Annotated in this window: 53 protein-coding genes (1 of these 53 running past the window's edge); 21 read left to right on the forward strand and 32 right to left on the reverse strand. The window is 59.7% G+C overall.

From position 1 onward, the window contains the following. Positions 1-174: 174 nt before the first annotated feature. Both maiA and ACR0MI_RS13345 read left to right on the forward strand, forming a co-directional pair. Positions 175-813, forward strand: coding sequence for a maleylacetoacetate isomerase (gene maiA, locus ACR0MI_RS13340; protein WP_170817226.1), 639 nt, complete (start codon positions 175-177; stop codon positions 811-813). Positions 814-905: 92 nt separating this feature from the next. Continuing rightward, complete coding sequence (locus tag ACR0MI_RS13345; protein ID WP_170806855.1) at positions 906-1247, forward strand: DOPA 4,5-dioxygenase family protein; 342 nt, start codon at positions 906-908, stop codon at positions 1245-1247. Here ACR0MI_RS13345 and ACR0MI_RS13350 read toward each other — a convergent pair. After that, positions 1244-2872: an acyl-CoA synthetase gene (locus tag ACR0MI_RS13350; protein ID WP_170817227.1), complete on the reverse strand. Its 1629-nt coding sequence runs from the start codon at positions 2870-2872 to the stop codon at positions 1244-1246. The two genes, ACR0MI_RS13345 and ACR0MI_RS13350, sit on opposite strands and share 4 nt — an antisense overlap. 215 nt (positions 2873-3087) lie before the next feature. On the opposite strand from ACR0MI_RS13350, the gene ACR0MI_RS13355 reads away from it, so the two are divergent. Next, on the forward strand, positions 3088-4479 hold the full coding sequence (locus tag ACR0MI_RS13355; RefSeq protein ID WP_170616061.1) for an aminotransferase family protein: 1392 nt from the start codon (positions 3088-3090) through the stop codon (positions 4477-4479). A 100-nt stretch (positions 4480-4579) separates the two neighbouring features. On the opposite strand, the gene ACR0MI_RS13360 is transcribed toward ACR0MI_RS13355, so the two are convergent. From ACR0MI_RS13360 to pyk, 4 genes are all read right to left on the reverse strand, one after another. Then, positions 4580-5095 carry a GNAT family N-acetyltransferase gene (locus tag ACR0MI_RS13360; RefSeq protein ID WP_170816066.1) on the reverse strand — a complete coding sequence of 172 codons (516 nt, stop codon included), beginning with the start codon at positions 5093-5095 and terminating at the stop codon, positions 4580-4582. A 153-nt stretch (positions 5096-5248) separates the two neighbouring features. Then, entirely contained in the window at positions 5249-5614 is a 366-nt protein-coding gene (gene rplT / locus ACR0MI_RS13365; protein ID WP_152457001.1) for a 50S ribosomal protein L20, read from the reverse strand. A gap of 14 nt (positions 5615-5628) precedes the next feature. Next, positions 5629-5829, reverse strand: coding sequence for a 50S ribosomal protein L35 (gene rpmI, locus ACR0MI_RS13370; RefSeq protein WP_088632295.1), 201 nt, complete (start codon positions 5827-5829; stop codon positions 5629-5631). Between the two features lie 182 nt (positions 5830-6011). Beyond that, entirely contained in the window at positions 6012-7457 is a 1446-nt protein-coding gene (pyk, locus tag ACR0MI_RS13375) for a pyruvate kinase (RefSeq protein WP_170616057.1), read from the reverse strand. Between the two features lie 118 nt (positions 7458-7575). Between pyk and ACR0MI_RS13380 the strand changes: the two genes are divergently transcribed. The 3 genes from ACR0MI_RS13380 (at position 7576) to ACR0MI_RS13390 (ending at position 9068) form a co-directional block, all read left to right on the forward strand. Further along, complete coding sequence (locus tag ACR0MI_RS13380) at positions 7576-8313, forward strand: N-formylglutamate amidohydrolase (protein ID WP_170616055.1); 738 nt, start codon at positions 7576-7578, stop codon at positions 8311-8313. An 87-nt stretch (positions 8314-8400) separates the two neighbouring features. Continuing rightward, positions 8401-8640, forward strand: coding sequence for a DUF6868 family protein (locus tag ACR0MI_RS13385; protein WP_170616053.1), 240 nt, complete (start codon positions 8401-8403; stop codon positions 8638-8640). Positions 8641-8753: 113 nt separating this feature from the next. Then, positions 8754-9068: a DUF1244 domain-containing protein gene (locus tag ACR0MI_RS13390; RefSeq protein WP_170616051.1), complete on the forward strand. Its 315-nt coding sequence runs from the start codon at positions 8754-8756 to the stop codon at positions 9066-9068. A gap of 40 nt (positions 9069-9108) precedes the next feature. Here the strand turns inward: ACR0MI_RS13390 and ACR0MI_RS13395 are convergent, their stop codons facing one another. From ACR0MI_RS13395 to dgcN, 3 genes are all read right to left on the reverse strand, one after another. Next, complete coding sequence (locus ACR0MI_RS13395) at positions 9109-9969, reverse strand: D-amino-acid transaminase (RefSeq protein ID WP_170616049.1); 861 nt, start codon at positions 9967-9969, stop codon at positions 9109-9111. Positions 9970-9979: 10 nt separating this feature from the next. Next, positions 9980-10945, reverse strand: a complete 966-nt coding sequence (dgcA, locus tag ACR0MI_RS13400; protein WP_170616047.1) for an N-acetyl-D-Glu racemase DgcA — start codon at positions 10943-10945, stop codon at positions 9980-9982. Positions 10946-11021: 76 nt separating this feature from the next. After that, on the reverse strand, positions 11022-12023 hold the full coding sequence (gene dgcN, locus ACR0MI_RS13405; protein WP_170616045.1) for an N-acetyltransferase DgcN: 1002 nt from the start codon (positions 12021-12023) through the stop codon (positions 11022-11024). Positions 12024-12318: 295 nt separating this feature from the next. Here dgcN and ACR0MI_RS13410 point away from each other — a divergent pair, with 295 nt between their 5' ends. Next, the gene (locus ACR0MI_RS13410; RefSeq protein WP_170616043.1) at positions 12319-13281 is read left to right on the forward strand and encodes an L-malyl-CoA/beta-methylmalyl-CoA lyase; all 963 of its coding nucleotides are present in this window, start codon (positions 12319-12321) and stop codon (positions 13279-13281) included. 99 nt (positions 13282-13380) lie between these two features. On the opposite strand, the gene ACR0MI_RS13415 is transcribed toward ACR0MI_RS13410, so the two are convergent. Beyond that, positions 13381-14181: an IclR family transcriptional regulator gene (locus ACR0MI_RS13415; protein WP_170616041.1), complete on the reverse strand. Its 801-nt coding sequence runs from the start codon at positions 14179-14181 to the stop codon at positions 13381-13383. Between the two features lie 307 nt (positions 14182-14488). On the opposite strand from ACR0MI_RS13415, the gene ACR0MI_RS13420 reads away from it, so the two are divergent. The 4 genes from ACR0MI_RS13420 (at position 14489) to ACR0MI_RS13435 (ending at position 17932) form a co-directional block, all read left to right on the forward strand. Beyond that, positions 14489-15439 carry an MBL fold metallo-hydrolase gene (locus ACR0MI_RS13420; protein ID WP_170616039.1) on the forward strand — a complete coding sequence of 317 codons (951 nt, stop codon included), beginning with the start codon at positions 14489-14491 and terminating at the stop codon, positions 15437-15439. A gap of 134 nt (positions 15440-15573) precedes the next feature. Beyond that, on the forward strand, positions 15574-17184 hold the full coding sequence (locus ACR0MI_RS13425; protein ID WP_170616037.1) for an FAD-dependent oxidoreductase: 1611 nt from the start codon (positions 15574-15576) through the stop codon (positions 17182-17184). A 5-nt stretch (positions 17185-17189) separates the two neighbouring features. Next, positions 17190-17396, forward strand: coding sequence for a DUF2783 domain-containing protein (locus tag ACR0MI_RS13430; protein WP_170616035.1), 207 nt, complete (start codon positions 17190-17192; stop codon positions 17394-17396). Continuing rightward, positions 17393-17932 (forward strand): VOC family protein, encoded by a 540-nt coding sequence (locus ACR0MI_RS13435; protein ID WP_170616033.1) that lies wholly within the window; start codon positions 17393-17395, stop codon positions 17930-17932. The genes ACR0MI_RS13430 and ACR0MI_RS13435 overlap by 4 nt, the downstream gene beginning before the upstream one ends. 53 nt (positions 17933-17985) lie before the next feature. On the opposite strand, the gene ACR0MI_RS13440 is transcribed toward ACR0MI_RS13435, so the two are convergent. The 14 genes from ACR0MI_RS13440 to ACR0MI_RS13505 form a co-directional block, all read right to left on the reverse strand. Next, positions 17986-18747 carry a Phenylacetic acid catabolic protein gene (locus tag ACR0MI_RS13440; protein WP_170616031.1) on the reverse strand — a complete coding sequence of 254 codons (762 nt, stop codon included), beginning with the start codon at positions 18745-18747 and terminating at the stop codon, positions 17986-17988. 15 nt (positions 18748-18762) lie between these two features. Further along, complete coding sequence (locus tag ACR0MI_RS13445; RefSeq protein ID WP_170616029.1) at positions 18763-19839, reverse strand: 2Fe-2S iron-sulfur cluster-binding protein; 1077 nt, start codon at positions 19837-19839, stop codon at positions 18763-18765. Between the two features lie 11 nt (positions 19840-19850). Then, positions 19851-20312, reverse strand: a complete 462-nt coding sequence (paaD, locus tag ACR0MI_RS13450; RefSeq protein WP_170616027.1) for a 1,2-phenylacetyl-CoA epoxidase subunit PaaD — start codon at positions 20310-20312, stop codon at positions 19851-19853. 5 nt (positions 20313-20317) lie between these two features. Beyond that, on the reverse strand, positions 20318-21085 hold the full coding sequence (paaC, locus tag ACR0MI_RS13455; protein ID WP_170616025.1) for a 1,2-phenylacetyl-CoA epoxidase subunit PaaC: 768 nt from the start codon (positions 21083-21085) through the stop codon (positions 20318-20320). Beyond that, positions 21085-21369, reverse strand: coding sequence for a 1,2-phenylacetyl-CoA epoxidase subunit PaaB (paaB, locus tag ACR0MI_RS13460; RefSeq protein ID WP_170616022.1), 285 nt, complete (start codon positions 21367-21369; stop codon positions 21085-21087). The genes paaC and paaB overlap by 1 nt, the downstream gene beginning before the upstream one ends. Before the next feature lie 15 nt (positions 21370-21384). Next, the gene (gene paaA, locus ACR0MI_RS13465; RefSeq protein WP_170616020.1) at positions 21385-22377 is read right to left on the reverse strand and encodes a 1,2-phenylacetyl-CoA epoxidase subunit PaaA; all 993 of its coding nucleotides are present in this window, start codon (positions 22375-22377) and stop codon (positions 21385-21387) included. Between the two features lie 15 nt (positions 22378-22392). Further along, positions 22393-23595 (reverse strand): 3-oxoadipyl-CoA thiolase, encoded by a 1203-nt coding sequence (gene pcaF / locus ACR0MI_RS13470; RefSeq protein ID WP_170616018.1) that lies wholly within the window; start codon positions 23593-23595, stop codon positions 22393-22395. 166 nt (positions 23596-23761) lie between these two features. After that, positions 23762-24577 (reverse strand): PaaX family transcriptional regulator C-terminal domain-containing protein, encoded by an 816-nt coding sequence (locus ACR0MI_RS13475; protein WP_170616016.1) that lies wholly within the window; start codon positions 24575-24577, stop codon positions 23762-23764. Positions 24578-24622: 45 nt separating this feature from the next. Further along, positions 24623-26653 carry a phenylacetic acid degradation bifunctional protein PaaZ gene (gene paaZ, locus ACR0MI_RS13480; RefSeq protein ID WP_170817224.1) on the reverse strand — a complete coding sequence of 677 codons (2031 nt, stop codon included), beginning with the start codon at positions 26651-26653 and terminating at the stop codon, positions 24623-24625. A 120-nt stretch (positions 26654-26773) separates the two neighbouring features. Then, positions 26774-27964 (reverse strand): cytochrome P450, encoded by a 1191-nt coding sequence (locus ACR0MI_RS13485; RefSeq protein WP_170616011.1) that lies wholly within the window; start codon positions 27962-27964, stop codon positions 26774-26776. Beyond that, a complete protein-coding gene (locus ACR0MI_RS13490) occupies positions 27964-29316 on the reverse strand; it encodes a TRAP transporter large permease (protein ID WP_170616009.1) in 1353 nt (450 codons plus the stop codon). The genes ACR0MI_RS13485 and ACR0MI_RS13490 overlap by 1 nt, the downstream gene beginning before the upstream one ends. Beyond that, a complete protein-coding gene (locus ACR0MI_RS13495; protein ID WP_170616007.1) occupies positions 29313-29819 on the reverse strand; it encodes a TRAP transporter small permease in 507 nt (168 codons plus the stop codon). Before ACR0MI_RS13495 ends, ACR0MI_RS13490 begins: the two co-directional genes overlap by 4 nt. A gap of 59 nt (positions 29820-29878) precedes the next feature. Next, a complete protein-coding gene (locus ACR0MI_RS13500; protein WP_170616005.1) occupies positions 29879-30898 on the reverse strand; it encodes a TRAP transporter substrate-binding protein in 1020 nt (339 codons plus the stop codon). Positions 30899-30938: 40 nt separating this feature from the next. After that, on the reverse strand, positions 30939-33002 hold the full coding sequence (locus tag ACR0MI_RS13505; protein WP_170817223.1) for an FAD-dependent oxidoreductase: 2064 nt from the start codon (positions 33000-33002) through the stop codon (positions 30939-30941). Positions 33003-33104: 102 nt separating this feature from the next. On the opposite strand from ACR0MI_RS13505, the gene paaG reads away from it, so the two are divergent. The 4 genes from paaG to ACR0MI_RS13525 are packed head-to-tail and all read left to right on the forward strand — an operon-like array spanning position 33105 to position 36252. After that, positions 33105-33890, forward strand: coding sequence for a 2-(1,2-epoxy-1,2-dihydrophenyl)acetyl-CoA isomerase PaaG (paaG, locus tag ACR0MI_RS13510; protein ID WP_170616001.1), 786 nt, complete (start codon positions 33105-33107; stop codon positions 33888-33890). Between the two features lie 2 nt (positions 33891-33892). Further along, positions 33893-34318: a hydroxyphenylacetyl-CoA thioesterase PaaI gene (gene paaI / locus ACR0MI_RS13515; protein ID WP_170615999.1), complete on the forward strand. Its 426-nt coding sequence runs from the start codon at positions 33893-33895 to the stop codon at positions 34316-34318. Positions 34319-34341: 23 nt separating this feature from the next. Next, the gene (gene paaK / locus ACR0MI_RS13520; RefSeq protein WP_170615997.1) at positions 34342-35652 is read left to right on the forward strand and encodes a phenylacetate--CoA ligase PaaK; all 1311 of its coding nucleotides are present in this window, start codon (positions 34342-34344) and stop codon (positions 35650-35652) included. A 3-nt stretch (positions 35653-35655) separates the two neighbouring features. After that, positions 35656-36252, forward strand: a complete 597-nt coding sequence (locus ACR0MI_RS13525) for a TetR/AcrR family transcriptional regulator (RefSeq protein WP_170615995.1) — start codon at positions 35656-35658, stop codon at positions 36250-36252. 13 nt (positions 36253-36265) lie between these two features. On the opposite strand, the gene ACR0MI_RS13530 is transcribed toward ACR0MI_RS13525, so the two are convergent. The 4 genes from ACR0MI_RS13530 to betB all read right to left on the reverse strand — a co-directional run bounded on the left by ACR0MI_RS13530 (position 36266) and on the right by betB (position 43272). Further along, positions 36266-38299: a cytochrome c3 family protein gene (locus ACR0MI_RS13530; RefSeq protein ID WP_480854611.1), complete on the reverse strand. Its 2034-nt coding sequence runs from the start codon at positions 38297-38299 to the stop codon at positions 36266-36268. 26 nt (positions 38300-38325) lie between these two features. After that, positions 38326-39570, reverse strand: coding sequence for a DUF3179 domain-containing (seleno)protein (locus ACR0MI_RS13535; RefSeq protein WP_170615993.1), 1245 nt, complete (start codon positions 39568-39570; stop codon positions 38326-38328). A 32-nt stretch (positions 39571-39602) separates the two neighbouring features. Continuing rightward, positions 39603-41270, reverse strand: a complete 1668-nt coding sequence (locus ACR0MI_RS13540) for a sulfatase-like hydrolase/transferase (protein ID WP_170615991.1) — start codon at positions 41268-41270, stop codon at positions 39603-39605. Between the two features lie 550 nt (positions 41271-41820). After that, on the reverse strand, positions 41821-43272 hold the full coding sequence (betB, locus tag ACR0MI_RS13545) for a betaine-aldehyde dehydrogenase (protein WP_170615989.1): 1452 nt from the start codon (positions 43270-43272) through the stop codon (positions 41821-41823). A 1170-nt stretch (positions 43273-44442) separates the two neighbouring features. On the opposite strand from betB, the gene ACR0MI_RS13550 reads away from it, so the two are divergent. The 5 genes from ACR0MI_RS13550 to ACR0MI_RS13570 all read left to right on the forward strand — a co-directional run bounded on the left by ACR0MI_RS13550 (position 44443) and on the right by ACR0MI_RS13570 (position 50183). Beyond that, positions 44443-44721, forward strand: coding sequence for a hypothetical protein (locus tag ACR0MI_RS13550; RefSeq protein WP_170615987.1), 279 nt, complete (start codon positions 44443-44445; stop codon positions 44719-44721). A 144-nt stretch (positions 44722-44865) separates the two neighbouring features. Further along, positions 44866-46785, forward strand: coding sequence for a S8 family peptidase (locus ACR0MI_RS13555; RefSeq protein WP_480441741.1), 1920 nt, complete (start codon positions 44866-44868; stop codon positions 46783-46785). Between the two features lie 73 nt (positions 46786-46858). Then, on the forward strand, positions 46859-47938 hold the full coding sequence (locus ACR0MI_RS13560; protein WP_170619739.1) for a phosphotransferase: 1080 nt from the start codon (positions 46859-46861) through the stop codon (positions 47936-47938). Positions 47939-47940: 2 nt separating this feature from the next. Further along, entirely contained in the window at positions 47941-48867 is a 927-nt protein-coding gene (locus ACR0MI_RS13565) for a T3SS effector HopA1 family protein (protein WP_170615983.1), read from the forward strand. Beyond that, positions 48864-50183: a lanthionine synthetase LanC family protein gene (locus ACR0MI_RS13570; protein ID WP_170817222.1), complete on the forward strand. Its 1320-nt coding sequence runs from the start codon at positions 48864-48866 to the stop codon at positions 50181-50183. The genes ACR0MI_RS13565 and ACR0MI_RS13570 overlap by 4 nt, the downstream gene beginning before the upstream one ends. Here the strand turns inward: ACR0MI_RS13570 and ACR0MI_RS13575 are convergent, their stop codons facing one another. From ACR0MI_RS13575 to leuB, 5 genes are all read right to left on the reverse strand, one after another. Then, positions 50184-51731, reverse strand: coding sequence for a trimethylamine methyltransferase family protein (locus ACR0MI_RS13575; protein WP_170615979.1), 1548 nt, complete (start codon positions 51729-51731; stop codon positions 50184-50186). It abuts the gene before it with no gap. Further along, positions 51728-53065, reverse strand: a complete 1338-nt coding sequence (locus ACR0MI_RS13580) for an MmgE/PrpD family protein (protein WP_170619737.1) — start codon at positions 53063-53065, stop codon at positions 51728-51730. Before ACR0MI_RS13580 ends, ACR0MI_RS13575 begins: the two co-directional genes overlap by 4 nt. 68 nt (positions 53066-53133) lie before the next feature. Next, a complete protein-coding gene (locus tag ACR0MI_RS13585; RefSeq protein ID WP_170817221.1) occupies positions 53134-54618 on the reverse strand; it encodes an aldehyde dehydrogenase in 1485 nt (494 codons plus the stop codon). Continuing rightward, positions 54615-56279: a GMC family oxidoreductase N-terminal domain-containing protein gene (locus ACR0MI_RS13590; RefSeq protein ID WP_170817220.1), complete on the reverse strand. Its 1665-nt coding sequence runs from the start codon at positions 56277-56279 to the stop codon at positions 54615-54617. The genes ACR0MI_RS13585 and ACR0MI_RS13590 overlap by 4 nt, the downstream gene beginning before the upstream one ends. After that, positions 56276-57361 (reverse strand): 3-isopropylmalate dehydrogenase, encoded by a 1086-nt coding sequence (gene leuB, locus ACR0MI_RS13595; RefSeq protein ID WP_170615970.1) that lies wholly within the window; start codon positions 57359-57361, stop codon positions 56276-56278. Before leuB ends, ACR0MI_RS13590 begins: the two co-directional genes overlap by 4 nt. Before the next feature lie 106 nt (positions 57362-57467). Here leuB and ACR0MI_RS13600 point away from each other — a divergent pair, with 106 nt between their 5' ends. Then, positions 57468-57671, forward strand: partial view of a LysR family transcriptional regulator gene (locus ACR0MI_RS13600; protein ID WP_170615969.1) — the start only. 672 nt of this gene lie beyond the right edge of the window; the window shows 204 of its 876 coding nt (coding positions 1-204); its start codon is at positions 57468-57470; its stop codon lies off the right edge, out of view.

The raw sequence follows: 57671 nt of genomic DNA on the forward strand, positions 1-57671 counted from the left end.
GCGTCCAAGTCACCGGCGATTTCCGCGCCGGCGACATTCGCTATGCTCTGGCCGATATCTCGAAGGCACGCCGCCTGCTGAACTGGTCCCCACAGGTCTCCGTCAGGGACGGCCTCAACCAATTCAGCACATGGGCAAAAAAGGAGCAGGGGTGATTTGGCAGCGGAGACGAGGATGAGTAACGTCGTTCTTTATGACTACTGGCGGTCATCGGCCAGCTACCGGGTTCGGATCGCCCTTAATCTGGCTGGCATCCCCTATCGGTCGGAAGTCGTCGATCTGGTTGCGGGCGAACATAAATCCAAAGCCCACCTGGCCCGGAATCCACAGGGTTTCGTTCCTGTTCTGGAGATTGACGGCCTGCGGCTGACCCAGTCTCTGGCAATCCTTGAATATCTGGATCAAACGCGAAATCTGGGGCTGCTGCCAGCTGACGCAGGCAAACGTGCCAAAGTTCAGGCTCTGGCGCATTCCATTGCCGTTGACCTGCATCCCGTCTGCAATCTTTCCGTCGCGCGCCATGCCACCACGCTGAGCGGCGGGGCCGGTGACATGCCCGGGGACTGGATGCGTCACTTCATTCGCCCCGGTCTGCTGGCGTTTGAAGACCTGCTGGGCGGGTTCGATCAATCCCCGTATTGCACCGGAGACGCGCCCGGTCTGGCCGATCTGTGCCTGATGCCGCAGATGTACAATGCGCGCCGCTGGCAGGTCGACCTGAGCGGAATGCCCCGAATCCTGCAAGTTGAGGCCGCGTGCACCAAACACCCGGCGTTTGCAGCAGCACATCCTGACGCGCACGCCCCAACCTGATTCAGCGCACAGTCTCTGTGTGTTTGGCAAGGATGGCTAGGAAGCCGTGCAGCCGGTACACTTTGGCCAATGAATGATGATCGAGGCCCTATATGACTGAAATTACCGGCTATCACGCCCATGTCTATTTTGACGCAGATACACAGGAAACCGCCCGGCTTGTCTGTGAAGAAGCCGCGCGCCTGTTTCCCGTTCAGGTGGGCCGAATGCATGCGCGCAATGTCGGCCCCCACCCCCGGTGGAGTTGCCAATTGGGCTTTGCGCCGGAGGCATTCGACCGGGTCATTCCCTGGCTTATGATAAACCGCAGGGGTTTGACCGTATTTACCCACCCCGAGACCGGCGACCATCTGAGCGATCACCGTGACCGCGCGATCTGGATGGGAGAGATGCTGCCTCTCGATCTGTCAATATTCGATGACGCCAGGACCTAAGAAAGCCCTCGCGCCTGATCACGCAGCTTGAATTTCTGTATCTTGCCGGTCGAAGTCTTGGGCAATGCGCCGAAAACTACCGTTTTGGGCGTTTTGAAATGGGCCATGTTGTCCCGGCAGAAAGTGATAATTTCAGCCTCAGTTGCTTCCCTGCCCGGCTTCAGTTCGACAAATGCACAGGGTGTTTCGCCCCACTTGTCATCCGGGCGCGCGACCACTGCCGCCTCCATCACGGCGGGATGCTTGTAAAGGATCCCCTCAACCTCGACGGATGAGATGTTTTCGCCCCCCGAAATGATGATGTCCTTGGATCGGTCCTTCAGCGCGACATAGCCGTCGGGATGCATCACCCCAAGATCGCCCGAAGCGAACCAACCACCCCGGAACGCCTTGTCCGTGGCATCCGGGTTTTTCAGGTACCCTTTCATCACGACGTTGCCCTGCATGAAAATCTCACCCATGGTTTCGCCATCGGCCGGAACAGGTTCCAGTGTTTCCGGATCCGCGACCATCAGGCCGGACAGCGCCGTGTATTTCACACCCTGCCGCACCTTCAGCGCAGCGCGTTCATCCGCGCCCCTCTCATTCCATTTCTCTTTCCACGCACAGACAACCGAAGGGCCATATGTCTCGGTCAGCCCGTAAACATGGGTCACTTCAACGCCCATGGCCTCCATCTTTTCGATGACGGCGGCGGGCGGCGGCGCACCGGCGGTCATCACCTTGATGGGATGATCAAAAACCTTGAGGTGGTCCGGGGCATTGGCCAGCATGTTCAGAACAATGGGGGCACCGCAGAAATGGGTTACTTTCTCCTCTCGGAACGCGGCATAGATCGGCTCATCCCGCACTGCACGCAGGCAGACCGAAACCCCGGCATTGGCCGCCATGGCCCAAGGAAAACACCACCCGTTGCAGTGAAACATCGGCAGGGTCCACAGATACACCGAGTGTTTCGGCATGTCCCAGTCCAGAATATCCGATTGCGCGTTCAGGGCGGCACCCCTGTGGTGGTAGACGACGCCCTTCGGGTTTCCGGTCGTACCGGAGGTATAGTTCAGCGTGATGGCGTCCCATTCATCTGCCGGCAACGACCAATTGTAATGCGGGTCACCTGTGGCCAGAAAATCATCATAGGTCACTGATCCGATCTTTTCGCCACCGGCAAAACTTGGGTCTTCAATGTCGATGACCAGAACCTCGTGATCGACCTGTTTCAACGCCTCGTTGACCACGCCCGAAAACTCGGGATCCACCAGCAGAACCTTGGCTTCGGCATGGTTCAGGATGAACGCAACGATCGGAGCATCCAGCCGGGTGTTGATCGCGTTCAGCACTGCCCCTGCCATTGGCACGCCAAAATGCGCCTCGTACATTTCAGGCAGATTGGCCGCAATGATCGACACCGTATCCCCCTGCCCGATTCCGTGCGCCGCAAGCGCCCCGGCAAGCTGGCGGCAACGCGAGTAGGTTTCCTCCCACGTATACCTGCGATCACCGTAAACCACGGACGGATAATCCGGATAAACCTGAGCCGTCCTTTCGATAAAGCTGAGCGGAGACAACGGTGTGTAGTTCGCGCCGCTTTTATCCAGATGGCGGGTATAGATGTTGGTGCCTGACATCCGCTGGTCCTCCCAATTCGTGCCGGTAGACTTCACCACAAAGACAGGGCTGTGCAAATCCGTAAAAATACTCTGGCGTATGCTCTGGAGATACGGGATGATGCGATCTGGCCCTATCTACAAAGCACCTTTCAAGGTGATCTGGGCCATCGGAAACACTTCCCGGGACAGGGCTGATTTCGCCGCCGGGCACTGCATTTTGGAAAGGACATGTCATGGACGGCACGTTCAACGAAAACGATCTTTCGCGCGTAGTCGAAGCCGACCGCGCCCATATCTGGCACCATCTGCTGCAGCATAAACCTTTTGAAACCAGTGACCCGCGCATCATTGTCGAAGGCAAGGGCATGCGCGTCTGGGACCAGAAAGGCAAAGAGCATCTGGATGCCGTATCCGGCGGGGTCTGGACGGTCAACGTAGGCTATGGCCGCGAATCGATCTGCAAGGCGGTGTACGACCAGCTGATGAAGCTGTGCTATTTCGCCAATACCGCAGGTTCGATTCCCGGTTCGATCTTTGCTGAAAACCTGATCGAAAAGATGCCGGGGATGAGCCGCGTCTACTACACCAACTCGGGCTCGGAAGCGAACGAGAAAGCGTTCAAGATGGTCCGGCAGATCGCGCATAAGCGCTATGGCGGCAAGAAGACCAAGATCCTGTATCGCGACCGCGACTATCACGGCTCGACGCTGGCGACCATGTCGGCAGGCGGTCAGGACGAGCGCACCGCGCAGTATGGTCCGTTTGCGCCTGATTTCGTACGCGTTCCGCACTGCATGGAATACCGCAAGCACGAGCTGGACGGCGCGCCCGAGGAAAACTTCGGTGAATGGGCCGCAAACCAGATCGAAGAAGTGATCCTGCGCGAAGGTCCCGACACCGTTGGCGCGCTGTGCCTTGAGCCCGTGACCGCCGGTGGTGGCGTGATCGAAGCCCCCGAGGGATACTGGCAGAGGGTGCAGGAGATCTGCAAGAAGTACGACGTGCTGCTGCATATCGACGAGGTCGTCTGCGGCGTCGGCCGGACCGGCACATGGTTCGGCTATCAGCAATACGGAATCAAGCCGGACTTCGTGACCATGGCCAAAGGCGTTGCCTCGGGCTATGCGGCGATTGCCGTGATGGTCACCACCGAGGAAGTCTTTGACCTGTTCAAGGACGACGCATCCGATCCGCTGAACTACTTCCGCGACATCTCGACCTTTGGCGGCTGCACCGCAGGTCCGGCGGCCGCGATCGAGAACATGCGCATCATCGAAGACGAGAACCTGCTGGGCAACTGCACCGATATGGGCAACCGCATGATGGGCAACCTGCAGGCGCTGATGGAAAAGCACAAGGTTATCGGCGACGTGCGCGGCAAGGGCCTGTTCCTGGGTGCCGAACTGGTAACCGACCGCGCCACCAAGGACCCGATGGACGAGAAAAGAGTTCAGGCGGTCGTGGCCGACTGTATGGCACAGGGCGTCATCATCGGGGCCACCAACCGCTCGATCCCCAGCCGCAACAACACGTTGTGCTTCTCACCCGCGCTGATCGCAACGGCAGATGACATTGACCAGATCACCGACGCCGTTGACGGCGCGCTGGGGCGTGTGTTCGGGTAAACAGACCTGAGGTGATACGCAAATTGAGCCGGCGCTTTTAGCGCCGGTTTTTTTTGACCACTATCTGGTTTCTTGTCAGCAAAAACCGCAGGGCCAGCCATTATTCGGAAAGCGCATCCAGATTGATTTTCATGAGAACAGCGTTTGCCGAGTTTCCAGCATCCCTTGCGCGATCATCTAACTGGAACCCGCTCGCCCGATAAAGGGCCAGAGCTTCGTGGTGGCGCGGCAGGGCGCTCAGCGTCATGGTTCTGAAGCCCATTTCCCGTGCCCGCCGTTTGAGTTCCTGGACCAGAGCCCGGCCTACCCCCAGCCCCCGCGCGGTTTCGCGAACGAACATCCTGTTCATTTCGCAAGTCCCCTCTCCGAGATCCTTCAACATCAGAATTCCGATCGCTTGCCCATTATTGACGGCAAGCAGGCATTCCCCTTTTGGCGGGCTGAAATGGATCAGCACATCTCGGATCTGCTCATCAAACTTCTGGTGTTTGAGGTAAACATCAATATCTGCCGCCATTTCCGGATAGCGTTCGCGCAGCCAGTCCGTGAACTCGTATGCCAACGAATAAACGGCATCTGCTTGTGTTTGGGTTCTGACAGCCTGAATTTCCAGCATCGCTCCCTCCAGAGCCCCAGCTTCAGCCCAGCATAAGACAAGAATTTCCCTGTCAGAAGGAGTTACTTTCTGGAGATGCCGAAAATGCACTGCAACGAGAAAAAAAGCCGCCCCAATGGGACGGCCCTTTATTCACTGTCTCTTTTCAGAGGATCAGGCAGTCAGAGCAGCCTGAGCTTTGGCTACGATCGCGCCGAACGCTTCCGGTTCGTGCACGGCCAGGTCGGCCAGAACTTTGCGGTCCACTTCGATACCGGCCAGGTTCAGGCCGTTGATGAAGCGGGAATATGTCAGTGCTTCGTCATGCGAACGGACAGCAGCGTTGATACGCTGGATCCACAGCGCGCGGAAGTTGCGCTTGCGGTTCTTACGGTCGCGGGTTGCGTACTGGTTGGCCTTGTCGACGGCCTGACGGGCAACCTTGAAGGTGCTCTTGCGGCGGCCATAGTAACCTTTGGCGGCCTTGATAACCTTCTTGTGACGGGCGTGAGTTACGGTTCCACCTTTAACGCGGGACATCTCTTAATCTCCTCTTAGCGGTCGTAGGGCATGTAGCCCTTGACGATCTTGGCGTCGGGGGCGGACAGGGTGGTGTTGCCACGGGCGTCGCGGATGAATTTCTTGGTCCGCTTGATCATGCCGTGCCGTTTGCCGGCCTGGCCAGCAAGGACCTTACCGGTCGCAGTCACCTTGAAGCGCTTCTTGGCGCTCGCTTTTGTCTTCATCTTAGGCATTTCCGTCTCCTTTTCCGGGTTCGGTTTCAAACGCGACTCGGCATGCCATCTCGGCCGGTCACGCGATCAGAAGCGCCGTTTACGCAAGTTCCGCCATACTGGCAAGGGGGTTTCGACCAGAATCTTCGCTTTTCCGGCCCGGCTCAGGCACCCCGGCGACATGCCGGGGCATCGTTATGTCTTCAACCGGGGTCAGTGTTGTAGATCAGCCGTTCGTCACAAGGGGCAATGCGCAGGATATTGGTGGTGCCCGGCACGTTGAACGGCACCCCTGCGGTAACCACGATCTGATCGGACTCGGACGCAAACCCACCGGCGCGGGCAGCACGGGCCGCGTTGACCACCGCACCTTTGAACCGCTCAAGCTCGGGCGTCATGACACAATGGCAGCCCCAGCTCAGGCACAGGCGCCGTGCCGTGCCTCGGGCCGGCGTCATGGCGATGATCGGAACACCGGGGCGCTCACGGGCGGTCAGCAAGGCTGTTGTGCCGCTTTGGGTAAAGCAGCAGATGGCCTTGATATCCGTCTTTTCAGCAATCTCGCGGGCGGCGGCAACGATACCATCGGCGATCGTCGTCCCCTTGGCCGAACGCGAGGCCGCGATGATCTGCGTGTAAGTCGGGTCGGCCTCGACCTCGATGGCAACCTTGTTCATGGTCTGAACCGCCTCGACGGGGTAATCCCCGGCAGCGGATTCCGCGCTGAGCATGATGGCATCGGTACCCTCATAGATCGCCGTGGCCACGTCCGAAACTTCGGCGCGCGTCGGCATCGGGCTTTCGATCATGCTTTCCAGCATCTGCGTGGCCACAATCACCGGCTTGGCCGCGGCCCGGCATCTGCGTACCAGTCGTTTCTGGATCGGGGGCACAGCCGACACCGGCAATTCAACGCCCAGATCGCCGCGTGCGACCATGATCCCATCAGACGCATCAAGAATGTCCTCGAATGCCTCGACAGCGGCGGGCTTTTCGATCTTGGACAGGATCGCGGCACGGCCATCGGCCAGCGTGCGCGCCTCATAAACGTCCCGTGCCCGCTGCACGAAGCTGAGCGCCAGCCAGTCCACGCCCAGTTGGCAGACAAATTCCAGATCGTCACGGTCCTTGGCCGAAAGGGCCGCCAGTGGAAGCACCACGTCCGGCACGTTCACCCCCTTGCGGTTCGAGATCGTACCGCCGACCTCGACCGTGCAATTGGCGAAATCCTGACCGCAATCGGCAACGATCAGGCGAATTTTGCCATCGTTGACCAACAGGCGCGCACCGGGTTCCAGTGCGGCGAAAATCTCGGGATGCGGCAGGCAGACACGCTCAGCGTCACCAGGCGCCGGATCCAGGTCCAACCGGAACGCGGCCCCTTCCTGCAATTCCTCTTCGCCATTGCCGAAAACACCGACCCGCAGCTTCGGGCCCTGAAGATCGGCCAGAATCGCGATCGGGCTTTCCAGATCCTTTTCCACCTGCCGGATGATCCGGTGCCGTTCGCGGATTTCGTCATGGCTGCCGTGGCTCATGTTCAGGCGGAAGACATCCGCTCCGGCTTCGTGCAGGGCGCGAATGGTGTCATAGTCGTTGGACGCCGGCCCCAGCGTCGCCACGATTTTCACATTTCTCAGGCGTCGCATCGGTCTTGCTCTCCTCGATGACTCAATGTTACCGCAAACAGTGCTTGGATGTGCTTATTGCGCAATTCCCTTTCCGAAGCAACTGCCCTACACCTGCGACAAACTTGATGACAGGCTCATGACGTACACTCCGTTTTTCATTCACGGCGAGGATCGCCCGTCCCGCTGGCTGATCACCTGCGACCATGCAGCCAACACTGTACCGCCCGAAATCAACGGCGGAGACCTCGGCCTGCCGCGCGAGGATATGGAGCGTCACATCGCCTATGACGTAGGTGCCTACGAGGTGTCGAAACATCTGGGCGAAATTCTCAACGCTCCGGTGATCGCCGCCAATTTCTCGCGTCTGGTGATCGACCCGAACCGTGGCGAGGACGACCCGACGCTACTGATGAAGCTCTATGACGGTTCGATCATCCCCGGCAACCGCCACGCGGACGCGGTCGAAAAGGAACGCCGCCTGAACATGTGCTACCGCCCCTATCACGAGGCGCTGGCGCAGTTGGCGGCCCTGCCGCACGCGGTGATCGTGTCGATGCATTCGTTTACGCGTCAGTTGCGGGGCCGCGAACCGCGCCCCTGGCATATCGGAATCCTGCACACGCCGGATGAACGTTTCTCACGTCCGCTGATCAACCGGCTTGAGGCAGGGGGCGATTTGTGTGTTGGCGTTAACGAACCCTATACCGGGGTTCTTCCCGGCGATGCGATCGATAAGCACTGCACCAACTTCGGTCGCCCGAACGCGCTGATCGAACTGCGCAATGACCTGATCGCAGACCATGCCGGACAGCGTGAATGGGCCGAACGTCTGGCCCCGATCTTGCAAAGCGCCTTGGAAGACAGCGACCTGTGACGTCGGGTCACCTCGGGCCGTTTCCCGACCTCACGTTATTGTGAGCATACCCCGCGAACCCCATATATTTCGGGAAAGGAGACGACCATGACTCAGGAAACCCTGACGACCGTCTTCGGCTGGATGACGGTCCTGAACATCGCCCTTTTGGGCTTTACCACATTGATGATCATAGTCCTTCAGGACTGGATCGCGGGGATTCACGGCCGGATGTTCCAGATGGAACGCGCCGACGTGAAAAGGGCATATTTCAGGTATCTCGCCAACTACAAGATCCTGACAATCGTATTCTGCCTGATGCCCTGGCTGGCACTGAAACTGGCATGAATTCGATTTCAAAGGCTGGGAGGGGTCCGTTGGGCCCTTCCTGTTTGTTGTAACAAAGCCGTCGGATTGTTAGGTCAGGCTCGGAACACAAGGCAATCACTCGGAGCCATCTCATGGACAAGCAAACCGAAATCGAACTTCAGGCCGCGGCCTTCCGCCGGTTGCAGAAGCACCTGATGGAAGACCGCACCGATGTGCAGAACATCGACATGATGAACCTTGCCGGATTCTGCCGCAACTGCCTGTCGCGTTGGTATCAAGAAGCGGCCAATGAAAAGGGCATCGAGATGGGCAAGAAAGAAGCCCGCGAAGTTTTTTACGGCATGACCATGGATGAGTGGAAAGCCAACTTCCAGACCGAAGCCAGCCCCGAGAAGCAAGCCGCCTTCAAGGTCGCCTTCGAAGAGAATGTCACCAAGAAAGGCTGACGCCTGAAAAAAAGGCCCGCCAATGCAGCGGGCTTTTTCTTTAGATCGCGGTCTTGCGGCTTTCGTCCAGATAGATCTCGCGCAAACGCTTGGCAATCGGACCCGGCGTTCCGTCGCCAAGCGCCACACCGTCAATCTCGACGACGGGCATGACAAATGCACTGGCCGAAGTCGTGAAGGCTTCATCCGCCTCTTTGGCTTCGTCGATGGTGAACAGCCGCTCTTCGATTTCCATCTGCGCTTCTGCCGCCATGCGCAGCACGGCCTTGCGGGTAATGCCGTGCAGAATGTCGTTGGACAGCGGACGGGTGACGATCTTGCCGTTCCTGACGAAATAGGCGTTGTTGCTGGTGCCTTCGGTCACATAGCCGTCCTCGACCAGCCACGCATCGTCACAGCCCGCTTTCTTGGCCATCATCTTGCCCATCGACGGATACAGCAACTGCACGGTCTTGATGTCGCGACGGCCCCAGCGGATATCCTCGATCGAAATGATCTTGGCACCCTTTTTGGCGGCCGGGCTGTCGGCCAGACCCGGCTTGTTCTGAGTGAACAGAACAATGCTGGGTTTGGTATCCGCAGAGGGGAACACAAAGTCCCGGTCGCCGTCCGATCCGCGGCTCACCTGAAGGTAAATCAGACCCTCATCAATGCCATTCAGCTCCACCAGCTTTCGGTGGATATCAAGCAGTTCTTCCTTGGTGCAGGGCTCGGCCATCTCCAACTCGTCCAACGAACGTTTGAGGCGCACGGCATGACCTTCGAAATCAATCAGCTTGCCGTCCAGAACGCTGGTGACTTCGTAAACGGCGTCTGCAAACAGAAAGCCTCGGTCAAAAATGGATACCTTGGCCTCGGTCTCCGGCAGGTACTCGCCATTCACGTAAACGGTACGGGTCATGTATGTCTCCTCAGCCCCAAAGTGCCGCCACGGGCGGGTGCACTCCCGCGTCATCAAAAATCAGCGGGTTGTCGCGGTCTTCAGCCAACAGAAGCGGACCGTCAAGGTCTGTTACCATCGCACCCTGCGCCAGCAATGTCGCAGGCGCCATCGCCAGCGAACTGCCGACCATGCAGCCAACCATAACGCGATAACCTTCGGCCAGTGCGTGTTCGCGCAACGCCAGCGCCTCTGTCAGACCTCCGGTTTTGTCGAGCTTGATGTTGACCACGTCATATTTGCCCTTCAGCGCAGACAGACTGGCCCGGTCATGACAGGATTCATCCGCGCACACAGGCACCGGGCGGTCCATCCCGATCAGCGCCTCATCATCACTTGCAGGCAACGGCTGTTCGACCAGCGCCACACCCAGACGCACCAGATGCGGGGCAAGATCAGCATATACCTCTGCAGACCACCCTTCGTTGGCGTCCACGATGATTTTTGCGTCAGGCGCGCCAGCGCGAACGGCTTCAAGCCGCGGCATGTCGTCCGGAGTTCCCAGCTTGATCTTCAACAGCGGCCGGTTCGCGTTTTCGGCCGCCTGCTTTCGCATCGCCTCAGGCGTGTCCAGCGACAGCGTGTATGCCGTGATTTCAGGTCCCGGAATCGGCAAACCGGCCATTTCCCACACACGCTTGCCCGCGCGTTTTGCCTCCAGATCCCAAAGCGCGCAATCAACCGCATTCCGCGCGGCACCAGCGGGCAGCAAACCAGTCAGCGCCTCCCGGGAAATATTCGCAGGCAAACCCGCGATCTCGGCCTCAACCGAATCCAGCGTTTCGCCATACCGGGCATATGGCACGCATTCGCCCCACCCCTGATGCGTCCCGTCTGAAATCCGAACCGTCAGCACCCTCGCCTCGGTTCGCGACCCGCGCGAGATGGTGAAGACCTGCGCCAGCCGAAACACATCGCGAGAAACTTCAATCTGCACGAACACGCTCCTTCATCTTTTTCCAAATACTCCCGCCGGAGGCAGAACAGCGGCTGCCGCCGGCGAAACGTTCAGATCACAACGCAGCCAGCGCGTCCACCAGCTTGCCCGACCCAAATCGGAACGGGTCCGTTGCCGGCAGGCCCATGTCGGCTTCGATTCTGGCCAGATAAGCGGTCGCATCTTCCTCGGACATGTGCTGAGTGTTGACCGATACGCCTACAACCTGACAGTCTGGGTTCGCCACTTTCGCAAGTGCCAGCGCCGTGTCGCGCAGGTCTTCCAGACTCGGCAGCTGGTAAGTCGGCAAGCCGCGCATATGCTCGCGCGTCGGTTCATGGCTCAGGATCAGCGCGTCAGGCTGGCCGCCGTGGATCAAGGCCATGGTCACACCCGAATAGGACACGTGGAACAAGGATCCCTGCCCTTCGATCAGGTCCCAGTGATCCTCGTCATTGTCAGGTGTCAGCCATTCGACAGAGCCCGCCATGAAATCCGCAATGACGGCGTCCAGCGGCACACCGTCACCAGTGATGAGGATCCCTGTCTGACCGGTTGCGCGGAAGGTGGATTTCATGCCGCGCTTGCGCATTTCAGCATCCATCGCCATCGCCGTGTACATTTTGCCCACCGAACAATCCGTCCCCACGGCCAAGCAGCGCTTGCCCTTGCGCTTGATGCCGTTGGCAATCGGGTAGTCCACCTCGGGCACCCGGACATCATGCAGCGTGCGCCCGGTGGCTTCTGCCACGGCAACCAGATCGGGCTCATCCCGCAACAGGTTGTGCAGACCCGAAGCCAGGTCAAACCCTTCCTCCAACGCCATGACCAGAACTTTTTTCCATTCCTGGCTGATCACACCGCCACGGTTTGCGACCCCGATCACAAGTGTCTTGGCACCAGCCTCACGCGCTTCGACCAGCGACATGTCGGTCAGACCCAGATCGGCCTTGCAGCCTTCCATCCGATACTGGCCCACGGCATTCTCCGGTCGCCAGTCCTTGATGCCAACAGCCACTTTGGCCGCCAATTGGTCGGGCGCATCGCCCAAAAACAGCAGATACGGTGTTTCGATCATCGCCATGCACTCCTTTGATTCCGGCGCAGGCTAAAGAACGCAGCAAACGAGCGTTTCGCATTTTCGCCCGGACGCACCCCACGCAATAGGATTATCTTGCATTAACCCGCAGAATTTCGGGACAATCTTGCAAGTTTTCAAACTGATTAAACTTTAGTCACCGTCAACGCACCGATTTTCGGCGAATGCTGCAACAGCATTGCCGCAGCTGCACAAAGGTGCTTGCGCCTGACCGCGCAATTTAATACCTCATTGAGCAAGAATACCGCAATTTCCTTTCTCGCACGAGGTCCCGATGAGCTTTCGCATCCAACCCGCCGCCCCTGCACGCCCGAACCGCTGCCAATTGTTCGGGCCGGGATCGAACACCAAGCTGTTCCCGAAAATGGCCGCTTCGTCTGCGGATGTCATCAATCTGGATCTTGAGGACTCGGTTGCCCCGTCCGACAAGGATGCAGCCCGTGCCAACGTGATCGAGGCGCTGAACATCGTCGAATGGGGTTCCAAATACATGTCCGTGCGGATCAACGGGCTGGATACACCCTATTGGTATCGTGATGTCGTGGACGTGCTGGAACAGGCCGGGGACCGCCTGGATCAGATCATGATCCCCAAAGTGGGCTGCGCCGAGGACGTCTATGCCGTGGATGCCCTTGTCACCGCCATCGAACGGGCCAAAGGGCGCACCAAGCCGATCAGTTTCGAAGTCATCATCGAATCCGCTGCCGGTATCGCGCATGTCGAGGCCATTGCCGCGTCCTCTCCTCGTTTGCAGGCGATGAGTCTTGGTGCTGCTGATTTTGCAGCCTCAATGGGCATGCAGACAACCGGCATCGGCGGAACGCAGGAAAACTACTACATGCTGCGCGAGGGCGAAAAGCACTGGTCCGACCCGTGGCACTGGGCACAAGCCGCCATCGTCGCCGCCTGCCGGACCCATGGGATTCTGCCGGTGGACGGGCCGTTCGGCGATTTCTCGGATGACGAAGGCTATATCGCGCAGGCGAAACGTTCGGCCACATTGGGCATGGTCGGCAAATGGGCAATCCACCCCAAGCAGATCGCTCTGGCCAACCAGGTGTTCACCCCGTCAGACGAAGCTGTGTCCGAAGCGCGTGAGATTCTGGCGGCGATGGAACAGGCCAAAGCCAATGGTGAAGGTGCAACGGTCTACAATGGCCGCCTGGTCGACATCGCCTCAATCAAACAGGCCGAAGTTATCGTCGCACAGTCCGAACTGATCGCCGCGAACGGCTGAACGCCATCTCTTTTTCGATGTAGTCTTTTGATAATGCACCTCCCATCAAAGGAGGTGCATTTTTTGCTCCCTCGCCAAGCCTTCGGACCACGCGCCCGCCTACCCGTTGTCGGATACCGCTCCGTTGTCTATCGCCTCGGGATACCGGCCGCCGCGCAACAATGTCAGGCGCTTGGCGGCCTTCCTGACATTTTCCTCGATGATGCTCTGATGCGCCTCGGTCGCCCGAACGGCGGGCAGAGCCACGGCCACGGCCCCGCACACCTTGTTGCTGGGGCCAAAATACGGGGCCGCTATCCCGATCACACCTTCCTCAAACGTGCCGCTTGAAATCGAAAGGCCTGTCTGACGGATCTGATCCAGTTGCTGCCGGATTACAGCCGCATCGGTTTGGGTTTGCGTCGTATGCGACTGCAAGGCGCCCCCTTCAATAAACGGCTCGACAAAGGCAGGGGCCGCGAAAGCCAGATAGGCCAGCCCCGAGGCCGTCGCGTGCAACGGCAGCGACTCGCCTGATCCTATGATAACCCGGTTCATGCTTTTGCTTTCGATCGTGGCAATATTGGCCAGCGTTTGGCCCGCGATGCGCGACGCATGCGCCGTTTCGCCCGTGATCGCATTCAGATCCCGCAACACGATCTTTACCGCATCGACAAGCGGAAAACTGGCCTCGCGCAATTGGGAAAACCGCAGAAACGCGGGGCCCAGATTGAACAAACGTGTTTCCTCGTCCTGTTCGACAAAGCCCTTGGATTCCAGCGCGGCTAAAAACCGCATCGTCGTCGCTTTGTTGTAACCGGACAATTTCGAAAGCTCGCTCAGGCCGATACGGTGGCGTCTTTCATCAAAAAACTCCAGCAGGGACAGCGCCTTATGTACTGTTGATGGGCCTTCCGCCATGTCACCTCGCAAACCAGACCTGATGATCCTTACCCCATGCATGAATAGCTTGACAGAGCAGAAGGTCAAAGCAATATTTGATCCATCGGCTCAATATTTGAATTGACGCGCAGCGCAAGAAGAAGCAAATAGACGTCAGCGGACGTGTCGGTCTGTGTCAGATCAAGGCGGCAGAACCCGTCGTTGGCGTATTCGCATGTCAGGGCGAAGGCAGCACAGGCTGACCGCCCGGATCGAAACTTATGGGACCTACCCGCCGCGCTGCGGTTATTGCTGTGCGGATGACAGAACGTCAAAGGAACAGGAAATGGCCAAGGCATTCGCCTCGCAGGGCGATCTGAGCGAAAAGAAAATCACCTTCGATGAAATCGGCGACGGACTGTACGCTTTTACCGCCGAAGGGGACCCGAATTCCGGCGTCATCGTCGGCGATGACAGCGTGATGATCGTCGAGGCACAGGCCACACCGCGTCTGGCAAACAAGGTGATCGAATGTGTCCGATCCATTACTGACAAGCCGATCAGCCACGTGGTGCTGACGCATTATCACGCCGTGCGCGTTCTGGGTGCCAGCGCCTTTGACGCCGGGCAGGTGATCATGTCGAACGCAGCCTACAACATGGTTCTGGAACGCGGGCAGGAAGATTGGGACAGTGAATTTCAACGCTTTCCGCGCCTGTTCGAAGGACATGAGAGCATTCCGGGCCTGACCTTCCCGACAACGACCTTCTCGGACAGCATGACCGTGTTTCTGGGCAAACGCCGCGTCGACATCAAACAGATCGGCCGCGCCCATACGGCAGGCGACGCCATCATTCACGTGCCGGATCAGAACGTGATGTTCACCGGCGATATCGTCGAATATCACTCGGCCTGCTATTGCGGCGACGGGCATTTCGCCGACTGGGGTCAGACCCTGGACAACATCAAGGCCTATGACGTGGACGCCATCGCACCGGGGCGCGGCGATGCGCTGGTTGGAAAGGAGATGGTGGAAAAGGCCATCGAAAACACCCGCGACTTTGTAGACAGCACCTACCGGCCTGTTCGCAGGATTGCTGCCCGCGGCGGATCGCTGAAAGAGGCATGGGATGCCGTGCGCGCCGAATGCGACCCGAAATTTTCCGATTACGCGATCTATGAACACTGCCTGCCCTTCAACGTCGCCCGCGCCTATGACGAAGCCCGCGGTATCGCCCATCCCCGCATCTGGACCGCCCAGCGCGATCTTGAAATGTGGGAAGCCCTGCAAGGCTGACGAATTGGGGCCGGTTTGATTCAGATCGTGGCGACCCGAATCAGACGGTGAAACTATTGACCTGACGCTCTGGCGCCTGCGCGCCAGGGTTCGAATTTCTGCGCCCTGTTGCGCAACACCTGGGGAGAGAGCCTGTGAACAAGATTTTCGAAGACCCTCTTTATGCATACGAGCCCAGCCCGGATCAGACCGCGCCGACACCGGTGCGTCACAAGGTCATTGTTGTCGGCGCGGGCCCGGTCGGGTTGGCCGCTGCCATCGATCTTGCACAGCAAGGGGTCGAGGTTGTCGTGCTGGATGACAATGACAAGGTCAGCTTTGGCAGCCGGGCCATCTGTTTCGCCAAGCGTCCGCTGGAAATCCTCGACCGGCTGGGATGCGGCCAGGCGATGGTCGACAAGGGCGTCGTCTGGAACAAGGGCAAGGTGTTCTTCGATGACCGGCAGGTCTACAACTTCGATCTGCTGCCCGAGGACGGGCATCAGCGCCCGGCTTTCATCAATCTTCAGCAATATTACTTCGAGCAGTTTCTGGTCGAGCGGGTTCGCGAGTTGCAGGCGCAGGGCGCACCGATCCAGATCCGGGGCCGGAACAAGGTCGAAGCGGTTGGCACGCATCCGGATCACGTAAGGCTTGAAGTCGAAACGCCAGAAGGGTCCTACACCATCGAAGCAGATTGGGTGATTGCCTGTGACGGGGCCGGATCGCCGATGCGGGCTATGTTGGGCAAGGACTTTGTTGGTCGTGTGTTCGAGGACAACTTCCTGATTGCCGACGTGATCATGGAGGCCGACTTCCCGTCCGAGCGCTGGTTCTGGTTCGATCCGCCCTTCAACAAGGGGCAATCCGCGTTGCTGCACAAACAACCGGACGGCGTCTGGCGCATCGACCTGCAACTGGGCTGGGACATCGACAAAGAGCGCGAGAAGCGCCCCGAAAACGTTATCCCGCGTCTCAAGGCTATGCTGGGCGAGGATGTCGAGTTCGAGTTGGAGTGGGTCAGCATCTACACCTTCCAGTGCCGCAGGATGGAACAGTTCCGCCATGACCGGGTGATCTTTGCCGGCGACAGCGCGCATCAGGTCAGCCCGTTTGGCGCGCGCGGTGCCAACTCGGGCCTGCAGGACACGGACAACCTGTGCTGGAAACTGAAGCTGGTGATCGACGGTCTGGCCCCGGAAACGCTTCTGGACAGCTATGATATCGAACGTATCCACGGGGCGGATGAGAATATCCTGAACTCGACCAGGTCCACGGATTTCATCACACCGAAATCCCAGATGTCCCGCATCATGCGCGACGCGGTGCTGGATCTGAGCGAACATTATGAATTCGCCCGTCCGATGGTGAACTCCGGTCGGTTGAGCGTTCCCTGCACCTATGATGGCTCGCCCCTGAATTCGGCGGATGCGCTGAACGGGCCGGCTTCGACCCGTCCGGGCTCGCCCTGCCCAGATGCGCCATTGGGGGACGGCTTCCTGCTGCCGAAACTGGCCGGGAAGTTCACCCTGATGACCATTGATGCCGATGCCCCGGATGAGATCGAGGTGGACGGCATCACGGTTTCGCGCCTGGCCCTGTCGATCAAGGACGACCGGACAATGGCCCTGAAACGCCGCTATCTGGGTGATGCGCCGCAGGGGGTCTATCTGATCCGACCGGATCAGCATGTGGCGGCGCGACGCGACACCTACGAAGAAAACGCATTCCGGCATGCGGTCCGCCGCGCCACAAGTAAGGAGTAATCGCCATGGCCGATCTGATCCTCACACCAAATTTCGACAATACCGATGGGTTCTACGCCGATCTGCTGGATGCACATGAAGGGCTGGACAAGGCACAGGGGGACGCGCTGAACGCGCGCCTGGTGCTGGTTCTGGCCAACCATATCGGGGACAACGACGTGCTGCGACAAGCCCTGCGCGCCGCGTCGCTTCAACAGGAGGACAACACGTGAAAATCGAGAAAATCCACCACGTCGCCTATCGCTGCAAGGACGCCAAGGAAACCGTCGAATGGTACGGCAAGATGCTGAACATGGATTTCATCCTGGCCATTGCCGAGGATCACGTACCATCGACCCACGAGCCTGATCCCTACATGCATCTGTTTCTGGATGCGGGTGACGGCAACGTTCTGGCCTTTTTTGAGCTGCCGACCAAGCCCGAGATGGGGCGCGATCCCAACACGCCGATCTGGGTACAACACATCGCCTTCAAGGTGAAAGACCGCGAGACGCTGCTGCAGTTCAAAGACCATCTGGAAGCCAACGGTGTCGAGGTTCTGGGCGTCACCGACCACTCCATCTTTCACTCGATCTACTTCTTCGACCCCAACGGGCACCGGGTCGAACTGGCCTGCCCCGATCCCGAGGAAGAGGCGATGCTCAAACGCATGGATGAGGTCAAATGGCTGATGCTGGATGAATGGTCAAAAACCAAGAAGGCCCCGAAACACGCCGACTGGCTGCATGCCAAAGAACTGAACAAATAACGTGGCAAAAAGGCCGTCTGTTTTTTTGAATAACAGACGGCCTTTGTTCTTAGCTATCTCGGAACTTCCAGCCCGTATTTGTCAAGAATGGCCGAGGCCGCGGCAATCCAGCGATCGCGCAGTTCGGCATTCCCGGTGCGGCGCAGCCCCAGCGCCTGAAGATCTTTCAGCCGCGCCGCGTCATCCCCCCCGAAGCAAACGGCGACACGTGGCCACCAGTAGTCGACCGACGCCTGAATCGCGGCCGTATCACCATCCTCTGCCAGTCTGGCCACACCTTCCTCGGCCAGCTCGGCGTGGCGCGCCTCAACCGGTGCGATTGCACGAAAGGCTTCGGCCAGAGGTTGATACGAGACACTGCTGAATTCGGCCAGTTGCACGCCGACAGCGCACCCCATGATCAGGTTCATGACCACTGCGTCCGTCCACCCTTCAAGCGGATAATTGAAGACGGCAAGTCGCATATCATGTTCGTTGCGGGTCGCGCCAATATCGGCTGAACGGTCCAGCCGCGCAGCCCAGGGGTGGTGCGTCGCGTAGCGTTTCGTATTGACACCGAACTCACCCATGATGGTCAGGACACGATCGGCGTTATCGGTTTTCTCCAACACGATCTTGGCGGCGGCAATACGTTCCTTGATGCCCGGGCCGGTGTTAATGACGTCGGCAAACCCGGCGGCACCGGCCAGCTCGCTGTCCACAAAGGTCGCCATCAGCTTCATCAGTTCGGCGCGATACCGCGAAGGCACGTTCGAAGGGTTTGTCAGCACCCCACCCTGCGCAAGGTAGCTTTCAATGCTCATATCATCCGGCATGACAGGTCCCCTTCTTTATTGATCATAATCGACGACGACAGTGTCGGTCAGTGGAAAGGACTGACAGGACAGAACATAGCCCTTCTCAACCTCATAGTCCTCCAGCGCATGGTTGGTCACCATCTCCACCTCGCCCTCAATCACTTTGCAGCGGCAGGTCGAACAGACCCCGGCCTTGCAGGCATAAGGTGCATCCATTGCGTTCTGCAAAGCCGCGTCCAGCAGCGTCGTGTCCTTGGGCATATCGATGGTCTGGGTTGCGCCGTCCAGCGTGATGGAAGCCTTTGCCGTATTGGCGCTGCTTGCGGCATCCTTGGCCTTGGCCTTGCGCTTCAACCGACCGGGTTGGGCGCTGGCGAAAAGTTCGAATTTGATCTGACCGTCATCCAGCCCATGGTCGCGCAATGCACGGGCTATGCCCAGCATCATCGGCTCGGGGCCGCAAATGAATGCGACATCGACATTTTCGATGTCGATCCAACCGGTTTTGAACAGTTGCGCGCATTTTTCTTCCGTCACCATTCCGGTGAACAGATCGATTTCCTGCGCATCCGTCTCGAGCACGTGGATGACGTTGAAACGTCCCATAAAGCTGTTCTTCAGGTCCTCAAGCTCCTCGCGGAACATGATCGAGTTCACGCTCTTGTTGGCGTAAACAAGCGTGAAGCTGGAATTGGGTTCGCGTGACAGGGTGGTTTTCAGGATCGACAGCACCGGGGTAATGCCGGACCCGCCCGCGAAACCCAGATACTGCTTCTCGTTTCCGGCATTCAGCTCGGTGAAGAACCCACCCATCGGCGGCATCACCTGAATGGTGTCCCCCACCTTCAGATCTTCGTTGGCCCAGGTCGAAAACGCACCGCCATCGATCCGCTTGATGCCGACCTGCAGGACACCGTCATCCTTGCCCGCGCAGATCGAATAGGATCGGCGCAGTTCCTCACCGTCAAAGTCGCGGCGAAATGTCAGGTACTGGCCTTGCGTAAAGTCGAACTCGGCAGCCGCACCATTCTCGGGCTTCAGCGTCACGACCACTGCATCGCGGATCGTTTTGCGGATGTCTGTGACTTCAAGATCATGAAAGCGCGCCATGGGTTCCTCCCTCAGATGCACTTGAAATAGTCGAACGGTTCCAGGCAGTCGCAACACCGCCACTGCGCCTTGCAGGGGGTCGAGCCGAACTGGCTGAGTTTTTCCAGATGGTTGCCACCACAACGCGGACAGCGTTCGGGTCCGCCTGCCGGTTGCGGCGGTGCGATGCCGAACTCTTCCAGACGCACGCGCCCCTTGTCCGACAGCCAGTCGGTGGTCCATGCAGGTGAAAGCTGACGGCGCAGTTCAAGCCTGTCGATCCCCTTTTCGCGCAGCGCCGTCTGGATATCCAGATTGATGACGCTGGTCGCCGGGCAACCCGAATAGGTTGGTGTGACCGTGACAACCAAAAGATCATCTTCCCACGCGACGTCGCGGATGATCCCCAGATCCACCAGAGAGATCACGGGGATTTCCGGATCGGGCACATGGTCCAGCCACTGCCAGATTTCACCGACGGAGGGCCGCGCCATCACTGTCACCACCGGCAACCGGGATAGGCACGCGGCAGCCACTGCATCGTGCACAGCAGATGGCCCAGATGTTCGGTATGCATCTGGCCGGTGCGGCCACCCTTATGGGCAAAGCGGCTTTCGGGAATGGTCAGCGTCGCCTCGGACAGGACCCGGCCCACCAGCGTGTCGTATTCTTCACGCAACCGGCCGGGGTCGCTCGAGATACCGGCCTTAACCATGGCCTCATCGACCGCGTCGCCTTCAAACATTTCTCCGACATAGGGCCACAGGTAGTTCAGGGCGGCCTGCATCCGGTTATGGCTTTCCTCGGTTCCGTCTCCCAGACCGACAACTGTGTCGGCAGATCTTTCCAGGTGATACGCCACTTCTTTGCTGGCCTTTTCAGCGATCTCGGCCACAGTCCGATCCGACGATCTGATCAGTCGGCCCAGCATGATGGAATGCCACGCATCGAATAGAAACTGACGCATCAGGGTCTGACCGAAATCGCCATTGGGCATCTCGACCAGCAGAACGTTGCGAAAATCCCAGACGTCGCGAAGAAAGGCCAGATCGTCCGCCGACTTGCCTTCGCCCTCAATTTCGGCCGCATAACCCAGCCAGAGCTGCGTCTGACCGATCAGGTCCAGCGCCGTATTGGCAAGCGCGATGTCCTCTTCCAGCACGGGCGCGTGACCGCACCATTCGGACACCCTGTGCCCGAGGACCAAAGTGTTGTCGCCCATCCGCAGCAGAAATTGCAGCAGGGCCTGTTTGTCGACTTCTGCCATCACATATGCCCCACTTCGTCCGGGATGTCGTAAAACGTCGGGTGGCGGTAGACCTTGCTCTCGGACGGCTCGAACAGGGGGCCCTTCTCGCCGGGTGCGGTGGCCGCGATGTGCCGGGCTTCAACCACCCAGATCGACACGCCTTCGTTGCGGCGCGTATAGACATCGCGCGCGTTCTTGATCGCCATTTCGGCATCTGGTGCATGTAGCGAACCAACATGCCGGTGGCTCAGCCCATGCTGGCCGCGGATGAAGATTTCCCAAAGGGGCCATTCATTTTTCATAGCGGAACCTCCTGATTACTCTGCCGCGTGCTTGCGGGCGGCTTTCTTGCGGGCATGTTCCAGCAAGCCGTCGCGCACCCACGCGCCGTCGTCCCACGCCTTGTTGCGCGCAGCCAGCCTGTCCACGTTGCACGGACCATTGCCCTTGATGACGTTGAAGAACTCGGACCAGTCCGGGTCGGTGTAGTCGTAGTGGCCGCGATCCTCGTTCCATTTGATGCCGGGATCTGGCAAATCGAGGCCAAGGAATTCGATCTGCGGAACCGTCTGGTCCACGAACTTCTGGCGCAGCTCGTCATTGGTGTTGATTTTGATTTTCCACGCCATCGACTGCGCCGAGTGCACTGAGTCCTTGTCAGAGGGGCCGAACATCATCAAAGACGGGAACCACAGCCGGTTCAGCGCGTCCTGCGCCATTTTCTTCTGCTCGGGCGTACCTTCAGCCATCTTGCGGATGGCGTCATAACCCTGCCGTTGATGAAAGCTCTCTTCTTTGCAAATGCGAATCATCGCGCGCGAGTACGGCCCGTACGATGTGCGCTGCAACGGCACCTGATTCATGATCGCCGCACCATCCACCAGCCAGCCGACGGCACCGATATCCGCCCAGTTCAGGGTCGGATAGTTGAAGATCGACGAATACTTCATGCGCCCGTCCAGCAACATCTCGGTGATCTCGTCGCGGCTGACCCCAAGCGTTTCCGCAGCACAGTATAGATACAGACCATGCCCGGCCTCATCCTGCACTTTGGCCAGCAGGATCGCTTTGCGTTCCAATGTGGGCGCACGGGTGATCCAGTTGCCTTCGGGAAGCTGGCCGACGATTTCTGAATGCGCATGCTGGCCGATCTGGCGAATCAGGGTCGCGCGGTAATCATCCGGCATCCAATCCCTTGGTTCGATCTTGATATCGCGGTCGATCTTGTCCTGGAACTCACGCTCCTGATCCGTCATCTCGTCTTTGGTTTTGACGCCGGTTCCGGCCGTTTTCACAAGTTGAGCATACATCTGGGGTCTCCTCCCTTAGACGCGTTCAAGGATCAGGGCGACGCCCTGACCCACGCCGACGCACATGGTGCAAAGCGCATAGCGCCCGCCCGAGCGTTGCAGTTGATAAGCCGCGGTCAGCACGATGCGGGCCCCCGACATGCCCAGCGGATGACCCATTGCAATGGCACCGCCATTGGCATTCACGTGCGGTGCATCATCGGTAACACCAAGCTCGCGCAGCGTGGCAAGGCCCTGAGCCGCAAACGCCTCGTTCAATTCTATCACATCCATCTGATCGATACTCAGACCGGCGCGGGCCAGCACCTTGCGGCTTGCCGATACCGGGCCGATGCCCATGACGCGCGGCTCGACACCCGTAGCGGACATCCCAACCACGCGCGCCATCGGTGTCAGGCTGTTCTTGTGCGCTGCCACCTCGCTGGCCAGAAGCAGCGCCGCTGCGCCATCGTTCACACCCGAGGCATTACCCGCAGTCACGGTTTTGTCGGGGCCATTCACGCCTTTCAATCCGGCCAGCTTCGCAGCATCGGTTCCGGGACGGGGATGTTCGTCCGTATCCACGACAACCGGATCGCCCTTGCGCTGCGGGACCGAGACCGGGGTGATCTCATCCCGGAAAATCCCCGCCTCATGCGCTGCTTGCCAGCGAGCCTGGCTGCGGGCCGCGAAGTCGTCCTGATCCTGACGGCTTACGCCATAGTCTTCGGCCACGTTATCAGCCGTTTGCGGCATGCTGTCCACGCCGTACATGTCTTTCATCTTCGGGTTTACGAACCGCCAGCCAATCGTTGTGTCATAAACCGCATTGGCGCGGCTAAAGGCGCTGGTGGCCTTGGGCATGACGAAGGGCGCGCGGCTCATGCTTTCCACGCCGCCCGCAATTGCCAGATCGAAGTCGCCCGCCCGGATTCCACGCGCGGCCATGCCCACCGCATCCATGCCGCTGGCGCAAAGCCGGTTCACCGTGGTTCCCGGAACCTCAACCGGCAAACCCGCCAGCAGCGCCGCCATACGCGCCACGTTCCTGTTGCTTTCACCGGCCTGATTGGCATCGCCAAAGATCACGTCATCCACACTGGCCCAGTCCACCTGCGGATTCCGGGCCATCAGTGCAGCGATCGGCACCGCCGCAAGGTCATCTGTTCTGACCGAAGACAACGCGCCACCGTACCGGCCAATCGGGGTACGTGTCGCGTCACAAATGAATGCGTCCATCAAAGGCCTCCTGTCGCAACGGCCGGAAATACCAACCGTATGGTCGGTTAATACGGGCCGCGATGATTCGAAGCAAGTAATATGTTACGAATTTTTTGCCATTCCCGAATCAATGTAACTTATTGTTCGACACAACGACCTTCGCCACCGGGAAATACCGGGACCACTATCCGGTCAAAGCCGATTCAAGCGCTTTGATCGAAGGGCGCGGCAACCTGTCGAGGATCTGGAAAACAGCCTTTCGGCAGGCCGGACCCTTCCACGCCTCGGGCAGAAACTCTGACGGCAAATCCGGGTGCCGCAAAACGATGCGGCGCCAGCTGTGAACGATCAGGACCCGCAGCACCGCCGCCTGGAACGGATCGCCGACACCCGAGGCCGGAATGCTCTCCTGAACCGCCCGCAATCGGGTCAGAAGCTGTTTATATCCTTCGTTCAGCGCATCTGGTCCGCAACGTTCGCGCAGCCAGCGGGGAACCGAGAGGGCGCCGCTTTGAACAATAAACAGGTCTTCGATACCTTCCGGAGCCTCACCGGGAGCCATCGCTGCCGTGCTGCTCAGTGGAATGTAGTCACCGGTCAGCAGCAGATCGGCCAGTTCCTGCCGGGACCCGTCCGAACTGTCCGCGATAAGGACATGCCAGGTTTCCGGGCGCACGGTTTCGCGGGCGTAGATGCGCGGCACCGCTGCAGCGCTTTGAGCGCGCCCGAACGCCGTCAGGCTGTGCGTGCTGTTGCGCCCGCTCCGGGTGCTTTCGATCCAGCCCTCCTTGCGCAGTCGGTGCAAAGCAACACGGGTCGCTTCAGACTTTATCCCGGCAAGTCCGGTCAGCCGGGTAATAAGGGCACCGCTGATCTGATCGGTCTCCTTCTGGGCCAGATCGCCGAAAATCGATACCAGCACCGACCAGACCCGCTGCGTGCCGGACGCCGTCAGCTGGGCAATACAGGTTTCGAACCAGTCAGAATGCGGATCTTTCATAGCCTAAGTATAGCCCGGCCAAAGGAAATTGCCATCCGGCCCGCTTCAGTAGGCTACCATTGTCAGCAATTCATATTCCGCCACCAGATCACCATCCTGGTTGGTCAGCGACACGTGCCAGCGCACTTCTCCGTATTCATCAATGCGCCCGGTCTTCTTCATGACAGTCAGCCGCACCTTGATCGCATCGCCTGCTTCCACCGGCTTCATGAAACGCAGATTGTCCAGCCCGGTATTGGCCAGAACCGGACCTTCGTTGGGTTCCACAAACAGACCCGCCGCAAACGAAAGCAACAAATAACCATGCGCCACACGACCAGGGAAGAACGGGTTCCGCTCGGCCGCGGCCTGATCCATATGGGCGTAGAAAGTGTCGCCCGTGAAATGCGCGAAATGCTCGATATCGTCCATGGTGATGGTGCGCGGTGCCGTATGAATGGTCTCGCCAATCGCCAGATCGTGATACCGACGGGTAAAAGGATGCGCCGGGCCTTTGATCTCGGTCGCACCGGAAACCCACCTGTCGCCGATCGCGGTCAGGATATCGGGCGAGCCCTGAATTGCCGTGCGCTGCATGTAATGCTGCACCCCTCGCACACCACCCATCTCTTCGCCGCCTCCGGCGCGACCGGGGCCGCCGTGGACCATGTGCGGCAACGGAGACCCGTGGCCCGTCGCTTCCTTCATCGAATCCCGGTTGTTGAAATACAAACGCCCGTGATAGGCCCCGGCCCCCATGACAATCTCACGCGCGACGGATGGGTCGCGGGTGACCACGGACGCCACCAGTGAACCCTGCCCCTTGTTCGCCAATTCAACCGCATGGTCCAGATCACGATATCCCATGATGGTGCTGACCGGGCCGAAGGCCTCGGTATCGTGCACCCGCCGGGCCGTGTCAGGGCTGGCGCAATGGAACAGCATCGGTGGAACAAAGGCGCCCTTTTCGACATCCGCACCGTCAATGGCGAAGTCTTCAGGATCGCCGAAAACCCGCTCGGCCTCCTGCCCGATGATCGCGGCTTTTTCCAGAACATCGCGCCTCTGGCCTTGTGAAACGAGCGCGCCCATGCGGGTGGTTTCAAGCCTCGGATCGCCGATGACCGTCTTTGCCAATCTGTCCGAAAGCGCATCGATCACAGCCTGAACATGTGTTTCCGGTGCGATGATCCGGCGGATGGCCGTACATTTCTGCCCCGCCTTTGTTGTCATTTCGCGCTGAACTTCCTTGATGAACAGGTCGAACTCGGGCGTTCCGGGTTCCGCATCCGGTCCCAGAACCGAGGCATTCAGGCTGTCCTGTTCGGCCACAAACCGTACCGAGTTCTCAAGGATCACCGGATTGGCACGCAGTTTCAGTGCCGTTTCGGCCGAGCCGGTAAAGCTGACCACGTCCTGCATTCCCAGCCGGTCGAGCATATCGCCCAATCCGCCCGTCACCAACTGCAAGACACCCGTGGGCAAGATGCCTGAATCCAGCATGATGCGCACGCACAACTCTGTCACGTAGCAGGAGTTGGTGGCAGGTTTTACAATCGCCGGAACCCCGGCCAACAACGTTGGCGCCAGTTTTTCCAACATGCCCCAGACCGGGAAGTTGAATGCGTTGATATGCACCGCGACGCCCTGCAACGGGGTGCAGACATGCTGGCCCAGGAACGTTCCGTTGCGCGACAATTGCTCAACCTCGCCGTCCAGGAAGACATGCCCGTCAGGCATCTCGCGACGCCCCTTGGACGCATAGACAAAAGTCGTGCCGATGCCGCCATCGATGTCGATCAGGTGGTCGGATTGAGTCGCGCCTGTATCGAAAGACAGATCATACAGTGCCTGTTTGTGCTGCCCCAGATGCATGGCCAGCGCCTTCAGCATCTTTGCCCGCTCGTGGAACGTCATTCTGTGCAGGGCGGGCCCGCCTACATCCCGCGCGTGGTCCAGCATTGCCTGCACGTCCAGCGCGTTGTTACCCGCGGTCGCGATTACGTCTCCGGTGACTGCACTGGCGATGGAACGGGCGCCTTCACCCGGCCCAATCCATTCACCGGCGGCAAAGCTGGAAATCTGTTGGATGGTCATATGTGCCTCCTCATCCTTGGCATCCGGTCGGCGAATTTGGCCGGGTCGTTCGGATCAAACTATTATTAACCGATCGGTCGGTCAAACATAAAACAGCAAAAATGCCTATCTATGCTGCATCTATGCCACCCGAGCTGGCAGACGGGCAAAGCCGCGAAACCTGATGCGATTTCCTCTTTGCGCACCCTCCTGCAACTCAAAACCGGGAAAGCGCTCGAGAAAACGGCCAACGGCAACACGCCCTTCCATTCGCGCCAGAGTCAGCCCGACGCAGGTATGCGGCCCGCCGGCAAAGGCGTGATGTTTGTTGGGACGGCGATCCAGTTTCACGGCATCGGGGTCGTCAAACTGGCGCGGATCACGGTTGGCAGCACCAATACAGAGGTGAATATCCGTACCCGCCGGGATCATGTGATCATGGAATTCAACTGCCTCGGTGGTCAGGCGATTGCCGAACTGGTTCGGGCTTTCCAGCCGCAGGAACTCGTCCACTGCAGTCGTGATCAGGTCGGGTCTGGTCCGAAGTTCGGCCCGTTTATCCGGGTGCCGGTGCAACAGATCAAGCGCGTTACCGATCAGGTTTGTGGTGGTTTCGTGACCGGCATTCAGAATGAAGATACAATTCTGATACAGCTCGACTTCGGTCAGCCGATCGTCCACATCACCCTGCATCAGTCGGGTCAGGACGTCTGTTTCCGGGTCGCCCGGACTGGCGCGGCGGTCGTCGATGATCCGGCGCAGGTTTTCGACGAAATCGGCGACAGCGCGATTGCCCTGCTCCTCCTGCTCGGGCGTCAGCTTGGGCTCAAGCGCCCCAAGTATCGCGAGCGACCAGTCCCGCAAAGGCTCACGCTCGTCACGGGGAATGCCCAGAAGATTTCCGATGATCTCGATGGGAATGGCACCGGCAAAATCTTCGATCAGTTCGACTTGGCCCTTGGCCTGCATCTCGTCCAGCAGGCGATCAACCAGTTCGACCAGCCCCGGCTCCATCTGCGCCAGCGCGCGGGGGTTCAGCGCGCCGACCATCACCTTGCGCACACGGGTGTGCAACGGCGGATCGTTGAACACCAGACTGGTGGTGTGGTGTTCGTATAATGCGCTATCGACCCCGTATTTCGGGCCAAAAACCGCCTTCTTGTCCGAAATGAAACGGCGTGTATCGCGATACACCAGATCCAGATCCTCGTATCTGGACAGGATCACGCTGCCATCCGGCTGCACACAAACCGGCGCATCCTCGCGCAAAGCGGCGTAGGTCGGATACGGGTCCTGATGGAACCCCTCGGGAAGTGCGGTCAGCGCGAACATCAGTGCCCCATCGCGCCCATCTGCTCGGGCAGGACCAGCACCAGCCACGGCACCAGAACGATCAACGCCAGGCGGAAGATGTCGGCAACCCAGAATGGTGTCACGCCCCGGAAGATCGTACCGGTCGACACATCGCCCACCACGCCTTTCAGGATGAACACGTTCAGACCGACGGGCGGGGTTATCAGGCTGATCTCGGTCACAACGACCACGACAATGCCGAACCAGATCGGGTCATAGCCCAGCGACGTGACCAGCGGGAAAAAGATCGGCACCGTCAGCAGCAGCATCGAAAGCGACTCAAAAACGCAGCCAAGGATAATGTAGATGCCCAGGATCATCAGAATCACCACGAAAGGCGACACTTCATACGCCGTGACCAGCGCAATCAGCGCTTCGGGCAGACCCGCCAGGTTGATGAAATTCGAAAAGATCTGCGCCCCGATCAGGACCGAGAACAAGGCCGCGGCTGTATAAGATGTCTCCTTCAGCACCTCGAATGTCGAACTCAGCGTCAGGCCGCCGCGCGAAAGGGCGATCAGGAACGCGCCCATTGCACCCATGCCCGCCGCTTCGGTCGGGCTGAAGGTCAGGTTCAGCGGGTGAAAATCAAACGCGCCGTAGAGGCCCCCGATAACCAGGAAGAACAACAAAAGCACGGCCCAGACGGATCGCAGCGCCGTCAGACGCTCGCCCCAGCCGTGGCGTTCACCGGCAGGGCCTGAATCAGGCTTGCGCCAGACGGTCCAGCGCACCGCGAACAGGTAGAACAGGATGCCCATCATCCCCGGCAATATCCCGGCGACAAACAGCTTCCCGATCGAGGTTTCGGTCAGCAGGCCATAGATCACCAGAATGACCGAAGGCGGTATCAGAATGCCCAGCGTCCCGCCTGCCGCAATCGAGGCGGTCGACAACTCGTCCGAATAGCGATAGCGCCGCATTTCGGGCATCGCAACCTTGGACATTGTAGCAGCCGTGGCCAGAGACGACCCGCAGATTGCCGAAAAACCACCGCAGGCGGCGACGGTCGCCATCGCGATACCGCCCCGAAAATGCCCCAGGAAGGCGTTAGAAACCGCGTAAAGCTCACGCGCCAATCCACCTTTGTTGACGAACAGTCCCATCAGGATGAACAGCGGCACAACCGACAGGCCATAGTCCTGCGCGGTGTCCGTGATCTGGCGGCCCACCATCGACATGGCGGCCTTGAGCCCCCGTTCCGAAAAAATCGCGCCGCCGCGTTCGTAGGCGAAGCCAAACGTGCCAACCAAACCCATCGCAAAGACAATGGGCAAACGAAGCAGCACCAGAACCAGTACCAGTGCGAAACCGATCAGGGCTGCGGTCATTGGGTCTGCTCCGACAGGGCGTGGGGTGCAAAGATGTACATCAGCCCGGTAATCACCATCGCGATGGCGGCAATAACGGTGAAGAAGGTGATGAACCAGCCGACATAGAAGACCGGGATCGACAGGTATTCTGTGACGTCCCCGTAGTCGCGCGCGCGTTCGGACAGTATCCAGACCCTATTGATTGGCCAGATCAGCATGATGCCTGATGCCAGGTAAACCACAGCGTCACGGGCCCGGCTAAGGCGAAGACGGGAAAACAGACCGTCTGTCAGATCGACCGCGATCTGGCCTTTTCCCGCGGAAATCATGGGCAGGACCGAAAACACGAGGATGGCCATCAAAATCCGGGTCAGTTCGGTCGCAGCCTCGATCGGAGCATTGAAAACCGAGCGCAGGATGACATCGCAGAATGTCATCACCATCAGGATGAACAGGGCCACACAGGCCAGCAGCGTCGGAAAAAAACTGGCGCGCCGCGCCCAGATCACGAGATTTCGCATGATTATGTCTCTTGCCGGTAAAAAAATGGCTGGTGGGAAACCCCACCAGCCGGACAGCCTTACTGAGCCGCCATTTCTTGCACGATCAGGTCATAGGTTGCCTGCGCGTCGATACCGGTTTCATTGACTTCGCCAATCACCTTGCTTCGAACGTCGGCCGCAATCTGATTGAACTGTTCAAGATCTTCTGCGGACGCGGCGTTGATGCTGTTGCCATCCGCCGCCTCGGTCGCCTCGCGCCCGATGGCGTCGATCTGGTCCCAGATCTTGCCGATCTCACGGCTCAACGGCTCGCCGAAGACCTTCTCTTCCAGCGCCTTCTGCAGATCTTCGGGCAGGTCGGCAAACGTATCTTCGTTCATGATGAACGCAAACGAGCCGCGATAGAGCCCGCCGGGCACTTCGTAAACGTTCTGTGCAACCTCGGTCAGCTTGAAGCCCTTGCGGGATTCAAACGGCATGACAACGCCATCCGCCGCTTTGGACGCGAGCGTTTCATAGACCTTGGGGGCTGGAACCTGAATGCCGGTTGCGCCCAGCGCCGTTCCAACGTCGCCACCCACACCACCGGGGATACGTACCTTCAGCCCCGAGACCTGATCCAGCGATGTCACCGGAGCGCTTGAATGCAGCTGCGCCGGACCGTGCGTGTGCAGCGCGATCAGCTTGACCCCGCGATGCTCGTCGGCCGCTTTCAGGTACTTCTCATAGGCGCGCCAATAGGCGACCGATGCGGCCTCGGCCGATCCTTCGTACCCGGGCAGTTCGATCATCTTTGTAGTGACGAAGCGACCCGGCTGGTAGCCGTGGAAAATGATCGAGGCATCTGCCGCGCCATCCATGATCAGGTCCATTTGCGCGGGCGGCGGTGCAAGGCCAAGTTTCAGCTCGGCGGTGACTTTACCATCCGTGGCTTCTTCGACCATTTCGGTGAATTTCGGCCACATCATTGCGTTGATGCCATGGGTCGGCGGGGCCCAGCTGGAAATGGTCAGCGTGTAATCCGCCGCCAACGCCACAGTACCCGAAACGGCCAGCGCGGCCGAGGCAAGAAGGGTACTCAACTTAGTGAACTTCATGGATCTGTCTCCTCCCAGTGAAACATGAGTTAAGAATGCGTTAATGGTCCTTTTTGTAACCATCAACGGGTTTAGAGCTTTCGGGCACCGCCGCCAACTTCCAGGACGCGGGGCTTTCGGACGCCACCAACTGCATGGCTTCCAACGTTTTTTTCCATCCCACCTCAGTCGCGTATTGCATCGGGCCGCCGCGCCAGCGTGGGAAACCATAGCCATGGATCTGAACCATATCGACGGCATCCGTGGTTTCGGCGATACCTTCCCTGACAATCAGCGCCCCTTCGTTGGCGAGAACGGCCAGAATGCGGGAAGTGATTTCCTCAGCCGAAAACTCCCGGCGTGTAATGCCCTGCTCGGCAGAATATGTTTCGATCAGCGCCTCGACCTCGGGGTCGCGGATCGGTGCGCGGTTACCGTCTTCGTAACGATACCAGCCTTTACCGCTGCGCTGCCCAAAACGCTCCAACACGCAAAGCTGATCGGCGATGGTGACGTACCGCTCCTGCGGATCACGCGAGACCGCATTACGTTTTCTGTTGGCCCAGGCAATCTGCAACCCGGTCAGGTCTTGCAATTCATATGGCCCCATCGGCATTCCAAAAGCGCGCATCGCGGCGTCAATCTGATACGGCATGGCACCATCGGCCAGCAGGTAATCCGCCTCGCGCCGGTACGCGGCCAGCATTCGGTTTCCGATAAATCCGTCACATATTCCCGACAGGACCGGAACCTTGCGCAACGTCTTGCCCAAAGCAAAACCTGTCGCGATCACCTCGGCACTGGTGTGAGGGGTTTTCACGATCTCAAGCAGTTTCATGACATGCGCCGGGCTGAAGAAATGCAGTCCCAAACAACGGGGGGGATTTTGCACCCCTTCGAATATGTCGACAGGATCAAGATAAGACGTGTTGGTGGCCAGAATGGCGTCCGGCTTGATGTGGGCGGAAAGGTCTGCAAAAACCGCGCGCTTGACGCTCAGATCCTCGAATACCGCCTCGATCGCCAGATCCGCGTCTGCGGCGCCAGAATAATCTTCCACGGCGCTGAAGGCTGACAACCGATCCTGCATCTGCGCTTCGGTCATTCTGCCGCGCTTTACTGCCCCATTCAAAAGCTCGGAAACGCGCGCCTCTGCCGCTGTCGCCGCCTCGGCATCACGCTCGATCAGGGTTACAGCAAGACCACCGTTCAGCGCGGCCGTGGCGATCCCGGCCCCCATAAGCCCGCCGCCGACGACAACGATTCTGTTAATCGCGCGGGGTGAGGCACCCTGAATTGCCGATGGCTTGGTCACAGTACGCTCCGCAAAAAAAGCATGACGCAATGCACGGCTTTCCGGGGTTTGTCTCAGCTCCAGGTGACGCGCCCGCTCTTTCAGTTGGCCTTTCAAAAATGGTTCCAGCGCCCATGACAGCGACGTCAGGTTCTCCAGCGGGGATTGCTGACCTTTGGCACGTTTTTTCAGCACCTCTCGCGACACTTCAAAAAGATCGGGCGCAATGTCTTGCACTTTCCGCTGACTGACGGGTACAGGCCGCGCAGGAAGATCCGCGACAAACTCTCTGACCGCCAGGTCGATGTTTTCAGCGACCAGATCGACACCCCCAAGCTCTTGCAGGACTTCGGCTGTCAGCAGCTTTCCCGAACAGGCCATATCGATTGCAACGTCCATCCCGGCAAGGCGTGGCAGTCGTTGTGTGCCTCCGGCACCGGGGATCAGCCCTACATTGACCTCGGGCAGCCCAAACCGTGTGCCCGGCGCAGCGATCCGCCAAGCACAGCCCATGGCAATCTCGAAGCCACCGCCCAACACGTTGCCATGCAACTGGGCGACAAACGGAACCGGGCTGTCTTCGATCATCTGCACGACATCAGGTAGGTGAGGTTCAACAGGCGCACTGTCGAATTCCGACATGTCGCCACCGGCAATGAAGGTCGAACCGGCGCAGAGCAGAACGGCAACCCGGGCATCCTTGACGGCATCTACCGCATCCGCCAGCCCCTGGCGCACCTGCAACGACGTCGCATTCACCGGCGGATTGTTCACCATGACCCAGGCGATGTCGCCTTCAAGATCCACTTTGACCAGCGGGGATTGCGTCATGCCGGCTCCCAGTTCGGTTCAGATTCGCAACTCGGTTATTTATTGACCAACCGTTCGGTTAATGCAATATGGAACTTGCCGGATTTCAAACACGAGGTCGCCATGAGCGATACCATTCTTGCCATAAGTCACGGAAATTGGGTCGAAATCACCCTGAATCGCCCGGACAAACTGAATTCCTTCAACGAGGAGATGCACCTTGCCCTGCGTTCCGCGCTGGAAAAAGCGCGCGACGACGGAGCGCGGGCCATCTTGCTGACCGGCGCCGGGCGCGGTTTTTGTGCAGGGCAGGATCTTGGCGACCGGGACCCTTCGAAGATGGATGGGCCGCCCGATCTTGGGCACACTGTGCGCACCTTCTACGCGCCGCTTGTTCGGCTGATCCGGTCGCTCAACTTTCCGGTCATCTGCGCGGTGAACGGTGTTGCCGCCGGCGCGGGCGCAAACCTTGCATTGGCCTGTGACATGGTCCTGGCGGGCGAGTGCGCGAATTTCATCCAGAGTTTTTCCAAGGTGGGGCTGATACCCGACACCGGCGGAAGCTGGCACCTGCCCCGCTTACTGGGTGAAGCGCGGGCCAAGGGCCTGGCCCTGACAGCGCAACCCCTGCCTGCCGCGCAAGCCGCCGAATGGGGGCTGATCTGGAAAGCGGTGCCGGACGATCAACTGATGCCCGAGGCTCGCGCGCTGGCTGAACAGTTCGCAAATGGCCCGACGCTGGGTTACGGGCTGACAAAAGAATGCATTCACGCCGCAGCCAAAAACACCCTTTCCGATCAGCTGGATCTGGAGGCGCAAGCCATGAAAACCTGCGGTCAGAGCGCGGACTATGCCGAGGGCGTCGCCAGCTTTCTGGAAAAGCGCGCACCGAATTTTCAGGGCAGGTAAGCATGAACGCGAAAGAACGGGCAGAAAAATCAGCGTCCGCCATGTGGGCCAACGATCAGGCAAGCAAGTGGTTCGGTATGGAAATTCTTGAGGTCGATGAAGGCCGCGCCGTGCTGACACTGACCGTCGCGGCCCACCATTGCAACGGTGTGGGCATCTGCCACGGCGGCGTCAGCCACGCCCTTGCCGACAGCGCCTTTGCGTTTGCCTGCAACAGCAGAAACACTGTCACCGTGGCGCAGCATACGGTGATGAGTTATCTCGCCCCCGGCCAGTTGGGCGACAGCCTGACCGCCACGGCGACGGAAATATCCCTGACTGGGCGGAGCGGCATCTACGACGTCCGCGTCACCAATCAGGACAACAAACTGATCGCCGAGTTTCGCGGCATGTCCCGCACGATCAACGGCCAGTTGTTCAAAGAATAACTTCGCGTTTGGAGGAGACCGCGATGGAAGATCTTAGCCCCAACAAAGCTGACCTGGACCCGATTGAAATCGCATCGATCGATGAGATACGGGCTCTGCAACTGGACCGCCTGAAATGGTCGGTGCGTCACGCTTATGAAAACGTGCCGATGTACAGGTCGCGTTTCGATGAGGCCGGCGTTCATCCTGACGACCTGCAAAGCCTGTCTGATCTGGCAAAGTTCCCGTTCACCTACAAGAACGACCTTCGGGATAACTACCCATTCGGGCTTTTTGCCGTTCCACGCCGCGAAATCGTGCGCATTCATGCGTCTTCAGGAACCACGGGCAAGCCGACCGTTGTTGGCTATACGCAAAACGACATCGACAACTGGGCCGATCTGGTCGCCCGCTCAATCCGCGCCAGCGGGTTACGCAAGGGTGACATGATGCATGTGGCCTATGGGTATGGCCTGTTCACCGGCGGTCTGGGCGCACATTACGGGGCCGAACGGCTTGGCTGCACGGTCATACCGATGTCGGGCGGACAGACGGAAAAGCAGGTCGGCCTGATCACCGATTTCCGTCCAGACGGGATCATGGTGACGCCGTCCTACATGCTCAACATTCTCGAACAGTTTCACAAGGCCGGGCTTGATCCGCGCGAAAGCTCACTCAAGGTTGGCATCTTTGGCGCCGAGCCATGGACCGACGCCATGCGCAAAGAGGTCGAAGCCGCCTTTGACATGCATGCGGTCGACATCTACGGCCTGTCGGAAATCATGGGGCCGGGTGTCGCCAACGAATGCGTCGAAACCAAGGACGGTCCGGTGATCTGGGAGGACCACTTCCTGCCCGAAATCATCGACCCGGAATCAGGGGAGGTTCTGCCGGACGGGGAAATGGGCGAACTGGTCTTCACCACGCTCACCAAGGAAGGCCTGCCGATGATCCGCTACCGCACCCGCGACCTGACGCGTCTCTTGCCGGGAACCGCCCGGTCGATGCGCCGGATGGCCAAGATCACCGGGCGCAGCGACGACATGATCATCCTGCGCGGCGTAAATGTCTTTCCCAGCCAGATCGAAGAACAGGTCATGGCGACCGGCGGACTGGCACCCTATTACCAGATCGAGCTTTACAAATCGGGCCGCATGGACGCGATGCGGGTGCTGGTCGAGGCCAATCCGGATTCGACCGACGAGTTGTCCAAAACCGCAGCGGCGCGCATGCTGACCAAGCGGATCAAGGACATCGTTGGTGTTTCAACCGAGATTATTGTAGAGGACCCCGGACAGGTTGAACGCTCGCAAGGCAAAGCCAAACGGGTCGTCGACAACCGTGATAAGGAGTAGACCTTGGCCCGTACCATCGCCAAAGATCACGATCAGAAACGTGCTCAAATCCTGAAATCGGCGGCACGGGTATTTGCCAATGAAGGGTTCGACCGTGCCTCGATGTCCTTGCTGGCCAAGGAGTGCGGGATATCAAAAGCCAATATCTACCACTACTACGACAGCAAGGATGCCATCCTGTATGACATCCTTGAAACCTACCTGCGTGATCTGCGCGACAGGATCTGCGGCATCGACACGGATGGCCTGACGGCTGAACAGAAACTGCGGGCCGCGATAAAAGAAATCCTGTTCGCCTATCAGGGCGCGGATGATGAACATCGCGTTCAGGTCAGCGGCATGTCCGCACTGCCCGACGAACAGCAAAAGGTCCTGCGCGGTTATCAGCGGGATCTGGTCAATTTCGTCAGCGACATACTGAAAGAACTGGCTCCGGGCGTTCTTGGAACAGACAAGAACAAGCTGCGCGCCGCGACCATGTCCGTTTTCGGCATGTTGAACTGGTATTACATGTGGAACACTGGTGCAGGGTCAAAAGCGCGCGAAGATTACTCGGACGTGGTCAGCACACTTACCCTTCACGGTATTCAGAACCTTTAGAAAGGGCTCGGGTCTATTGGGCCAAGACCGAAGCGCGCAACTCGTTCAGGGCCTGACTGTCTGGCACTTTGCTCAGGGCCTCCTCCAGAATGGCCAGCGTCGCCTCGCGCCCATCGACTGCTGCGGCAATCCGGACCAGCATGACCCAGGCTTCTTCGCGTTGCGGATCCATGCGCACAACCTCGCGAAAGGCGCGTTTTGCTGCGGGAATGTTTCTGAAGGTCAATGCCATTCCACCCAGTACCAGATGGGTTTCCGGAAAATCTGACCGCGCCCGCAGCGAGGCCCGCCACTCGGACATCGCCTGCTGCAACTTGTCCTGCTCCTGCTCCGGAAGACCGGCGGCAGGAAAGTCCAGCATGGCCTTCGCAGCCTCGATCCGCACCATCCTTTCCGGGTCGTCGAGCAGTTCGTTTAGCCTGTCCGCCTGTAGCCGGGGCGGCGCGGCCCTTTGAATTGCGATGGCCGTCGCCCTTATCAGCGGATCATCATGTGCCAGCAGAGGTGCCATATCCTCGGCGGTAGTCTCATCCGCGACCTGAGACAACAGCCATAGGGCTGTTGCCCGGACCAGGCCCGCCTGACTGTCATCAAGCGCCAGAGAGTTCAGGTCCGGCTTGGCGCCCACTGGATCAGACCGCCCGGCCGCCAGCGTGACGCCGTAATGCGGGCGCGCTGCTGCATTCGGATGGTATTTTTCTATCTCCGCCGCCGCCCATTCTGCCGACCGATCCGCGTGGCAGTCGGTGCAGGCGTCTGGTGCACCGGTCACGTCTGCCAGATCCGGCCTTGGGATACGAAAGCTGTGGTCCCTACGACCGTCTGTCCCCATATAGACACGCTCGATCATGTGGCAGTTTTTGCACTGCGCGCCCTCGGAACCCGCTTCATGGAAATGATGCGAAGGATCATCGTAGGGCTTTAGCGGCAAAGACGTGAAATCGGGATTGCCTGCCGGGGAATGGCATTGCGTGCAGACGCCGTTTCCGTCTGCCTTCAATTCGGCGCTGTGGGCGTCGTGGCAATTCAGGCAAGTCACGCCCTTTGAGTACATCCTGGATTGAAGAAACGACCCGTAGACATAGACCTCGTCCAAAATCTGCCCATCGGCGTGGTAGAGGCCGGGGCGCAGCAACGACAGGTTGTAAGCCTCATGAAAACTGGTTCCGGGCATTGGATTTCCCTCGCCAAACGGCTCACGTCGGGAATGGCAGGTCGCACATTGCTGTATCGCAGCCTCAGCCCCTGCCCCGGCGAAATCCATCGCAAATCCGTATCCCGCGGGCGCGGGCACCGATGAGGTTCCGGCAGATTCCGCCCAGTCGACATGCGCCGAACCGGGGCCGTGGCAGGCTTCGCATCCGACCCCCGTTTCGACCTGAACCGAAACATAGGCCTGACGGCGTTCGTCATAGCGCTTTTCGAAACCGGTCGCATGGCACTCCGCGCAGCGGGCATTCCAGTTCTTGTATGGTCCGGTCCAGTGCAACCCGTCATCCGGCGGCAATGTCTGGTCGGGGTACAAGTGGTACCAACGTCCGTTTTCGACATCCCAAACGACATCAAAGCTTTGCAATCGGCCCGGCTCGGTTTCGATCAGATACTGTTGCAGCGGCGCGACCCCGACAACGGAATGGACGGAATAGTCTTTCACCGTGCCGTCGGTCTCGGTCAGGTGAATGCGGTAGTTTCCGTTGTCGACTGAGAACTCGTATTGCACCCCGTCGTGCTCGAACCGGGTTCCGTCAAAGTCGGCCAGGACGGTATCCGGCGCGGGGCTGGTCCAGGCAAGCGCGTGATGCGACCCCATCCAGGCGTCGGTGGCATCCTGATGGCAGCCCGTACACTGCTCCGATCCGACATAGTGCTGGTCCGTGTTCTCCGACTGTATCTCTTGTCCCCTGACGGCAGCGGCAAGGTACGCCCAAGTTGCCAGAGCAAGGATCAGTACAACACCGAAATCCGAAATCCTGCCCGAGCAACCGGGCAGGTCAATGCGCCGGGGAACCGCCCAGCGAGGCTTCCAAAAACAAGTGTGCCGTCGCAATTGGAATGCTCCCCGGGCCCGTCGGATCACGCGGCGGTCTCTCCAACCACGTCTTCACCACCTTCTACACGATTGATGTCGGTGTTTGGAAAAAACTCGGACCAGACATGCCAGAACACGCCGGCCCGCAGCGTCTCGACCCTCTGCAACTGGCCCTGATCCGAAACACCCCAGAAATCGCATCGGGTCACGGGCTGGCCGCTGTCGTTGTACCAGACACCCAAACTCTCATAACGAGGGTCCAGACTGACAACGACGTCGCGCCCGCCAACCCGCGCGTTCACGATCCAGTCATTCTCGACAATGAAATCGTCGGTCCAGCAGGCCGCCTCATCCCCGATTGTGATCCCCCAGACATAGGTCTTGTTCGGCAGCCGATTGTCCGAGCGGTCCATGTTGTCCATCACCGGCGCATCTTCCTGATGCTGGCGGGAAATACCCCAGCCAAAAGTGATCTCCGTCACCATGTCCAGAAGGCGCAGCAGCGGGTTCGAAGAGGGTTTGTTCAGGTAAACCTCGCCGTCGGGAAAGGCCTTCTGAAACCCGCGAAACGTCATCCGAAACGTGGGCCATGGCTTCATCCGAGCTTCCGGCCGCAGGGGGCAGGCAGGTCCGTCCGCATTCGGGTCGCGATCCGCTTCGCGGAAGCCGTAGATATGCTGAATCGGCTCGCCGGTATCATTGTCACGCAGGATCAGGTTGTTGCCGTGCTGGGCCAGAACCTCGAGGTTCAGCCGCTTGCCTTCGATGGCCGGCGAATATCCCTGACCGAGATTGGCCATGGCACAGTAGGTCATCACGACGTCTTCGCCGCCCAGACCTTTTTCATTGCCCGCCAGATGCGGGCGCATAATCTGCGCATCCGGATGGGCGCGGGCATGCCCATTGTTTTCGATCACGATAACCGGCGCCGTCGACCCGACGTATTTCCGCGCTTCGCTGATCGGAAAATACTGCGCCGTGTTAAGCTGGTTCCGCAAACCCAGATGCACCCAGACATAGGGAAACCCGTACAGAAATATCACCAGCAGCGCGGCGACAAACCAAAGCCAGAACGAACCACCGCCAAACAGGAAATGCGCCAGCGTTGAAACGGCAAAGCCACTCAGCCCTATGCCGATGAGGCGGTATTCGTTTCGGATGAACCGCACCATATTTTCGCGCTTCACCTTCAACAGCATCTGCGAGATGTCGCCAAGATCGCGGAAATAGACAAATCCGATCCCAAGCGAGGCGATCAGGCCAAGAGCGAAGAGTATGTTTCCGACCATCTGCACCTCGTGATCCTGTTCCGGTTTTTGCGTTATTGCTGCGCAGAGGCGCGTTTGGTCATGAACGCATCTACGGCCTGTTGCGTTTCGGGGCGTATGTTCTCGATCCCTTCATAGGGCACACCGTAGGCAGGCGTTGTATCGGGATATTTCTCTTTTCTTGCCATGTGACGCCCCAGAATCCGCGCGAACTCCTGACCGCCCCAGGCGCCAACCTCGGTCGAGACCGAGTATTCTTCGCGTGTGTCCCGGTAGAGATCAAAGAACTTCGCGAGAATCGCACTTTCCCCGGGCCCCGGCAGTTTCAGCTTAAGCTGGTCTTTCACAACGGCCTCAGGCTTGTTGACCGAATAAATGATGACATGATCGCGCCGCGCCTTGGTTTCATCGGCAAACAACAGGGCGGCCGATTGGTCCACCCCGTCAACCAGACGATCTCGTGGGATATGCTGATCGGCCCCGGCGAACCGGGAGAGCGTTGTGTAAAGATCCGAGACGTGAATGATGCTGTTCAGCAGACCATCAGCCTCGATCATACCAGGCCAACGGATGAAGGCATCGACGCGGACACCGCCTTCGGTCGTGTCACCTTTGCCACCTGCATAGATCAACGGCGTAAAGCCGGATTGTGGAGCGTATTTTGTGAAGTGTCCGTTATCGCCCATCACTACGACAACGGTGTTGTCGGTCAGCTCAAGTTCATCCAAGCGGGCAAACAGATCGCCCAGCCACTGATCCAGCAGCTGCATCTTGTCGACATAAAGTCCCCCATTCACGCTTTCCGGTCCCGATCGTCCGGCACGGGTGTTGTCCAGCGGGATCATCGGCCAGTATTGCAGGAAGAACGGATGCTCACCGCCTGCAAGGCGATCCAGTTCCTCCAGCGTCTTGTCCTGGAACGCCTGGTTCATCTCGTCATATTTAGCGGCATTCCAGCGTTCACCGGTTTCCATGCGGATTTCACGGATTGGGCCGCCGGTTTCACCTTCGATCACGGTCATCATTGCAGCAGCATCCGGCCGGAACCAGCCGTCCAGCGTGTACTTGTCGTCGTAATCCCGGATCGCGACCGAAACCTGTTCCCTGATCGCGTCGTCGTTGAAAATGGTCAGCTGCCCCTGCTGGTGGATTGCGTGCTGAGCGTAATCAAATCCCTGGTTCATCGCCCAGCTTTCAGCGATGTCGCCCATATGCCACTTGCCCACATGACTGGTCGCATAGCCCGCCTGTTTTAGGACCTCGGCCAGCGTGACTTCGTTCTCCGGCAGGCCAAAACCTGCGATATCGACTGTCGTGTCGCCCATGCCCATCCGCACCGGCAACCGCCCGGTCATCTGCGCCACCCGCGTCGGCGTACAGGAGGGTTCGGTATACATGCGTACCATTCGCATGGCCTGATCCGAGAAATCGTTGATATTCGGCGTTTCATATCCCCGCACGGCGTTCAGCTCGGGTATTCCCATGTCGCCAAAACCCATATCGTCGATCAGCACACTGACGATGTTCGGTGGGTTGCCTCCGTTGCCGTCCCGAAATGCGGCCAGAGCGTCGTTGACCGCAGCGTCATCCTGTGCCCATTGGTCTTCATGCTGGGACTGAAGAATGTAAAACTCGGCATCGTGTATGATCGGAGCATCCTGCGCAAATCCAGGCGACGCGAAAAGACCTGCCGTCAGCACCCGATAGCAAAACTGTTTCATACCCTACCCCCCAGATAGACATTTTTTCGGCTGAACGCCGGATGTTTCACATCGATACATTGCGATACTAAATGTGAACTTCCTACCCGCGCAACCTTCCCGGCAAACGTCAGGGGCGGAATCGCCTGGGCTCAGCTAGCTTGGCCCGGTTTTCGGAGCCGCAACCCAAAGCCCACAATGGCACAATCTTCAGAATGGGCGATGAGCGGGTCGACTAATTTCCGATGGCTTGTGGTATGATATGCTCACGGGTCGGCGACCTTGATTGCCGCGGCAAAACCACCTCAATCGTACTCGAAAAATTTCAGGAGTTAAGACTTGGGTAGAAGCCAACTGCGCTTGTTCGGGCGCTGCCCCGCAAGGCTTGCGTACACGCGACCGCCCGGCCATCAAGCCGTCACCGTGGCGCATTTCGACCTCGTGCATTGACAGGCCCAACTGCATTGGCCCCATAAAACCACTCGCCGAAACGAAAAAACAAAAGCCGGATCGGCCAAAAGGCAATCATGCCAATGGCCGAACCGGCATCCTTTTGCACCGTTGTCGTGCTTTAGTATGGCGCCTCCAGCGGCGTCATGCGGACATAGACGGATTTGAGCTGGCTGTAATGTTCGATCGCAGCCTTGGAGTTCTCGCGCCCGACCCCCGATTGCTTGACGCCACCAAACGGCGCTTCGACCGGCGCATCATTGTACGAGTTGATAAAGCAGCTTCCGGCATCCAGTTGCGCGATGACCCTGTGCCCACGTTTCAGATCGCTGGTGAACACACCGGCGGCCAAACCGAAATCGGTGGCATTGGCGCGCGTGATCACCTCTTCCTCGGTTTCGAAATCCAGCACGGCCATCACGGGACCAAAGATCTCTTCAACCGCGATCTTCATGTCGTCGGTAACGTCGGCGAAAACCGCAGGCGTCATCCAGTTGCCCGGACGTTCAATCCGTTCGCCGCCACAAACCAAGCGGGCCCCTTCGGATTTCCCTGCCTCGATATAGCTTTGGGCGATCTCCAACTGACGCGCGCTGACCAGCGGGCCAAAATTGGTGGCCTCATCCTGCGGGTCACCGATGATCGCGTTGGCAAGCCGCTCCTGCAGGCGGTTCAGAAACGCGTCCTTGATGCCCTTCTGAACAAACACACGTGTCCCGTTCGAACACACCTGCCCCGAAGAATAGAAGTTGCCAAGGATCGCGCCACTGACGGCGTCTTCCAGATCGGCATCGTCAAACACGATCATCGGAGACTTGCCCCCGAGCTCCATCGTGACATGTTTCATGCCCGCAGCCGCAGCGGCATAGACCTTTCGCCCGGTGGGCACCGAACCGGTCAGCGATACCTTGTCCACCCGGGGATCAGTGACAAGGGCAGCGCCGGTTTCACCCCGCCCCTGCAGCACGTTGAACAGACCCGGCGGCAGGCCTGCCTCGGACAGGATTTCAGCAACCTTGAGCGCGCAGAGCGGAGTTTCTTCAGAAGGCTTGAAAATCACGGCGTTGCCGCAGGCCAGTGCTGGCGCGGCCTTCCAGCAGGCAATTTGCGTGGGGTAGTTCCAGGCACCGATGCCGACACACAGTCCCAGCGGTTCGCGCCGGGTGTAGACCCAGTCTTCGCCAAGCTGTATGTGCTCGCCGGTCAGGCTGCATGCAAGACCGCCAAAATACTCCAATGCATCTGCGCCCGATGTTGCGTCCGCAACCAGGGTTTCCTGCAGTGGCTTGCCGGTATCATAGGTTTCCAGCACTGAAAGCTCATGGTTGCGTTCGCGCATGATGTCGGCGGCTCGGCGCAGGATGCGCCCGCGTTCGGTGCCGGACATGGCGCCCCAGGCTTTTTGCGCCGTCCGGGCCAGCGCGATCGTCTGATCGACGAGCTCGGGAGAGGCCTCGTGCAACCTCGCGATCACCTCTCCGGTCGCTGGGTAAATCACATCAAGGGATCGACCGTTTTCATCTTCAAGATAGGCGCCATTCACGTAATGGCTGGCCTGAGGCTGCGCGATCATGTTCTGAGGTCTCCGAAACATGGCTGATGGGTAGTCCGGAACTGTTTTTCTCCGGCGGGTTTGTATTGCGAACGCATGGTTCTGAGCAGACGGGCCAGCGCGGATCGAGCCGGCCATTTTATATGTGGGGATGACCATGGTGGATTTTTATTGATCAGTCAATCAACTAACCGGATGATCCCATGCACACCGCCAGAGACCACGTTAGCAACTGTTTCCGACACCAGAATCCTGTTCGTAAAATCCCCAGTTGGGGAAGAACCCTGACCGACCGGCTGGCGCGGGCCGCCCCAGTTCCTGTCGCCGCAAAATGGGGGAATCGATAGCCGACCGGTCGCCCCGGACCCAGCGCCGAAACGGGGATCCGAATTGGGGCGTTCGCAAGCACAACCCCGGCGGCAACCCAATCAGCCAAGCCAAATTGACCATCAACGCAATGTGCGCGAGCGACCCGGCCTAACAAACCCGCTGCGTTGTAACCGCCCGGACAACCTCGGGATGTGCGCAACTTATCAACCTTTTACACGTGACCGGACCGGAAAACCTCCTTCTGCAAACGATGGATCATTGACGCAGAACCGGGCTGGTGCACAGGCAAGCCGGCCCTTTCGGCGTCCGGCGGACTCTGTTTAGAATTGAAAAAACCAGTCTAAAACGCTATTATGATCGCGTTTATACGAGTTATTGAATGTAGACGGCGGGCACCACTTTTTCTCCGCTCGGTGGCCTCAGAGCCATTGTTCCAAAGGATTGCGGCTTGAACTGCGGCTGGACCTGACCGAAGCATACAGCGCCCCTTCGACAGCAGGCTTTTCTGCCTCTGACGGAACGCCACCGCTTTCGGATGAAACACCAGACACGTGCCGTGGCATTAACAAGTTAGTCCGTATTCTTTTGACCTGATGCTTTGATGCCCGGGCGAGCCCGCATCTGCGCAGGTATTGAAAGCAACGGTCATGAGCACTCCCCGCTCGAATCTTCGACGAGAATTTGATATGGCTCCGTGTATTACGCCGGATCCCGTACGAACCGAGGTTGTGAAATGGCACTCCTTCACAATACAGGTGTTGAGAAGACCACAACGAATCGAACCGCCTGGATCCACCGGGGGCATATTCTGTCGCGAGACCATTCGTCAGACACCACCCACCCTTTGCAAAGGGTCCGGCCGTGAATATGCGCGTTATGGTCGAGATCACCGCGTCTGCACATTTCGATTTGCAGGATCCCGAAGCACTGGCCACTCAGATGAGAAAGCTGGGGTTCGAACTCGACCCGGATCTGGAACCTGTTCCGATGAACGAGACGGGCCACGGCGCACAACGGCAGCCGACCAGCGTGATACTCAGCGGAACCATTGCCGACGCGGAAGCTCTGGACGCACTCAATCAGCGGCCGGACGTCATAAACATTTGGGGCGATACGCCAATTGCGCCTTTTGCCCCGTAGGCCGCGTTCAACCTGCTGAACCGGATTTCTTCCACCGCTCAAACTCAACCAATCCCGAAATCTGTCGTGGCGACGTTCGCCGCGACCGGCAACCTGCGCAACCAGTTTCCAGTGCAACAAATTTAACCCAATGGAGGTATAAAGATGGCTGCTAAAAAAACCACGCGTGGCAGGAAGTCCAACGGCGACAACGGCTCGCCCCCAAACGGGGTTCCGCAGCCCACTGACGGCAAGGGCCGGCTGAGCATACTTGTCGAAATGCGCTATACGCCTGGCGGCTCCGGTCCCATGGCGATGTCCTCGGCCGAAGGTTTCTCGGGGGACGGCTTCGCTGTCGACAATGAATTCGAACCTGTCAGCATGGGCGGCACCGGAAGCGCCGAATTTGCCGCTTCGGGTCAGGCCCCTGACGAAACCTTCGTGGTGCGCGGCACCGTTGCAAGTGAAGACGCAATGGCAGCCTTGCGCAGCCGCCCCGAAGTGGCCGGTGTCTGGCGCGACGTCCCAATCGACGGCTTCCCCGTCGACAATCCGTACGGGCCGCAGACAGGCGGCGGCATGGCAGCATGCCCGATCCCGCCCTGCGACTGCAGCCCCGGCACGCCAAAGGGCAACATGGCCGACGTCGCCACCTATCTGGGCGTCGATCAGGTCTGGGCGGCGGGGTTCCGTGGAAACGGAATTGTTGTCGGCGTTTTGGACAGCGGCATCACCGCGCAAGGCCGACCGGTCAAGAACGGAGAGACCTCGCGTCGCATCCCGCGCGTAATCGGCGGATGGCCGTCAGACTGGGGCACCGAATCCGGCAAATGGGGCAATCACGGCAACATGTGCGCCACTGATGTTCTTGGCATGGCGCCCGAAGCCCAGCTTTACGATCTGCGGATTGCCGGATCTGGCGGCTCGCCCGGGACAATCAGCCGGGCATTGCAGGCGTTCAACTGGTCTATCAACCAGTTCCGAAGCAATGGCACTCCGCAAGTTCTGACAAACAGTTGGGGTATTTTCCAGGAAACATGGGATACCACCTATGCCCGCAACCCCAACCACCCGTTTACCCGCAAGGTGGTCGAGGCGATCAACGAAGGCATTCTCGTGCTCTTCGCCGCTGGTAACTGCGGAGATACCTGCCCCGACAACCGTTGCGGCGCCGATAACGGCCCGGGACGCAGCATCTGGGGTGCAAATGGCCACCCGCTGGTGATGACCGTCGGCGCGGTGAACAAGAACGAAGAGTTCATCGGATACAGCAGCCGCGGACCTGCCGCTCTGGATTCGAATAAGCCTGACTTCTGTTCCATCAGCCATTTCACGGGGTATTTCACAAGTGACTCCGGCACCTCGGCGGCGACGCCGATCCTTGCGGGTGCGGTGGCGTTGCTGAAGCAATCCCAACCCAGCGCAACGCAGGCACAGCTGAAATCCATACTGAAGGCAACGGCCAAGGATATCGGGGCCAGCGGCTTCGACCAGCATTCCGGATCCGGCATTGTCCAGATCAAGGCCGCGTATGACCGGTTGCACCGGCCTGTCCGCAGAACGATCGTCGGACCCGCATGCCCGCGCAGAACGGTGGTTGGACCCCTTTGCCCGCGCCGGACCCTGACCGGGCCGTGGTGTCCGCGTCCGACAACCGTCGGGCCGCGCTGCCCGCGCCGGACCCTGGTCGGGCCGTGGTGCCCGCGTCCGACAACCGTCGGGCCGCGCTGCCCGCGCCGGACCTTCACCGGACCGTGGTGTCCACGCCCGACTTTCGCCGGATGCCCACGCCCGACCCTGAGCGGACCGAGATGTCCTCGGGTCACGCTGGTAGGCTGTCCGCGCCCGACACTGGCCGGATGTCCGCGTCCGACGCTCGCAGGCTGCCCACGTCCTACGCTGGCTTGCTTCCGCGCTGGCGACGAAGATTACTATGACAGCGGCTGGGACGACGGATACGACGACTGGGACGACGGTTACGCGATGTACGAAGACGCCTATGACGATGAATGGGTGGATGAGTACGGCGCCGAGTCCGACGCCGACTATTGGGACGACGACTACGGGTATGATGACGAGTACTAAGTCATCCTGCCGGATGTAACGACCACGCACCCTCGGGCCAACCGCCCGGGGGTGTTCCTGAGGGCCTTACGACATGACCGATGCCGCCATTCGTTCGAACACAGAACCATCGCGCAGGCCGCGTGCGGAAGAACGGGTCGCTTCTGTTCTGCGCAGGCGTAACCTGATCCCCGCAACGCGGATCGTGCAACAGGGCATGCGCATCATGGCCACCCGGCGCGACCGCGCGACAACAGCCACTGTTCATCTGGGCGGACAGGGAACGTTTCTGGTCAAATTGGGCACCCGATCCGCCAGCAACTGGAACCGGCGTGAGATAACCTGCTATCAGGCGGTACAATCGCTCAGCCCCGGCATCGCGCCCTATCTGGCGCATTCCGATCCGGATCGAGGTATCCTGATCGCCGAACTTCTGGACCCGGCCACAACCCTGCACGACTTCATGGGGCGCAACCCCTTGGATGACCCAGCCATTCTTGATGGTCTGGCAAACGTGCTGGCCCGTCTGCATCAGGGACACGTAGATGACACGCACCTTCCCTCGGCTCGTCCCTGGATGCTGGACGGGGATTCCGGAGGGCTGCACGAGCAGTTGCATCACCTCCTGCCCAATCCGGCTGCGCGTGCGGCGGTCATGGCCTGCATCAGCCGTGCTCAGGCAGCATGGCGGGAAACCTGCCTCATCCATGGCGATCTCAAATGGGACAACTGCCTGCTGCAGTCCGGCCCGGATGGCACGGTGCAGATCCGGCTGGTCGATTGGGAACTGGCGGGTCTCGGCGATCCCGCCTGGGACGTCGCAACGGCCGTGCAGGAGTACCTTCAGCTGGCGCAACTGCCCGCCAGCCCGGGCAACAAGCCACTGGCCTCTCTTCCTGAAAACGAAGCCTGCCGGGCTGCGGTTCATCTGTTTTCAGCCTACACGCGCGCCACCGGCACTTTAGGATCCGCAAATACGGATTTCCTGAGACGATGCAGCCTCTATACCGGTATCCGACTTGTCCAGACCACACTCGAGTTGCAATCGATGGAAAGCCCGGACGGGACGCGCAGTCAGGTAGCCTTGGCCATGGCGCTGAGGGTGTGCCAGACTCCGAAATGGCTTGAAACCCTTCTTCGGGACGGGCCGCGAATTGGAACAGGATCGGTATAGCAATGGGTGCTGATGCGCTGGACGAGGCCTTACCTGCGGCGTTTGACGTCATTTCGCGGGTATTGGCCAGTGAACCCCTTAGGAGCGGCGATCCCGCCCCCCTGACGGATGCGCTCTATCGGGACTGGTATTGTGCGGTCGGTGAAAAACCGGGCCTGAATGCAGAAGACCGCGATCTGTGCGAGTTGCTGAGAACAGCGCACGCATCCTCGCACCGATGGGAGGAAGGGTGGCATGTCGCGAAAGTGTCCAGACGCGGCAAGGTTGCCGTAACGCGCGGACACGAAAGGCGGGTGCTCCACGTGATCGATTGCCTGCCCGAAGATGGCCGTGGCGCGCGTATTCGCCCCGGCGACACCGTTTCGGTTGTGGCCCGCCGGGATTCCGAAACCATGAACCCTGGCGATTACGTCACCTTCTCGAAACCCTGGCATGCAAACCGGCACCCGATTGTCCGGGTGTACTGGAACGCAATGCCAATAGGTGCACCTGTTCTGGTTCACGCGCTGAGTCAGGCTTTGGGCGACGCATTCCCATATTTCCTCAAGTGCCCCAGACGCCCGGCCGAATATGATCGCCGGGATGCGCTTGTCCTTTATCTGCCCCGACCAGATTTCGCAAAGGCAGCCGAGGCCATCGCCGCTACCGCCAGGCGTGCATGCGACGACCTGTGTGATCCGGTTCCCCCCCTGACCAGAAAGCTTTGCCCCGGGGTCAGCGTGGCCGACGACCCGGCAGCACGGGGAGAAAGCTTTGGGTCGTCCCGATGCGCGTTGGTGGCGCGGGGTGTCCTGCGCTGCGTTGATCGAGGTATCGAACAGCCCACGGACTGGGTCAAATCCGTGCGCGCCGTATTCTCGTCCGAAGGCATCGCACCGGATCGGCCATGGGCCGAAGCTGCCGACAGCCCGGAGTACGCGTTGCCGTGAGGAAACTGGACCCATCACCCCCGCCTCCCGGCGGCGACCAGGGCCCGGCCTTTCTTGCGGTCGCCACTGCTATCGCGGATCAACTGGTGCGCGATGCTGTCCGGGACGAAGATTGCTGCACCTGGCTTGGGTATGAAATGGAATTGGTCGACGGGGAATGGCGGTCCGTTTACCAGACCATCGACGAATCCCTTTACGGCGGACTGGCCGGGGTTGCGCTGTTTCTTGCGGAGATGTGGCGGCAGACCCGCAATCCAGACTACGCCAACACCGCATCAAGCGCAGCCAACGGCGCCATGCACCTGATACGCGAACGGCGCAGCGTCACACCGCACGGATGGTACAGCGGCCTCATCGGCACTCTGAGCACCGTTCGGTCCGTGTACGACATGCTGCCAGAAACGGAGATGGCAGACGATACGAGTCTTCTGCACGAAGTTCTGACAGCGGCGACCCCACAGGATGGCTGCTTTGACGTGATCGCCGGGCCATCGGGAACGATTGCGGGCTTGCTGACACTGCACGGCTCAGAGTCCGGCGATAGTATCTTGCGCGCCTGTCACCTCAATGGCGAATGGCTGTTGGACCGGGCGCAGTCCGGACCTGGTATCGGACTGTCATGGCAGGAAGAAAATGCGGAAACGTCACACGCCTTTCCGCATTGCGGCCTCGCACACGGTGCCTCTTCCCCAGCGCTCGCGCTGCTGGAGCTTTGGGCCGCGACCCGGGACGAACGTTATCGCAAAGCCGGTTTCCGCGCCTTTGAGTACGAGCGGCAATGGTTCGATCGCCACCAATGCGGTTGGCCCGATCTGCGCGATGTCAGGGCCGATCAGGCCGGTGACCCCAAAGCGATGGTTTACCCCGCCTACTGGTGTTACGGGTCGGGCGGCATCGCGTTGTCGCGGCTTCGGGCCTGGCAATTGACCAGCGACAAGACATCCCTTGCAGAAGCCAACGCCGCCATCTTCGCCTGCAAGCGACGGGCGCGGCAGGCTCTGACCACCGAACGCGCCGGTTTCGAAGAAAACGCAAGCGTTTGCCATGGCCTTGGGAGTATCGTCGAACCCCTGATCTACTCATCTCAGGTCCGCCCTGATCCCGAGGCAATAGCCCTGGCCCGCGAACTTGGTCTGGCAATGCGACCCCCTGCAAACGAGGAATGGAAATGCGGCCTGGTCGAAGGCGGTGAAACGCCAGGCCTGATGCTTGGTCTGGCGGGGATCGGGCGCATGTATCTGGGCCTCAGCGACCCGGTCCGGTTCCGGCCATCCGGCCTTGTATTGCCTGCGTCCAAGCGCGGGGATTCGGCCTGATCAACCCTTGGCGTGTTCCAGCCGGCGAATGGGAAACCGCGCGCGGATTTCCGCGTCCAGCCGATCCGGGATATGACCGGGATCGGGGGCCGCCAGTAATTCGCGGGTACGCTGCCGGGCCCGTTCCAGCAGATCCCTATCTGTCGCCGCCGCCCATTCCTGTGGCGTGCGCCGGTCCGCCATCGCCGGATAGTAATAGTCGCTTTCCATCCGGTTCAGCGTCTGATCATGCGCTAGAAAATGTCCCGGCCCTCCGACACAGACATCGCGGATGGTTTCAAGGGACAACGTGTCTTCCGAAACCTCGAACCCGCGCGTCGCGCGCATCACCGAACCGATCATGTCATTGTCGAGAACAAAGCTTTCTAGCGAACAGCCCAGAAGCGAACCATACATCCCTGCCGCCTCGTAGATCAGGTTGGCACCCGACAGCGCGGACAACAGCTCGGTACAGCCCTTTTCATATCCGGCCTGAAAATCCGGCATCTTGCTATCGGTCATCCCTGCGCTGACTGCGCAGGGAATGTCATAAAACCGCGCCATCTGTGCACAGGCCGCCATCAGCAGCCCCTGTTCCGCACTGCCGCCCGACATCGCACCGGTGCGCAGATCACTGACAAAGGGTAAGGCTCCAAAAGTGGCCGGATGACCGGGATTCAGCAGATTGACATATACCAGCCCTGCCAGCACCTCGGCGGTCTGCTGGGCAACCGCCCCGGCCAGCGGTGCGGGGCTGGTGGCGCCCGCCTGACCCGCCGAAACCAGCTTTAACGGAATGCCATGGCGCGCGGCAGTCGCGATGACTTCCAGCGCCTCTTCGGCAAAAGTCAGCGGCGGCACCACAAAACAGGTTGAGATACAAAGCGGCGGCCGTGCCCGCAGCGCCTCGGGACCGCCGGTGATCATCGTCAGCATACCGACGGCCTCTTCCAGAACGGCTGCCGAACCGAATGAGGTGCCAACCGGCTTGGCCGTTCCCTTCAGGCACGCGTAAAGCGTGTTCAGATCCATCTCGCGCGGGTCCGTGATGTCCCGCGCCACCACGGTGCGCTGGAACATGTGGATGTTGGGCAGCGCTTCGGCCAGCCGCGCCATATCGTAAAGATCGCGCAAGGTCGTGTCGCGGATCTGACCGGTTTCGCTGTCGATGATATGAACCGCCGCACCCGACGTGCCGAAATGCGTTCGCGCACCTGACGGGTCCAAATCATGCTCGGGCCGCTGGCCAAACAGGTGAAACCCGCGGCCGGCGGTTTCAAGGACCCGCCGCACCATAGGTTCGGGAAACAACAGCCGCCTGTCCGTGGTCAGGGACCCACCGGCAGCACAGACCGTGTCGATGCAGTCCCGGGTCGCCCCTTTCAGCCCGATTTCCCCAAGAATACGCATCGCCGTGGTATCGATCAGCGAAAGTTCCCTGGCCGAAAGTGCGGCGAACTTTCCGCCTTCGATCCCCGGCCAGATCGCCTCGGTCACGCCCATTCCCGCGCCATCCTGCCTTGCGTGCCTGCGGGCGGCGCGTCCGCCGTTGCGTTTACGTGCAGTCATTGATCGATCCTGTCAAAAAAACTGGCAACGTTGTCCGCCTGCGGCCAGTTGAGTGCAGTCTTGTAACTGTCCTCAGGCAATCCAGTCAGACCAGAAAACTTGTCCGCCAACTGGTCAGGCGTCATTGGGTTGGATGGATGACCCAGAGGGGCGGCGCAGGTGGCCTGGACAATCTCGCCACTTGTCAGTTCAACCCTGAGCCTGTCTGGCTGATCCGGGTCATAATTCAGCGCCGGGTTTTTGGCCTGTTCTGCCTTGACGGTGGTCAAATCGATCAACCGGGCAACTTCGGGGTCGGCCCAGAACGCATCCGCGCTGTCGCGCAGCGATAGCTGTCCCTTTGCCAGAACTTGCGCAACACAGGCCGGAGCCGAAAACAGGGCTTCGGTACGCGATGCCGGGCGATCGAATGGCAGGATTTCATAGTGGAAATCTGGCATGAATGCCTCGATGGCCGTAATCCCATGCACGCCCCCGGCCAGTCGCGAACGGATTTCCACCGCCGCAGTCATCAGGCGGTGCGTGTATCCGCACGAGGGCCAGGGTTTCAGGATCAGCCCATAATCGGACAGAGCCCAGTCCCGCCCCAACCGCGACATGACGCCTGAGAACCGTTTCGCATCATAGTCACTCAGAAGCCCTGCAAACCCGCGTTCGTGGTCCATTACATGCGGTTGCCCCGTCAGGCCCTGGGCTGCCAGCAAGGCGGCCTCAACACCGTTGCGGGCGGCCCAACCGGCCTGCAAGGGCTTGGCGTTGGACCCGAATTGCCTTGTGTAGCCCGCCGCCTGCGACACCGCGAAAGACAGGGCATGCACTGTCTGGTCCGCCGACAGCCCCAACAACCGCGAAACCGCCCCGGCTACACCGATGACACCCAGCGTGGCCGTGGAATGAAACCCACGTGCATAATGCGCCAATGACACCGCTTTACCCAATTGCATGATGATTTCGGCCCCCACGGCATAGGCCGTCATCAGGTCCTTTCCGGAGACCGGGGTCAGATGCGCGGACGCCAGCAAAGCGGGCAGCAGAACAACAGTCGGGTGGGTATTTCCTGGCTCTTCCCAGTCATCCAGATCCCAGGCATGGCCCGCGACCCCGTTTACCAGCACGGCAACCGGGGCCGAAAGGGTCTGATCCGCCCCGTAAACACGGACCGGACCGGGCGCGACCAAGGCCAACGCCGCCCGTGTTTGACGCGCCACCGCACTGTTCGCGCCAGCCAGTATGCACCCGAAACAATCGACGACCGCCGGGGCAATCTGCGCCTGTACAGACGGGTCCGGGCGGGCCGCAACCGCAAATTGCGCAAGTGTTTCAATGGCCGTCACGGTGTACCCCCTTTCGGCTGAGTGGACCCGGAAAGCAGCGTCATCCAAATGCCCATCCTCGCACCCACTCAATCCGCGAAAGGATCAGGTTGATGCGGGTTCGTCGACAGCCAGACGGATTTGGTCTGCATGAAGCAGCGCATCCCTTCCCAGCCGTTTTCGCGCCCGTAGCCTGATTGTTTCATGCCTCCAACCGGCGACTGGGTGGCTGCGTTGAAGTAGTTGTTGATATAGACGGTCCCGGCCTCGATCCGGGACGCCACCCGCATCGCGCGTGCGACATCGCGGGTCCAAATCCAGGCGGCCAGCCCGTAAACCGCATCATTGGCGATGCGAATGGCCTCGGGCTCCTCGGTCCAGGCTTCGGTGCTGACAACCGGGCCAAAAACTTCGTTTTGCGCCAGATCGGCAGAGTTCGGGACATCAGAAAAGATGGTGGGACCGATATAATAGCCCTTGTCCCGGCAGGCTGTGCGTCCGTCCAGTCGCAGGTTGTGACCGGCCTCCTCAGCGGCGGCGATCCGGCTCAGAACAGATTCATAATGTGGCCGGTTGGCTATCGGCCCGATTTGGGTTGCGGGATCAAGCGGGTCGCCGACCCGCTCCTTTTTCACGACATCCACCAGGCGGTCGGTGAAATCTTCGATCACTTCGGCATGCACCAGCAGGCGCGAGCCGGAAATGCAGCTTTGCCCACCGGCTGGAAATATCCCGGCAGCCACGCCATTCACCGCCAGTTCCAGATCCGCATCCGGAAACACGATTTGCGGCGACTTGCCGCCCAGTTCCATCACCACCGGTTTGACCTGTTGCGCAGCCGCGATTGCTGCGGCCCGCCCGCCAGCAGTGCCGCCGGTAAAACTGACCATGCGCACATCCGGGTGTTCGATCATCGGTTTGGCGGTTGTCGGCCCATACCCTGTGACCACATTCAGAACCCCGGGTGGCAGATCGGCCTCGAGCAAGATGTCCATCAGCTCAAGCGTCGAACAACTGGAATGCTCCGAAGGTTTGATCACAACGGTATTTCCCGCCGCCAGACAAGGCGCAAGCTTCCAGATCAGCGTACCCAACGGAGAGTTCCACGTCAGCACCTGTGCCACCACGCCGAACGGCTCCCATGTCATGTAGTTGTGGATGTCCGGTGCCTCGGCCGGTATCACACGGCCTTCGAACTTGTCGCACATGCCTGCGTAATAATGCCAACTGTCGACCTGCCACTGACCCGGTTGCAAGCCCGGCGTGATCATGGAAGGCAGCTTGCCGTTGTCCTGTGTCTCAATCACCCCAAGTCGCTCGGCGTGTCGGGAAATCACGTCCCCGATCCGGCGCAGCACCCGCCCGCGTTCGGCGGGCTGCATTCGTCCCCAGGGTCCGTCGTAAAATGCCTTTCGCGCCGCCTCGACCGCTCGGTTCACATCTGTTTCGCGGCAGTCCGGTACACGGGCCCATACTTCTCCGTTGGCGGGGTTTTCGCTGTTGATATATGCGCCGCCCGCCGGGTCGTGCCATTGGTTGCCGGTAAAGTACCGAAAGGTCCGGATATTGCTCATGACGCGGTCTCCATTGGATGTTCAGCGGGACGAGGTGCCCGGCCAAGGATCATGTCGGCGGCTTTCTCGGCCATCATCACAACGGTTGCATAAAGGTTTCCGGTGATCTGAGCGGGCATGGCCGAGGCATCGCAAACCCGCAGCCCCTCAACCCCGTGCACGCGCAGTTGGGAATCCAGCACATCACCCATCCGGGCAGTGCAGCACAGGTGATGGCCGGTATAGGCGGTTCTTCGGATGGCATCGGTAATCTGCGCATCGGTTTTGGCCCCAAGCCACGGGCCGATTTCACCCGTCAGATATTGCGCGATCTGGGGTTGTGCCATCACCTCGCGCATCGTGGCAACGCCACGCTTCAGACACTCCAGGTCGCGGGAGTCGGCGAAGTATTTGGGGTCGATGACCGGGTGCAGAAGAGGGTCCGGGCCGGACAATCGAACCGTACCCTCCGAGATCGGGCGTTCCAGATTGATGTCGATCTGCACACCAGGTCGCGCCATCTTTCGCCCACGCACCAGTAACTTGCGGCCTAATCGGTTCAGCAACGGCACAGTTTCATGCGCACCGTCACCCAGGTTTTCCTCAACCACCATCGGGGTCATGTGCACCTGAAGCTCGGGCCATTTGGGGTCGTCGAAGGCGTGAAACAGCACTGTCGAGAAAAAAGCGCCGCCCCCGGGGCCCGATCCGTTCAGCAACCATCGTCCCATCAGCAGAGCTGCCCTGTCCAGACGCTGATGTTTGGCGTGGCTCAGGTCCGCGCGGTCCGATCCGAACTGCATCGACACATTCGGGTGATCCGAAAGATGCGCGCCAACCGAGGGCAGGTCGGCCAAAACCTCGATATCATGAAACCGCAGATGATTTGCCGGTCCAATCCCCGACAACATCAACAACTGCGGCGTCCCGATGGCGCCCTGACACAGGATCACTTCGCGCTCTGCCCGGATGACCTCACCCGTCAAGGTCAGCAGTCCGACGGCACGGCAGTCTTCGGTGACAACCCGCACAACATGAACGCCAGTGCGGACGGTCAGGTTCTTTGGCCGGGATTTCAGGTAGGCAATCGCCGCCGACTGCCGGACGCCTTTGGCAACCGTGCTGTCATTGCGCGCCACACCTGTTCTGTGCGGACCGTTCAGATCGTCCAGTTCGCGATGCCCGGCGGCAGCCGCCGCCGCGATAAACGCCTGATCCATCAGGCCGAAATTGCGCGCCGGTTCCGTCTTCAGGGGGCCATCCACGCCATGCCAGGCATCCCGTCTGTCACGTGCACCTTCGGCCCGGCGGAAATAGGGAAGGACCTCGACGTAAGACCATCCGGTCAGCCCCTTCTGCCGCCACAGATCATAATCCGCCGCGACACCGCGCATGTAGATCATGCCATTGACGATTGAGGACCCGCCCAGCGCCTTGCCACGCGGATAGTAAACACAACGGCCCTCCAATCCGGGCTGAGCAACGGATGTATAGCCCCAGTCCAGCCTTGGGTTGCCGAACACGAATCCGTTCCCCGCAGGCATCCGAATAAACAGATCGCGCCCCTCTCCGCCCGCCTCGACCAGACAGACCGATATGTCCGGACCTTCGGCCAGCCGCGCCGCTAGAACGCATCCGGCCGAGCCGCCTCCGGCGATGACATAATCGAACGAACCACTCATTGCGGCAACCTGTCCAGAATGGCGCCGGTCATCTCGGCGCCGGTTGCTGCGCCGCCCAGATCGGGCGTCATGATCCCGTCCCGCAATGTGGCAGAGACAGCCCTGTGCAGGTGGTTTTCAGGGTCGGGCAGGCCAAAGCTGTATTTGAACATCATCCCGACCGACAGGATCGTCCCCACCGGATTGGCGATCCCCTGACCCGCAATGTCCGGCGCAGACCCGGCGGTGCTTTCATACATGCCAAACACCGGACCACGGGCGGGACTGGCGCTCAGACTGGCCGAGGGCAGCATACCCAGTGACCCCGCATACACCGCCGTCAGATCGCTGAGCACATCGCCCATCTGATTGCAGCACAACACGACATCAAAATCAGCAGGCCGCTGCATCAACTGATAGGCGCAATTGTCGGCGAACATGTTTTCGAATTCGACATCCGGGTATTCCTGCGCCACCTCGGTCACGACGTTGCGCCACAGTTTGTAGCTTTCCATGACATTGGATTTGTCGCAGCTGACCAGACGCCTGCGCCGTTCGCGAGCCAGCTGAAACCCACCATGCGCAAACCGGGCGACTTCGTTTTCGTCATAAGCGGTCAGGTCATAACCCTGCCGCACCCCATCGACCCGACGCTGGCCGCGTTCGCGGGCAAACATCGCGCCGCCACACATTTCGCGCAGGATCAGCACGTCCGCCCTGTCGGCAACACCGGCCCGGAACGGGGTCCGGTTCATCAATCCTGCCCATGCCCGCGCGGGCCTTAGTCCCAGATAGGTCTGCAGATGGTGGCGCAGATACATCAGCCCGTCCTGGCATTCCGCGCCGCCGGATACCCGGATGTCATCCCAGTCGGGTCCGCCGACCGCGCCCACCAGAACAGCATCCGATGCCTTTGCAAATTCCAGATCCTCGGGCGTGCAAAACGTGCCATGCACCTCCCACGAAGCGCCGTGCAGCAGCCCGTGCCTGACGCACAGCGCAATACCGCATCGCTGCGCCAGCACTTCGGCCACCTGCAGTCCATAGCCCACGATCTCGGGACCGATGCCATCGCCACCCAGCGCAAGAATCGTCTTTCCCATGGAACGACCCTGATTTGGTTCCGCAAACAGATTTGCCCGCTTGCAGCGAAAGAAAAAGACGGAAATGATGAATGAATATTGTTCTTACAATGAATGATTGTGACGCATGTCCATTCCCCTGCACCAGATCAACGCCTTCGACGCCGCCGCGCGCCACCTTAGCTTTTCCCGTGCAGCCGAGGAGTTGAACGTGCTGCAACCCGCGATCAGCCGCCATATCGCGGCGCTTGAGGCGGAACTGGGGACCCAGCTTTTTGCCCGCACCAAGCCCCGCCTTACCCTGACAGAAGACGGGGTTTTGCTGGCCAAG

This window comes from Ruegeria sp. D4 (assembly GCF_056534475.1).

Excerpts from the sequence above, each read along its gene's own strand:
- maiA (WP_170817226.1), top strand. The coding sequence starts at position 175 with ATGAGTAACGTCGTTCTTTATGACTACTGGCGGTCATCGGCCAGCTAC.
- ACR0MI_RS13345 (WP_170806855.1), top strand. The coding sequence starts at position 906 with ATGACTGAAATTACCGGCTATCACGCCCATGTCTATTTTGACGCAGAT.
- ACR0MI_RS13350 (WP_170817227.1), bottom strand. The coding sequence starts at position 2,872 with ATGTCAGGCACCAACATCTATACCCGCCATCTGGATAAAAGCGGCGCG.
- ACR0MI_RS13355 (WP_170616061.1), top strand. The coding sequence starts at position 3,088 with ATGGACGGCACGTTCAACGAAAACGATCTTTCGCGCGTAGTCGAAGCC.
- ACR0MI_RS13360 (WP_170816066.1), bottom strand. The coding sequence starts at position 5,095 with ATGCTGGAAATTCAGGCTGTCAGAACCCAAACACAAGCAGATGCCGTT.
- rplT (WP_152457001.1), bottom strand. The coding sequence starts at position 5,614 with ATGTCCCGCGTTAAAGGTGGAACCGTAACTCACGCCCGTCACAAGAAG.
- rpmI (WP_088632295.1), bottom strand. The coding sequence starts at position 5,829 with ATGCCTAAGATGAAGACAAAAGCGAGCGCCAAGAAGCGCTTCAAGGTG.
- pyk (WP_170616057.1), bottom strand. The coding sequence starts at position 7,457 with ATGCGACGCCTGAGAAATGTGAAAATCGTGGCGACGCTGGGGCCGGCG.
- ACR0MI_RS13380 (WP_170616055.1), top strand. The coding sequence starts at position 7,576 with ATGACGTACACTCCGTTTTTCATTCACGGCGAGGATCGCCCGTCCCGC.
- ACR0MI_RS13385 (WP_170616053.1), top strand. The coding sequence starts at position 8,401 with ATGACTCAGGAAACCCTGACGACCGTCTTCGGCTGGATGACGGTCCTG.
- ACR0MI_RS13390 (WP_170616051.1), top strand. The coding sequence starts at position 8,754 with ATGGACAAGCAAACCGAAATCGAACTTCAGGCCGCGGCCTTCCGCCGG.
- ACR0MI_RS13395 (WP_170616049.1), bottom strand. The coding sequence starts at position 9,969 with ATGACCCGTACCGTTTACGTGAATGGCGAGTACCTGCCGGAGACCGAG.
- dgcN (WP_170616045.1), bottom strand. The coding sequence starts at position 12,023 with ATGATCGAAACACCGTATCTGCTGTTTTTGGGCGATGCGCCCGACCAA.
- ACR0MI_RS13410 (WP_170616043.1), top strand. The coding sequence starts at position 12,319 with ATGAGCTTTCGCATCCAACCCGCCGCCCCTGCACGCCCGAACCGCTGC.
- ACR0MI_RS13415 (WP_170616041.1), bottom strand. The coding sequence starts at position 14,181 with ATGGCGGAAGGCCCATCAACAGTACATAAGGCGCTGTCCCTGCTGGAG.
- ACR0MI_RS13420 (WP_170616039.1), top strand. The coding sequence starts at position 14,489 with ATGGCCAAGGCATTCGCCTCGCAGGGCGATCTGAGCGAAAAGAAAATC.
- ACR0MI_RS13430 (WP_170616035.1), top strand. The coding sequence starts at position 17,190 with ATGGCCGATCTGATCCTCACACCAAATTTCGACAATACCGATGGGTTC.
- ACR0MI_RS13440 (WP_170616031.1), bottom strand. The coding sequence starts at position 18,747 with ATGCCGGATGATATGAGCATTGAAAGCTACCTTGCGCAGGGTGGGGTG.
- ACR0MI_RS13445 (WP_170616029.1), bottom strand. The coding sequence starts at position 19,839 with ATGGCGCGCTTTCATGATCTTGAAGTCACAGACATCCGCAAAACGATC.
- paaD (WP_170616027.1), bottom strand. The coding sequence starts at position 20,312 with ATGGCGCGGCCCTCCGTCGGTGAAATCTGGCAGTGGCTGGACCATGTG.
- paaC (WP_170616025.1), bottom strand. The coding sequence starts at position 21,085 with ATGGCAGAAGTCGACAAACAGGCCCTGCTGCAATTTCTGCTGCGGATG.
- paaB (WP_170616022.1), bottom strand. The coding sequence starts at position 21,369 with ATGAAAAATGAATGGCCCCTTTGGGAAATCTTCATCCGCGGCCAGCAT.
- paaA (WP_170616020.1), bottom strand. The coding sequence starts at position 22,377 with ATGTATGCTCAACTTGTGAAAACGGCCGGAACCGGCGTCAAAACCAAA.
- pcaF (WP_170616018.1), bottom strand. The coding sequence starts at position 23,595 with ATGGACGCATTCATTTGTGACGCGACACGTACCCCGATTGGCCGGTAC.
- ACR0MI_RS13475 (WP_170616016.1), bottom strand. The coding sequence starts at position 24,577 with ATGAAAGATCCGCATTCTGACTGGTTCGAAACCTGTATTGCCCAGCTG.
- paaZ (WP_170817224.1), bottom strand. The coding sequence starts at position 26,653 with ATGACCATCCAACAGATTTCCAGCTTTGCCGCCGGTGAATGGATTGGG.
- ACR0MI_RS13485 (WP_170616011.1), bottom strand. The coding sequence starts at position 27,964 with ATGTTCGCGCTGACCGCACTTCCCGAGGGGTTCCATCAGGACCCGTAT.
- ACR0MI_RS13490 (WP_170616009.1), bottom strand. The coding sequence starts at position 29,316 with ATGACCGCAGCCCTGATCGGTTTCGCACTGGTACTGGTTCTGGTGCTG.
- ACR0MI_RS13495 (WP_170616007.1), bottom strand. The coding sequence starts at position 29,819 with ATGCGAAATCTCGTGATCTGGGCGCGGCGCGCCAGTTTTTTTCCGACG.
- ACR0MI_RS13500 (WP_170616005.1), bottom strand. The coding sequence starts at position 30,898 with ATGAAGTTCACTAAGTTGAGTACCCTTCTTGCCTCGGCCGCGCTGGCC.
- ACR0MI_RS13505 (WP_170817223.1), bottom strand. The coding sequence starts at position 33,002 with ATGACGCAATCCCCGCTGGTCAAAGTGGATCTTGAAGGCGACATCGCC.
- paaG (WP_170616001.1), top strand. The coding sequence starts at position 33,105 with ATGAGCGATACCATTCTTGCCATAAGTCACGGAAATTGGGTCGAAATC.
- paaI (WP_170615999.1), top strand. The coding sequence starts at position 33,893 with ATGAACGCGAAAGAACGGGCAGAAAAATCAGCGTCCGCCATGTGGGCC.
- paaK (WP_170615997.1), top strand. The coding sequence starts at position 34,342 with ATGGAAGATCTTAGCCCCAACAAAGCTGACCTGGACCCGATTGAAATC.
- ACR0MI_RS13535 (WP_170615993.1), bottom strand. The coding sequence starts at position 39,570 with ATGGTCGGAAACATACTCTTCGCTCTTGGCCTGATCGCCTCGCTTGGG.
- ACR0MI_RS13540 (WP_170615991.1), bottom strand. The coding sequence starts at position 41,270 with ATGAAACAGTTTTGCTATCGGGTGCTGACGGCAGGTCTTTTCGCGTCG.
- betB (WP_170615989.1), bottom strand. The coding sequence starts at position 43,272 with ATGATCGCGCAGCCTCAGGCCAGCCATTACGTGAATGGCGCCTATCTT.
- ACR0MI_RS13555 (WP_480441741.1), top strand. The coding sequence starts at position 44,866 with ATGGCTGCTAAAAAAACCACGCGTGGCAGGAAGTCCAACGGCGACAAC.
- ACR0MI_RS13560 (WP_170619739.1), top strand. The coding sequence starts at position 46,859 with ATGACCGATGCCGCCATTCGTTCGAACACAGAACCATCGCGCAGGCCG.
- ACR0MI_RS13565 (WP_170615983.1), top strand. The coding sequence starts at position 47,941 with ATGGGTGCTGATGCGCTGGACGAGGCCTTACCTGCGGCGTTTGACGTC.
- ACR0MI_RS13575 (WP_170615979.1), bottom strand. The coding sequence starts at position 51,731 with ATGACTGCACGTAAACGCAACGGCGGACGCGCCGCCCGCAGGCACGCA.
- ACR0MI_RS13585 (WP_170817221.1), bottom strand. The coding sequence starts at position 54,618 with ATGAGCAATATCCGGACCTTTCGGTACTTTACCGGCAACCAATGGCAC.
- ACR0MI_RS13590 (WP_170817220.1), bottom strand. The coding sequence starts at position 56,279 with ATGAGTGGTTCGTTCGATTATGTCATCGCCGGAGGCGGCTCGGCCGGA.
- leuB (WP_170615970.1), bottom strand. The coding sequence starts at position 57,361 with ATGGGAAAGACGATTCTTGCGCTGGGTGGCGATGGCATCGGTCCCGAG.